This window comes from Stieleria sedimenti (assembly GCF_025060895.1).
GTDB classification, from domain to species: Bacteria; Planctomycetota; Planctomycetia; order Pirellulales; family Pirellulaceae; genus Stieleria; species Stieleria sedimenti.
Genome location: NZ_JANZKV010000144.1, coordinates 1 through 57,671 on the forward strand (window position 1 = coordinate 1; position 57,671 = coordinate 57,671).

The following is a 57,671-nucleotide window of genomic DNA, read 5'->3' on the forward strand; positions in this document are numbered from 1 at the left end:
GACTCCCCGACCACCATCCCCGCCGCTTTGCACTGCGCCGCGACTTGTCGGATCTTGGCGACATGTTCATCGTCCAAGGTGACGATCACCGTTTTCATTTTCGACATCGTTTGCTCCGGATTGGACGATCGCGCGTGCGATCGTGACGGAGATCGTATTCTAGTGCTCCAACCACCTTTCATGTTGGGGTTGCGTTTGTCGGCGGAAAAGGGGTCAGGTACCAAAAATGCGAAGCACCCTTTGGGCCACTTGGTTTTTGGTATCTGCCCCCTTTTCTACATCCAGTTTACACTTTAGCGAAGCGGAGAGAGAGTCGTAGAACCTGAGGGAGAAAAAACAATGCGTGATCATGGCGACTACGAATCCTATCGTGGCATCCCGCCGCTGGCCGGACTTTGCTCGATGGCGCGTGCGGTCGATGGCACATGGGATCTGGACCAAAGCTTGCAACGGCTCAAACGGCTTCACTATGTCCTGAAGCGTTTGCATGAGACGTTGACCGCCAAGATCGCCGCGGAGCCGATCTACGAATTGAAGACGGCGTTCAGCTACCACGCCTACCTGTGCGCCGAACAGGTGTCGTTGATCCGTCGCCGCGTCGGTGAGATGCGGGAACCGCCGCTGGGACTGGACGCGATTCCCGACCCGGCGCTCGAGCGTTTGATGGACGAGGTGATCGCGGCGCCGTCGACGCCTGATTTGCTCGCCGGCATCTATGGCGTCGTCTTGCCGGCGGTTCTCGCGTCTTGCCGGCGATTGCAAACCGACGCGCATCCGCTGGCCGACGCGCCGACCGTTCGCGTCGCCAAACTGATCGCGTTTGAACTCCAAGACGTTGTCACCTTCGGTACCGAAGCACTCCGCTGTTTGGACAACGATACGACACAAGCCGATCGCGAACCCTGGATCGGACACTTGAAACAGTGTCTGCAAGCCGCAGGTCAACTCGACGGCGTCGAAGCCACCGAAGAATCGGTTCCCGCGCCGTGGCACAGCGCCCAACCCTACCAGTACGACAAGGAACCACGCCGCGACGATCGCTTTCGTGACCCCTACAACGCCGGCGTCAACCCGGAAGTCTTCTTGTACGACGAACAGTTCTCGGCGCAAGACAAGACGCTGATGATGTACTACAAACGACTTCGCGAAATCGATGTGCCGGAAATGATGGCCAGCATCCTGGTGGAACTGCGCGACGACGAACCCTGGGAATTTCACATGGAGATGTCACGTCAACTGTGGGATGAAGCCCGTCATGCGATGATGGGCGAAGTCGGCTTTGTGGCGTTGGGCATCGATTGGCGAACCATCCCGATTAATTTTACCTGGTCGCGCAATCTGAATCTGCAACTCGACGCCCGCCAACGCCACGGAGTCTTGTTTTTCATCGAACAGAACCTGATGCCGCGCAACGGAAAACGCTACGAATGGGAGGTCGCCAACGAAAGCGGTGATCCGCTGTCCGCCCTGTTCCAAGATTTCGATTGGGCCGATGAAGTCCTGCACGCCCAAATCGGTCGCCGCTGGTACGTGCCGAGGTACACAACGCTCAAAGAGGCCCTCGACTATGGTGACGATTGTTGGTCGAAGGTGCTCAGCCATTGGAAGTCGTACCGCGACCAAGGCCTGACGCAGCATCACAATTGGTGGCCTGAGGTTTACGCAAAAGCCTGCCAGATCTGGGGCAAAGATCCCGATCCACGGGCGTTGGTGTTCAACGCGACGTACGAAGACACGCGCGCCGATTTGGCAAAGTTGGAGTAAAACCCGTGACGAGGCACCCGCCTCGCGTTCCCAGGCCAGAGCCCTACGCCGTGAACGATTTCTATCCTGCGTTTTACGACGTGTTAGCGGCAGGGCGCGAGCCCTCCGGTGTGTTGGCAAAAACGCGCAAGCCGGAGAGTTCGCGGGCTGTCGATTGAGTGGGATTGGTCGAGCCAACGGTGAGCCGCTGGCCGTAAGGCCTCGGGCGGGCGTCTGGATGCCCGGCCGCATACGCGTCGCGGCTCACTCACTAAACCAACTGCCCGCTTGCGCCCTCCCGTTACAACCTCCCCAGATCCCTCAACCACGCCACCAGATCGGCGAGTTCTTGTTCGCTGAGCGTTGTTTCCAACCCTTGGGGCATGATCGAAACCGTGCTCGGTGATAGTTCCTCGATCGTGTCGCGCCCGATCACGATCGGATCGCCTGATTGCTGCTGCAAGTGAATCGAGTCGGCCGTCTCGCGAGTGATCACACCGGAATAGACCTGACCCGAATCGGTCAAAACCGTGTGCGATTCATATTGCCGCACGATGCTTGCCGACGGAAAAACAATCGACTCCATCAGATCATGCACCGACCGGTTGGCTCCGATCGTGGTCAGATCGGGACCAATCGCCCCGCCAACTGCTCCAACGCGATGGCACGTGGCACATTTCGATTTTTCGGAAGCGAACACTGCTCGACCACGCTCGGGATCGGCGTCTCGCACCAGCGGAATCAATCGATCCAGTTTTTGAATCCGTTGATCATCAAGCGATTTCAGCCGATCGAGCAACGCGTTTGCGCGAGGCAATAATTCAGTGGGAAATCGCTTGATCACGTCGGAGACTTCGGTGGCGGGCAGACGATCGAAACTTCGGGCCGTTTCGAGAGCATCCAAGAAGGCTTCGGCGACGTCGACTTGGAGCGTGCGGCCGTAGGGCCGGATCAGGTCACGCAGTGCGGCTGGGCCGGCAGTCGACAGGAAGGGAGCCAGCGTCTGCAACTGATCCGAACGAAGCCGAGACGTCGAGATCATCTGCGCCGCCTGGCTCGCTTCGGTGGGCGCACCGCCGCTCAGCAATTTCAATAAAATCGCCAGCCGATCGCCGCTCAATGATGCCGCGTTGTTTTCCATCGCCGCCAAGGCGCCGGCGCGTTTGAGCCCCGATTGCGTTTCGTCACGACTGATCGCAACCAACGTCTCATCGAAGGCATTGGTTTGGATGGTTGTCACGGCAGCGATGGCAAGTCGCGCGACATCCGTCTGGTCGGATTGCAACGCGTGGGTCAACGGTTCCTTCCAGCTCGGATGAAGACTCGGATTGTCGCTTTGGCCGATCGCAGTCAACAGCAACTCGCGAGTGTGCAGAAGTTCCGCATCGCCGAGCCCGCGCCCGATCTCCTCGGCCACCGGCTCGGTCGCCGCGAAGGCGGACGCGAGTTCGACGATCAACGACGAGCGGGACGCCACCGCATCCGACTCCGCCAACCAGCGACGCAGGCGTTCTGCGACGAGCGTTGCGGTTCCGGCCAGTCCCGCGTGTGGATGCTCGTCGAGTTTTGCCGCCCGCGCCCGCTGTGACAGGATGGCGGCTGCCGTCCGTTGCAGATCGGTCTGGTCGGTATCGAGCATCTCGGCGACCGTGTCAGACGGGATCACAACGCCATCGGTTTGATTCAGCACCACTAGACAAACGCGCCGCACGCGCGGTGATGCATGACTCAATCCGCTCTGCAAGGCTTGGAGATCATTGATTTCGATCAGTGCGTAGGTGATGGCGTGCTCGAGTGATCGATCCAATTGCCGACCTTCAGCCAACGCGGAGATCAATGCGGCCGTGGCATCGGCATGCCCGATGCGGCCGAGCGCTTTGGCGGCTTCACGGCGAACCGGCTGCACATCGCTGGTCAACCGCTGGATCAATTCAGCGACCGCGTCGGCGTCGGGGTAGGTGGCGATCGATCGGCACGCGATTTGACGGACGCTCGGATCGCGGTCGTTCAGGGCAACGCGGATCGCCGCCCGCGCGGCGCTCAGCGAGCCATCGTCACCGACGATTCGCGTCAATGCCCAGAGTGCGTTTTGGCGGACTCGGATGTCGCTTTTCATCGATCGCGCCAATGCCGGCACGATCCGCTCGCCGCGCCGCGCACCTTCGCTGATCGCCCGCTCACGCACCCGGTGACGGGTGTCATTGAGATGCCTGATCAAATCGCTGTCAGACAAAGATTGCCAATCGATCCGCTTTCCCCAGGGATCGACCTGCGTCGTCATGCCATCGCGACGAACGCGGTAGATACCTCCCAGGACATCGGGCTTTGACATTTGAGATGTCGGGCAACCGCGATAAAACCATCCGCCGGTGTCGACGACCAGCAAGCTGCCATCGGCGTCTTCGATCACATCGGTGGGATGGAAATCGTCACTCGTCCCCGCCAGCAACTCTTGCTGAGTCGCTTCGAATGTCGATCCGCTGCGTTGCAGTTGCACGCGAACCACTTTGCCGGAATTGAAAAAGGTCGCAAGGAACTGATCACGCCATCGATGATCGATGACGCCGCTGCGGTAACGGGTGATCCCCGAGACGGCGACGTGACCGAATCGATGGACCGGACCGAGTAAATCGCCGGTAACTTTCAATTCCTCCAACACACGCTCTCGGTGGGGGTAGGCACCGCCATGGAGCCAATGCACCAGCGCGTCGACGCGTGGACGGTTGTAGAGGATGTTGACGCTCCCGATCACATCGCCTTCCTCGGTAAAGTCGACTTCGACCGGATTGTCCATGCCACCGCCGCAGTGAATGCGAACGTCCGATCCATCGGTGCGACAGGAAAACAAATACGAACCGTCGCGTTTGCTGGTGATGTTGCCGTCTTCGTCTTTGAATTCGTGGCCGTGATAACCGTCGCACCAGTACAAACGCCCGTCGGGTCCGAAGAAGCATCCGTGGATGCTGGCGGCGTTTCCGGTATAGCCAAATTTTGTCACGATCTTTTCACGGCGATCAGCGACACCATCATCGTCGGTGTCTTCCAGTCGCCAAATGTTGGGCGGCGAAGCAACGTACAACGCTCCATCGTGCCAGACGCCGCCCATCGGGTACGTCATCTGGTCGGCGAACACCGTTGACCGATCAAAGTGTCCGTCGCCATCGCGGTCTTCGAGCATGCGGATGGAATTGGGCAACTGTTCCTCCAGCTCTTGCGCACTCAGGTTCACCCCGGCGTTGTTGCAAATAAACAGTCGCCCCCGGTCGTCGAGACATCCCATCGTGGGATGCGTGACCAAGGGAGGCCCGGCGACGAGTTCCGCCGAAAACCCTTCGGGCACTTGGATCTCAGCCGGTTGGAACGCTGTCGGCAGTGGCGGTGGCGGAATCGGTTCGGACTGCGCGAGTTCTTCATCGATCCCGACGAAGAGTCGCGTTTGCGAACCGCCGCCGTTCCACATGTCGTATCGGTCTACGGCGTGACGATCATAGAACGCATCGAGCTGCCTTTTTAACTTGGCGGCTGTTGCACGATACGTCGTGTCGTCGACCAAGTTATTGAACTCGTCGGGATCCGATTCCAGGTCGTAGAGCTCGTGGGGTCCGTTGGGATGACGGTGAATGTATTTCCAACGTTCGGTGCGGATGCAACGTAGGCCTTCGAACTCGTAGAAGACCGGTTTTTCAGGCCCCACCCCATCCGACTGGCCGGTCAGGTCGGCGCTGAAATCGTTTCCGGGTGATGGCGGGTTGGACGGCATTTTGTCCGCCAAATTCAGATACTTCAGCAGCGTGGGCATGAAGTCGTAGTTGGTGACCATCCGATCGGTTTTGACATTGGATCGAATCCCGCCCGGATGACGCCAGATCATCGGAATTTGCATCATGCCGTCGCGGGCGGTGACGGGCCGCGTGTGGTCGCCCATCCCGAAAAAGCCGCCATGGCCACCGACCCAACCTTGGTCGGCGACAAAGACCACGATCGTGTTGTCATCGATTCCACAGCGTTTCAGCGTCTCCATAACCGTGCCGACGCCGTCATCGACACCGCTGACTTCTGTCGCAACACGTCGGATCGAAACCGGGTTGTTGTGGTAGTCACGGTTGCTGAATTGCCAAGGATGCGTCGGTTCGCGCGGGAACGACGACAGGTCCTTGTCGGCATAATATTCCGCGTGACGATTGCGACCTTCGCGAAGCAGCAATCGGCTCAGGGAATAAGGGCCGTTGTAGGAGAGGAACAGAAAGAACGGATCGTCCTGCTGCGACTGAGACTCGATGAAATGAACTGCGTGCTTGGTCCAGAAATCGGTCAGGTATTCGGGCTCCTTGCGGATCTTTCCGTCTTCGATGATTTGCGCATCGTAAAACGTACTCGTGCCGCCATGGGGCATCGTGATCCAGTAATCGTCGAAACCCTCTTGGGGACGAAGGTTGTCACCGAGGTGCCACTTGCCGACCAATCCGCAGGCATACCCCGAATCGCGTAACACTTCCGGCAGCGAGGTCACTTGATCGAGCGTGCAGCGGGCATCGGGACCGACTTGCAGACGCCCGCCGCCGAGGAAGCAATGCACGCCGTGTTGCGAGGGCAACAATCCGGTCAAGAACGTTGCACGGGTCGGCGAGCAAACGGGATTGGACGCGAACGCCCGGGTAAACAATGTGCCTTCGGATGCCAGACGGTCAATGTTCGGCGTGCGAATGTCGCGATTGCCATAACAGCCAAGTGTCCATGCGCCATGATTGTCGGTCATGATCAGCACGACATTCGGGCGATCACCCGCGACCGACCGCAGCGGCGAGAGTGCTGAAACGAGCAGCAGGATGACGGGCAGGTTTCGCAGTCGCAGGCGTGGCATCGTGAATGACCGTTCTCTGGCAATGGTGTGGACCAAGCAACACGCAGAGAGTTTAGCAGCTAGACCGGCGACGCGACGATCACTTCGCGTTTTCCTCCGACCGGCCCCGGTACGCGCTCGACCTGCCATCCGGCTTGCTCCAGAGCGTCACGAACGGGGCGACTGCAACTGTAGGTGGTCAGTTTGCCGGTGTCACTGATCACGCGTCGCATCGATCGAAAACAGTCGCTCGTCCAAAGTTCCGGTGCGCTCTCGCAGCAAAACGGATCGTAGTAAATCGCATCGAAGGGGTGCTCGGCTTCGTGCCTCCACTGGCGAACATCGGCAACTTCGATTGTCACGTTACGACGTCCATCGAACCGCCAACGGTACGTTCCCGGCGGAACCTTCTCTGGAAGAGAGCGGCGAAAGTGCAAATAGGTATCCACCAGCCCGGGCCGCGAGGTCCAACCGCGAGGCTTTAGGTATTGCAGTGTCGCCGCACTGATCCAGTCGGTTTCGATGGCGACATAATCCAGCACCGCGTCTTGGGCGACCGCGGCGTCGAGCGTCATCAACATCGCCATCGACGTTCCCAGGCCGATCTCCAGCACCCGCGTCGGCTTTCGAAGCCCCAGTCGCTCCGACACACCGCTATTGCGTAGGTAAACGTGCCGGGTTTCCGACGCCGCGCCGCACCCGCTGTGAAAGGCGTCGTCGCTGCCGGCACGCACCAGCGTCAAGCTGCCGTCGTCGGTCACCTGGACGATCAAGTCCTCGCGGTCGGTGGGATACGTTTCGCGAACAGGAATCGGCATGCGGGGAGAAGGCTGTGAGTAAAAAGTGGGGTAAGCATCCTGCTTGTCAACTAGAATTGCAAGGCACTTGCACGCTGGAAGCTTACGCCACTTTGGCTGCGAGCGAAAACGGGGTCATGCTGTAGCTTGCGGAACGAAGAGACGATCACTGGGCCCACGGATGGCAGCGCGAACCCACGGATGACAGGGTGCAGAAAATCCGTGGGTTCGCGCTGCCATCCGTGGGTATTCTTTTGGATGATTAGCCCGGCGAAATTGCTGGAGTGCCATTTGGTGTTTCGAACCTGCCCCCTTTTCCGCTCGCGTCGCGTCCTAGGCTAGGCAGGCGACGCCAGCGTCGCAAACGGCTGTGGCGGGGACCGCGGGAACGGGCGTTGCCGGTTCGATCGTCTGCATCGGCATCGGCATGATGACTTCGGCGGCCGGGATCAGCCGCACATCCTCACACCGCGACAAGTAGAACTGACGGGGTTCTTCGCGGCAAAGGCACAGCGCCAAGAAGCGATCGGTCCCGACAAAACGAATCGGGCTGACGATTCGTCGGGTGCGGTTTCCTTTGGAATCGGAATAGACCATTTCGATGACAAAGGTTTCCGAATCGAACATGGCGCGTCGTAGTACGTTTTTCATGGCTTGTCCCCCTGAAGGTTGGTATGCAAACCGGACACGGCATTTTGGGTCGGCCGAATCGTCCGTCGCGGGCAGTTGTCTGCGTGCGAAAGAAGTATCAGGGGGCGCCGGACACATTCGGTCACGCCAACAACGCCGCGATCGGATCGCCGTTGCCACCGATCTTGAAAGGGCGTCCGTTCGGGGCGAATTGCTCTTTCTGCAGCGGTAAACCCGCCGCCGCGGCGATCGTCTTGTTGAAATCGCTGACCGAGACGTGGTCCTTGTCGACCGAAAATCCTTTTTTGTCGCTCGCCCCGTAGACCTGGCCACCCTTGATGCCGGCCCCCATCAACAGCGAACAAAACGCGCCGGGGTGGTGATCACGCCCTCCGTTGACGTTGATCGACGGCTTGCGTCCGAACTCGGTCGTCAGCACGACCAACGTTTCATCCAGCAAACCGGTACGGTGCAAATCTTTCAGCAGGATTCCCAGGGCGGTGTCCAACTGTCCGGCTCGATCGTTCAGCCGCGAGTAGATGTCCTGGTGCATGTCCCAGCCCCCGTAGGAGACTTCGACGAACCGTGCACCGCCTTGGACCAACCGGCGCGCCAGCAGACAGCCTTGCCCCAGCGTGTTGTTGCCATAGGCGTCGCGAACGGCTTGGGGTTCTTGCTTGATATCGAACACTTTCAAGTGATCGCTGCCCATCAGATTACGGGCTTCATGGTACAGCTGGTTGTAGGCTTCGATTTTGGTGTTGCCGCGATGAGACGTTTGGAAATTGGTGTCGAACCGTTCGGCCAACATCAACCGCCTGGCGAACAATTCGTCCGGCAGGTACTTGGGCAGTTTAATGTTTTGAATGCCCGCGCTAGGGCTGGCGACGGGGACCGGTGACAGCGACGGTTCCAAGAATCCCGCACCGGGATGCCGGTTGGCCCCTCCGATCACGTAGTTGCCCGGCAGCTCGCGATTGAGTCGCCCCTGTTCAGCCACCATCCAACCGCCCATCGCCGGGTGTTGGATGCTGTTGATCTTCTTGTAGCTGGTCCGCATCAAGTACTGGCCTTTCTCATGGGCCCCCGTCTCGGTGCTCAGCGATCGAACGACGGCGATCGCGCCGGCCAGGTACGCGAGTTTGGGAAAGCGATCGCCGTAGGCGATGCCGGGAACGCGGGTCTGAATCGGCTTGGTTTCGCCGGCTTCGGGGACGCCCGTTTTTGGATCGAACGTGTCCAGGTGCGTCATCGCACCTTCCATGAACAGATAGATGATGTGCTTCGCTTTTCCCGCCGCGGTATCGGCCGCCTTGGCTTCGCCGAGCGAAGCCATCGCGCCGGATCCGACGGCGCCGCCGAAAGAGACGCCGAGGCACTGGTTGGCCACCTTCCGCATGAAGTCCCGGCGGCACGCGTTGGTCGTTTCTGGGAGAGGCATAGCGATCGCTTTGTTTACAGGCAGGTGACAGTTTATTGAACGAACAAGAATTCGCGTGTGTTGAGTAACGCCCAGATGATGTTGCCATAGCCGACGTTGTCGTTGGGCGTCCGCGACAGTTCCTTGGCGGCCAATAGTCGGTCTTTCGATGAGGGCCGTCGCGCCAAAACGCTCATGAAGATCGCATCGATGCGATCGCGCGTGCTATCGATCGCCAAGACGTCGTCGACGATCGCCGAGCCGCGTTCGAGCATCACGTGGGTGATCGGGCCGTTGAACATGGCCAGAATCTGGGGCACCGTCGCTTCTTTCTCTGCCCCGTCAATCGTTTCTCGATCGCTTTGACCGAACTGACGCAAAAAATGGTCGGCACGCTGCGGCGCCGGCAACTCGCTGGCCCGGCACAGAATGTTGCCCTGGTAGGCGTGTTTGTTCAATTCACGATTGTACGCCGACAGGAAATACGTCTTCGCAAACCGCTCCGATTGGGCTTTGGCTTGTTCAAAGGTCAGGCTCGTAAAATCGACGTCCAGGTACGGTTTCAGTTCTTCGGCACCGGGTCGTTGAAACGGCATCGGATTACGGACCGCCAAGGTCAACATCGAATCCCAAACCTGTTCGGCCGTCATGCGGCGAATCGTCGGACCGGGAAAGTAGTAAGGCTCGCCGCTGGTCAAGTCGTAGTCCGAGGCAACACTTTGGTAGGTGCGGGAGTAAAGGATGATGCGAATCAAATCCTTCAGGTCAAATCCCGATCGCACCAGTTCCTTGCCCAGGAATTCCATCGCCGGTTCGTTGACACAGGGATGTTCGTCGCGGAAATCATCGATCGGTTCGACGAACCCGACGCCCATGAAGCGTTGCCACAGGCGGTTGACGATCATGTTTTGAAATTGTTGGTTGTCCGGGCTGGTCAACCAAGCGGCGAACTGATGGCGTGGCGAAGCATTCTTTGCTTGGGAAGGAATCTCGCCCCACAAAACAGCCGGCTCGATGACCGATTTCGGCTTGGCGTCGGCGTAGGCATAGTCGTGGGGCAATCGCAGCGTCGCCTTGACTTCCGAAACGCTGTAGCTGTTCGCGCGGATCATCCGTTGGAACGCGCCGGGCACGCGCCCCTTGTCATAGTGCTTCCGAGCTTCGCTGATCATCGCGTTGGCGGGGTTCGTTTTCTCGTAACCCGGATCGCCCTTTTTGATGCGAGTCCGCGTTCCGGCCGTCAACGCCGCCAGTTCATAGAATTGGTACTGGGTCCACTGGTCGAACGGATGATCATGACACTGGGCACAACCGATTTGGGTGCCCAAAAAGACCCGGACGGTGTTGTCGATGTACGGCAAGGGCATGCCGTCGTCACGCAGCTGGAAACCGGTCGCGGGATTTTCCCAGACCTTGCCGTCGGCGGTCAGCATCTCATAGACCCACTCGTCGTACGGCTTGTTCGTGCGGATCGCGTCTTTGACATACGCCAGAAACGGCTCGGCAACGATGTTGGGCTGTGGACGCTCTCTCAGCCGAAGCGTGTCGGCCCAAAAATTGTAGGTGTGGCTGACGTAGTCGGGGCTGCTGAGCAAGGTGTCGATCAGCTCGATACGTTTGTCGGGGTCGTTGGAATCCAGAAAGGCTTGGGCTTCGGCGAGCGTCGGAATTCGCCCCGCGACGTCCAAGTAAATCCGCCGCAAGAAAACGTCGTCTTCGACGTAGGGATTGGGAGACTGTCCCAACTCGGTCAGTTTGCCTTCGATGAGCGAGTCCAACTCTGCGGCGGCCAGTTCCAGTTCCGTCCTTCGCTCACGTGACGCAGGCGCGACGTCCATCAGATGCGACGGTCGCGTCCGCACGCTTTCGGGAAGCCGGATCTTCGGGGGGGCGGGTTTCTTCTTCGGTTTCGGTTTCTGGGCCGTTGCCAGCACAGGCCAAAGGCTGGAAACCGCGAACACCAGAACCAGCAACGAAATCGACCGTCGAATCACCGGCCGTCGAATCACTGTGGAGAACATCGAGAATCGCGAATGCATGAAAGCCAGACCTAGCCGTTTCTTGAAGAGAAATCCGTCACCCTTGAACGGGCCAAAGGGACGATTTGTACCCCATTTTAGCTCAAGGCAGGACGAATCCCCAACGGATTGCTTGCGACATGTGTCGACACCAATGGCCCAGCAGGAGGGTCGCAGGGTCGCAAAGAAACGTATCTTTCGAGCGCTCCCCCCGCTGTGCTACAACCGGTGACATGTTGGGAGAAATTAAAGTTGGCCGATGTAGCCGCCAGTGCTACCGCGAAAAGCGACCGCTGAAAGAAGGCGAGTGGTACTACAGCGTCGTGCTGCAGAACGACGACGATGACTACGAGCGCCGCGACTACAGCGCCGAGGGCTGGGAAGGCCCCCCGGACGGCAGCCTCGGGCATTGGAAGTGCCGGATGCCGGTCGCCGGAGAAAAAAAACTGGTGCTTGCCCCGCGCGCCGTGCTGATCGGTTTGCTACGTCAGATGGAAGATCTGCCCGAACAGGCGAAGACGCGGTACCTGTTGGCGCTGATTCTGCTTCGTCGACGATTTGTCCGCGTCACCACCGGCCCACCGCTCACCGCAAACGATCCCGGCACGCCCGATTCGGAAACGCCCGGCCCCAAGATCATGCACCTGGAAGTCGTCGATGACGGTTCGACGATCGACGTGGCGGAGTGCCAGATTGCCAAGAGCGAAGCGGAATCGCTGAGTGAATCGCTAAGCGAGTTGTTGTATTGCGAAGCGAGCGAAATTCAACAGGAATGATCGATGAGATTGATTGACGCAAGGATGCGTGCCCTCACTTGGCTGCTGCTGTTCGGCGTCTGCTTCGTCTCCGGCGGGGCGACGTGCGCCCGACGCGAGGCGACGCTGCAATTGCCACCCCCGCCACCGGTGCTGCCGCAAACGCCGACCCTGGAACTCGTCACCGCGGCGGTCAATCGCACTTCGGCGATCCGAGAACTGTCCACCAACACCGCGTCGGTCGATGTGCTCAGTATGCCCGCACTGCCGAAACTGTCGGCAACGATCAACTTGCGCAAAGAACGCGACTTCCGTCTCAAGGCCAGTCTGCCGATTGTGATGGGGTCCGGGTTGGACATGGGCAGCAACAACTCACTGTTTTGGTTCGAAGTCCCCGAGGGCCTGGGGCGGTTGTTGTACTTCGCCCGACACGATCAATACCGCCAACAACTCGATCGCGCCGTGTTGCCGGTCGATCCGACCTGGGTCACCGACGCGCTCGGTTTGGTGCAAATCGATCCCGCCCAAGTCCTCCAAGGCCCGGTCATGCGGCCTGACGGAAAGCTCCAGATCCGCAGTGCACTGCCGATGCCCGCCGGAACGTTCCAACGTGTTTGCTACGTCGACGCCGCCGCGGGGCATGTCACCGATCAATTCCTGTACGCCCCCGCGGGAGGCCCACCGATCGCGGAAAGTCACGCCTCAAATCATCAGTTCTATGTCGACCACAATTGCTCGCTGCCGCACACCGTTGAGTTTTCACTGACGCCCCGGGTGGGTGAGCCCTTGTCGATGCGGATTGACGTGGGCATCTATGCGGTCAATCAGATTTTGAGCGGCGACCCGAACTTGTTCGTGATGCCACAAGGTGCCGCCAACGCGATCGACCTGACCACCCTTTCGCCGGCCAATGCGGCCATGGTCGCACCGACCCACTATCAAGTCCCCGCCAGCTACCAATCCGACGCCGTCGGCCCGATGCCCTACCGCGGCCTGATCCGATAACGCGTCCGACACCTCCCCAGGGCTTCTTGCCTATTCTACCAAAAAGGTGTCGGACACCTTTTTCAGGAAAATCGTACGAGCGATTACAAGATGGCAGAAACATGAGTCGAAAATTCCTGGCGTTGCTGATGTTGGTGTTCGGTTGTGTGTTGGGGATCGGGCCGCGGTCAGGTGACGCCCAGTCGTTCGATCGAACGCCCGACCTGCGGACGCCGCCGGTCAGCGAAGGTACACCGGCGGCGGGAAAACGTGTCAAACAAGTTCATCCGGAGTATTCGGGTTCGAACGTTTATCACCTGCTCTATCTGCCGACGGATTGGAAGCCGGGCCAGGCTTATCCGGTGATCGTCGAATACGCCGGTAATAAATACCGGACCAGCCCCGGAACGGTCGAAGGCAGCAACCTCGGATACGGAATCACCGGCGGCAAGGGTGTCATCTGGGTCTGCATGCCGTACGTGAACAAGACAGAAATGCGGAATCAGGAAACGTGGTGGGGCGATGTCGACGCGACCGTCGATTACTGCAGGGACATCGTCGCGAGCATCTGTGGTGACTACGGCGGCGACGCGAACAACGTTTTCATCGCCGGTTTTTCACGCGGAGCAATCGCCTGCAACTTCATCGGTCTGCATGACGATCAGATCGCGTCGCTGTGGCGAGGCTTCTTCTGTCACAGCCACTACGATGGCGTCAAACAATGGCCGTACCCCGTCAGCGATCGAGCGTCGGCGACGGAGCGGTTGCGTCGACTTGGTGATCGACCGCAATTCATTAGCCATGAAAACTCTGTCGATGCCACTCGCGGTTATTTGATGGACGTGATGCCCGACGGCAATTTTACGTTTCAACGGCTGAGCGAATGGGGTCACACAGATACTTGGGTGTTGTACGACGTCCCGGAAAGAAAGGCACTGAGGGAGTGGTTTCACGCACAACTGCAGAGCGGTCAATAAATGGGACAGGCTTCCCCATCAAATGGACACTTCTGGCTGAACGCCACCACATTTGATCCAATACGCCCGTTAGACGACGTGCAAAGGGTCAAAAATTTGGTGGTCAAAGAATGAAGAGTTCCGCCGGAGGAAGGCAGATGTACTCGTGTGCTGTTTCTCTTTTCTCATATTTTGACCAACCAATTTTTTGACCAACCTTCCCGCCCATTTCAACGCGACGAACGACGCCGATCGGTTGCAGGGACGTCTCTGAACCTGCCGAGCGAACCTGAGTTCCCGCAATCGGTGTCAGTCGCGATTAGCGAGAAGTGTCATAAAACGCGACATCGATCTCCGGTTGCTTGCTAACGCCACTTGTCGGGGAACTCATCGATCTCAATGCCCCAGACCACCGGCAAGATCCAGTAGACAAAGACCGTTAACAGCAAGATCGAAATCACGTTCATCCAAATGCCGGCACGCACCATGTCGGGAATCCTCAGGTAACCCGATCCGAACACGACCGCATTGGGCGGCGTTGCGACCGGCAGCATGAAGGCACACGACGCGGCCACCGTCGCGCCGACCATCAACAAAAACGGGTGCACGTTCATCGAAACCGCCATCGACGCCAGGATCGGCAACAGCATCGACGTCGTCGCCAGGTTCGATGTGATTTCGGTCAGAAAGTTGACCGACGCGACCAGGATCAGCACGAGCAACAGCATCGACACCGATTCCAACAGCGTCGTTTGTGAACCGATCCAAACCGCTAAGCCGCTCGACGTGAACCCTTCGGCGAGCGCCATCCCACCACCAAACAGCAAGACAATGCCCCAGGGCAACTGTTTGGTGTCTTCCCACACCAGCAATGGTTCTCGTTTTCCCTCGGCGTCCACCTTGCGACTGGGAATCAAGAACAGACACAGCCCGCCGGTCATCGCAATGATCGTGTCATCGAGCAGCGGAAAGAGTCTCAGTTGGTTTTGAATAAACGAGCGGCTGATCCACGCCAACGCGGTGATCGAAAACACGGTGAGCAGAAGTTTTTCTTCGAGTGAAAACGTCTTTAACGCGTCGAGTTGCTTTTGAATTTCCTGACGTCCGCCGGGGAAGGTTTTGTGGCGGAAGTGAAAGGCAAAACGTGTCAGATAGACCCAGCAGAGCGCGAGCAAGATCAGGGAGATCGGCAGCCCAAACTTGAACCACTGCAAAAAGCTGATTTCCACCCCGTAAATTTCTTGCACCACGCCGGCCAGCACCAGATTGGGCGGCGTTCCGATCAGGGTCGCGATGCCGCCGATCGAAGCGCTGTACGCGATTGCCAGCATCAATGCCTTGCCAAAAATCTGGTTTTCGCTGGCGTCGGTTTGCGGGTTGTCACGCAACTGGGCTACGATCGCCATTCCGATCGGCAACATCATCACGGAGGTCGCGGTATTGGAAATCCACATCGACAACCCCGCCGTGGCGACCATGAACCCCAAAATGATGCTGGTAATGTTCGTGCCGATCAACTTGATGATATTGAGTGCGATCCGCCGGTGTAGATCCCACTTTTCGATCGCGATCGCGATGAGGAATCCGCCAATGTAGAGAAAGATGTAACGGTGGCCGTACTGCGACGTGGTGGCCTGCAACTGGACCGCCCCGGTCAGTGAAAACAGCACGATGGGCAGCAGCGCCGTCGCAGCAATCGGGATCGCTTCGGTCACCCACCAGACCGCGATCCAGGTCGTCGCGGCGAGTACCGCGTTGGCTTCCGGGCTCAATCCCTGCGGATGAAAGAACAGCAGAATCAAAAAGAACAGAACGGGCCCGGCGATTCGTCCGACAAGCTTGGCTGAAAAGGTCATGGAGTGGGGTTGTCTCGCCGGTGAACGCTACGGCCGCGGATGGACCGGGGGGTAAGAAGATTTTGGAGGTAGGAAAATTGTTTGGAGCACGCCGATGGTCAATCGGAAATCTGTTCCACGACTCGTTTACCTGCCGTCGACATCTTCCTAGCTGCCCGCTGCCATCGTGTTTGCCCGCCGCGCCTAAGCGGATCTCCAACGGCAACGATCTTTCCAGAGGCGTGCCTTTTGACGGATCGGACACTTTATCAGATCACGGCCGTCAAGACACACTCGTGGCCCCGGACCGGAAACACAATCACGCGACTGACCATCGGCAAGTGATTCCACTGAGCCAATCTTCCTACCCCCAAAATTTTCCTACCTCTCCACCGAGCCCTTACGAGTTGGTGGGAATCTGGGGAGGGATGGCAGCATGACTCGGGGCAGAATGATGGGACGGATAGGCTGTCGCCCGGTGCGGGTAGAAACGAAACGATTTTGCTCAGTCCCGGGCGGCACCGGGCAACGAGGGTGAAATCGAGCCTACCGCTCGCGACATCGGTTATCCTAGTGGCCGCGGAAAGTGAGCCCGCCTTTCCACTCCCTCCCACGATTCAGCCCCCGCCCGATCTCCCGATGAAACGTTCTTGCGAATTGCTCTCGTTCACGATACTGGTTTCCTTTGTCGCCGCGTTGGTGCCGCCACCGCTCGCCGCCGAGACGCCTTCGCCGCGGTTCCAGAAACTCGTCCTCAGCGAGTCCTTTCACAGCGAGGGTGCCGACGCCGCCGACTTCAATCGTGACGGACATCATGACATCGTGTCGGGGCCATACTGGTACGAAGGCCCCGAATTCCGCACGCGTCATGCTTATGCGGTGGTCAAGGATTATTCGATCAAAGGCTACTCCGATCACTTCTTCTCCTTTGCGCGTGATTTCAACGGCGACGGACAGATCGACATTTTTTCGATCCCGATGCCCGGGACGGCGGGAGTGTGGTACGAAAATCCCGGTGACGGGGGCGGTTCGGATGTTTGGACCAGCCATGTCGCATTGCCGAGTGTGGACAACGAGTCGCCGACGTTTGCGGACATCGACGGTGATGGAATCGACGAACTGGTTTGCATTCACCAGGGTCGCTACGGTTACGCCGAACCAGACAACGCCGATCCGACGCTGCCTTGGCACTTCACCGCGGTCAGCGACAATCGGGGCTATGGGCGATTCACGCACGGACTGGGTGTCGGCGATGTGGACGGCGACGGACGCCCCGACCTTTTGGAGAAAGATGGCTGGTGGCAACAAACCGAAACGGCGGGCGCTCCCTTCACGTTTCACCCGGTGAAATTTGCCGCCTCGGGCGGTTCGCAAATGTTCGCCTATGACTTTGATGGCGACGGCGACAACGACGTCCTGTCCGTCCAAAACGCACATGGTTATGGACTGAGTTGGTTCGAACGACGCGGCTCGGGCGACGACTTCCTGTTTGTCGAACACCCAATCCTGGGAAGCCGGCCGTCCGACAATCCGTACGGTCTGGCGATCTCGCAGATGCACGCGGTTGCCTTGACGGACATCGACGGCGACGGCGTCCTGGACATCGTGACGGGCAAACGATTCTGGGCGCATGGCGGGAACGACCCGGGTGCCAGCGAATTGCCGGTGCTGTATTGGCTGCGAACCGCGCGGTCCGATTACGGCGTCGACTTTCATCCCCATTTGATTGACGTACGCGTCGGCGTTGGGACTCAACTAACAACCGCGGACATCGATCGCAACGGTCACGTCGATGTGATTGTCGGTAACAAGCTGGGCACCTACGTGCTACTCAATCGCGGCACCGCCGAATCGCCACCGACGCCGTCGACGACCGCGCCGCATCGGGTGGGCAGTGACGAGTTTAAAAACGCGGTCAGGACGACGGAACCGCTAACACCGGAACAGGAGCAACAAACCTTCGTCCTGCCGGCGGGGTTCAAAGTCCAACTCGTCGCGGCCGAACCTGAGATTGCCAAACCGATGAACATGGCGTTTGACACCAGAGGCCGACTGTGGGTCAGCAGCAGTGTCGAGTACCCGTTTCCCGCTGCCGATGGCGAAGGACGCGACACGATCAAGATCCTGGAAGACACCGATGCCGATGGTCGCGCCGACAAAATCACCACCTTCGCCGACGGACTGAATATCCCGATCGGATTGTATCCCTATCGTGACGGCGTGATTTGCTACAGCATCCCGAACATCTGGTTGTTGCGTGACACCGATGGTGATGACAAATGCGACACGCGCGAAATCTTGTACGGCCCATTCGACTACTCGCGTGACACGCACGGCATGTGCAACGGATTCACCCGTGGACTCGACGGCTGGCTGTATGCCTGTCACGGATTCAACAACCAGTCTTCGGTGGCCGGCAAGGATGGTCACAACGTCACGATGCATTCGGGCAACACCTTTCGCATTCGAACCGACGGCTCGCGAATCGAGCACTTTACCGACGGCCAGGTCAATCCGTTCGGGATGGCGATCGACCCGAACGGCGATTTGTTCACCGCCGATTGCCACACCAAACCCATCACGTTGCTGATGCGGGGCGGCGTGTACGAGGGTTTCGGCAAGCCCCACGACGGACTCGGATTTGTCCCCAACGTGATGGAGCATCTGCACGGCAGCACGGCCATCGGCGGGATTGCGTTGTATCACGACGATGCGTTTCCGCCCGTCTTTCACGGCAACGCCTTTGGCGGCAACGTGATGACCAGTCGGGTCAACCGTAATTCGATTCACCATGCCGGATCAACCGTTTCGGCTCGAGAAGAATCCGATTTCATGATCTCCGGGGATCCCTGGTTTCGCCCAGTTGATTTGCAGACCGGCCCCGATGGTGCTTTGTATGTTGCCGATTTCTACAACCGCATCATCGGCCACTATGAAGTCGGACTCGATCACCCCGGACGTGATCGCCAGCGAGGACGCATCTGGCGAATCGTCTATGACGATGATGCAAGGACACGTCGCGATGTGCCTGCCGTCGCGTCGATGGATCCGCCCAAACGCGATGACTTTTCCCAAATTTCTCGCGCGATCGAGCAACTGGAATCGGCGAATCTGACGCGGCGGTCGATCGCATCGGATCAACTGGCTGATCAGTTCGGTGCAGAGGCGATCGAACCTGTTCGTCAAGCGTTAGCGCATTGTGAGACCCCCGACGCCAAGGTTCACTTGCTGTGGGTGTTGCACCGCTTGGCAGCGATCACCGATGGCGAGATTCAAGCCGCTGCACAGGACGAAAACGCCCGGGTGCGTTCGCATGCGATGCAGATCATCGGTGCCAGCGGCGACGCGGGCGAGTCGTTGCAGGAATGGTTAGCCGCCGGACTCCACGATTCCGATGCAATGGTTCGGCGTCGTGCGGCGCAGGCCGCGGCGATGTTCCCGTCGCTGCAGTTGACGAAGGAACTGATGGAAACGCTGCATCAGACGCCGGCGTCGGATCCACACTTGAGGCATGCGATTCGCATGACGTTGCGCGACCACTTACGTGACGCCGAACGCTTTCGTACCTTCACGGCGTCGCTGCCGGCCCGCGACGTCAACGCTGTGATCGATTTGTGTCTGGGCATCAAGACCGACTTTGCCGGCGAGTTCCTGGCGGCTCATGTGACCGAACTGCAAGGCTTGGCGCCCGACCAACTTTCGACGTATCTGTCATTCGCCGCGCGTTATGCGTCGCCGGAACACCTGGGCACCATCTCGCAAATGGCGCAAACACGCTTCGCAGAGGACCCGGACTTCCAGGAGGATCTGCTGCGTTCGATCCAGACGGGACTTCGCCAGCGCGGCATCGCGTCTCCACCGGTCGTGGTCGCTTGGGCGACCCGTTTGGCTCGATCGTACCTGGGCATTCCAGGCGACGGCGATGCTCTGCCCGAACGTCCCAGGCAAATCGGTTGGACCTATTTCCCCTACCCCGGGACCCCCGACCATGGCAATCCGTGGGTGCCGTCGACCAAACGCAATTCGGCCGACGGCGAGCAAGCATCGAAATTGCACAGCAGCTTTCCGACCGGGGAATCCAAAACAGGGATCTATCGCAGTGACTCGTTTCGGTTGCCAGAGGAATTCTCGTTCTATTTGGCCGGTCACGACGGTTTCCCCGACAAACCGATTCAGCAATTGAACTTGGTGCGATTGCGGGACGCCGCCACTCAAGCGGTCCTGCAAAGCTGGAGTCCTCCGCGGAACGACACCGCACATAAGATCACTTGGAAATCCGCCGACGCGGCCGGACGCGAGGTGTTCGTCGAGTTGGTCGATGGTGATACGGCCGGGGCTTACGCATGGATGGCCGTCGGACGGTTTTCGGTCGATGGTTTGAACCCGAGCAACGAAGCGGCACGTTTCACCCGGGCGGCACGGCTGATCGGAGAGTTCCGCATCGGCGAACTCGCCGGCGTGGCGAAACAGCTTGTTGCGGATCCGGATGCCAGCGGTGCGTTGGCAGCGGAATTCGCCGCCGCGTTGGTCGCCTTCGATCCCACGTCGCAACGATCTGCCATTGCCGAGTCGCTCTCGATCAACGGCATTCACCGCATCCTGCGCGGCGAACTCGCCAACGTTTTGTTGAGTCCCAAGGACGACACGGTGGCCGAGACACTTGGCAAGGTGACCAAACTGGCAACCGCGGCGGAACAATTGCGGATTGCCGGAAAGCTCTCGTCGGACCAAGCCGGCGTGGAAACGCTGTTGATGCTCGTCGAAGCCGGCCAGGCGTCACCGCGTTTGCTTGTCGCGCCTGCGGTCCGCGGCAAACTGGATAGTCTGGCGACGCAGGAACAATCGCAACGGATCTCCGAGTTGACAAACGATTTGCCGACCGAAGATCAAACCTTGATCGCTGCGATGAACACACGCAAAGCCGCGTATTTGGTCGGCGGCGGTGACGCGATCGCCGGAGGCCAGTTGTTCGCCAAACAGTGCGCCGTCTGCCATCAGGTCGCGGGCAAGGGAGTCGCGGTCGGACCGAACCTGGATGGCGTCGGCAACCGCGGTTTGGATCGGTTGATCGAAGACGTGCTGACGCCCAATCGAAACATCGACGCCGCCTTCCGCGCCAGCGTGGTGCTGACCGAAGACGGGCAAGTTTATAGCGGGCTGATCAAACGGACCGATGGAACACAGTTGGTGATCGTCGATCAGACCGGCAAAGAAATCAACGTGGCCGTCGACGAGATCGTCAGGCAAAAAACGGTTGCCACCTCTCCGATGCCCGCCAACTTTCATGAAACGCTGGACGAGGGGCAAACCAGAGATCTGTTGGCGTACCTATTGTCGTTGACGCATTAGATCGCCGACCAGTATGCGGCATCGCCAGCTCACCGCGCGAGGTGAAACCGTCGATTCACCGTTCGACCCTCCCCCCGCTGCGCTCGCCTCTCCCTGCCAGGGAGGGTGACTGGAGAGGTGTAGACACCAATCTCTGACGCCTGAGGAAACTCTGTTGAATCATCCCACAAAAATCTTCGGTACGATCGGGCTAATCGCGGTCTATTTCACGTCGTCTTACTTCGTCGGTGAATTTGCGTACATCGCGGTCTTGGGCGTTCTGGTTGCAGCATGGTTGTTCCGGATCACCTTTCCGCTGCTGTATCGGCTGGAACAGCGAATCGGCCGCTGGGAATCGCGTCAGGATGTCGACCCGGATGAGTGATTCGATCGCCACCGAGCAGACGCATCTGATGTGAGGGATTCAATCGGTTACGATGGTGAGTAGGCGGACTCTTTTTGAGGTTTTAGGCAATTGCGGAGCAAAACGATGAATCGAACAGCAGGCACCCCTCGGCGAAGCTTCTTGGGCGTGTGTGGCGGGGCAACCGCCGCGTTGGCATTGAGCGAGCTTGACATCATCAACCATTTGCCGCGTGTCAGCGCGGCCGAGGCGACACTTGGCCAACAATCCGTTCGTTTCAGCGACGACATTGAACCCTTGGTGCGATTGCTCGAAGAGACGCCGCGCAATCGGGTCGTGGAAGTGTTTGCCGACAAGGTCCGCAGCGGCACCTCGTATCGTGAAGTGTTGACGGCGTTGCTGCTGGCCGGCGTCCGCAACGTCGAACCAAGGCCGAGTGTGGGTTTTAAGTTCCACGCCGTGCTGGTCGTCAACTCGGCCCACCTGGCCAGCCTCGCGTCGCCCGATCAAGATCGTTGGTTGCCGATTTTCTGGGCACTCGATTACTTTAAATCGTCCCAAGCCCGCGATGTCCAGGAAGGAAATTGGACAATGTCAGCGGTGAACGAATCGTCCGTCCCGGCACCGCATCAGGCGCGTCAAGCGTTTGTCGATGCGATGGACAACTGGGATGTCGATGCGGCCGACGCCGCGGTCGCGGGATTCGTCCGATCCGCCGGCGCGAACGAGGTGTTTGAATTGATGGCCCACTACGGATGCCGCGATTTTCGCAGCATCGGCCACAAAGCCATCTTCGTGGCCAACAGCTTTCGCACCTTGCAATGCATCGGCTGGCGGTATGCCGAACCCGTGTTGCGTTCGCTGACCTACGCGTTGTTGAATCACCACGGAGAGCCCAATCCGGCGAGCAGCGACTTGGCCCCCGACGCGGCGTGGCGGGTGACCGATTCATTGGTCGACGGCTTCGATGATCAATGGAACAGCGGCAAACTGGATTCGTCGGCCTCGCTGGCCCATTTGCAAACCTTGCGTGATGCCACGCCCGAACAGGCGGTGCGGGAAACGGCCAAGCTGATTCAGTCCGGCATCCATCCCCAGTCGATCGCCGATGCGTTGTTCCTTTCGGCCGGTGAGATGCTGATGCAGCAACCCGGCATCATTTCGCTGCATTCGTCGACGACCACCAACGCCATGCAATACGCCTATCGGACGGCCCGAGATCCGAAGACCCGGCTCCGGCTGCTGTTGCAGAACGCCGCGTTCATTCCCCACTTCCGATCGTCGATGCAGTCGCGTGGGAAGGTGGCGACTCAAAGCATCGATCAGTTGCAACACGTGGAAGCTCCCGAGCAGGCAACCTCGGTGACCAAGATCTTTGAACTGATCAACGACAATCGCGAGGAAGCATCACGTGGCGCGATGGCGTTTCTGGCAGCCGGCGGTCAGGCCGAACAAATGATTCACACCGCCCGCCAATTGGTGTTCCTCAAAGGCAACGATTCCCACGATTACAAATTCAGTTCAGCCGTGCTGGAAGATTTCTATGCGGTCTCGCCGAATTTCCGCAACAGCTATCTGGCCGCGTCGACCTATCTGTTGCCTGGAAGCCGTGATCGAGATAACGGACTGGTCGATCGCATTCGATCCGCGGTCGGGTAAGGGGATCGTTTGAGATTTCAGAGATGTGTGGCACTTCTGAATCCCTTCAGGCCTTGGCGTTCCAGCCCCCTTGCACCGGTGGCTACCCGGCCGATGCCATCGAATTTGACGTCGGCGGGGTGTTCTTTTGTTAGCGGCACTCAGCTTCCGCCCCAGACCAATTTCAGGTAGCGAATCTTGTTAAAGCTTCTCCTGCTTGGGATCTTTCACATGATCCACTCAGCCCTACAACCGCTGCATGATCCCGCGATAGGCAGCTTCGTCGATTTCACCGGTCAGGAAGCGATAGGTTGCCACGTACTTGCCCACCCGCGAGAGGTCTCGTTGGAAGCGTTCACCGCGGAGCAACACGCGGTCCAGAGACAGGTTGTCGCGCAAATCAGACAATTTGACTTGCCGGGCGAGTTCGTTTTCTCGCAACCGAATCACGTAGTCCTGGTACGACGTTTCGCTGCGGTGGGTCATCAGATCGACGCCTTGGACCACCCGATCGCTGAACCCGTGTGATCGCAGATCGTCCAGGGTGACTGGTGTGTCTTCGACCAAATCATGCATCACGCCAACCATTTTAGCCTCCAGCGAGTCGACGCCCATCATCACGCGGATGCAATGCAAGATGTAAGGCTGGCCCGACTTGTCGGTGATTCCGGCGAAGTGTTTTGCGGCCAATGCGATCGCGTCTTCGAGTGTCGCAGGCATGATGTTGGATTCCTTGCCATTGGAGGAACAGAAAGTTGAGTGAAACGGTTCCAGCCGATGCCAAGACTGGAACAGGATTTGCGAATCACAGCAACGGCGGCGAGTGTCGTGCCAAAAAGACCTCCCGCTGTCACACCATCGTCCTTTCCACCGCATTGCCGAGCCATGCACGCTGCTACTGAGACTTACGGAACCCCCCGCCACGCCGTGGCCTATGAAATGACGCCGACCCATCCGGTGCTGATCGGGTACCTCTACTGGATTCTCGGCATCTTTGGTGCCCACCGATTCTACTTCGGCCGACCGATCACGGGGGTGCTTTGGTTTTTCACCGGCGGCGTGTTTTTGATCGGCTGGATTGTGGACCTGTTCTTGATCCCGTCGATGGCCGAAGACGCGTCACGGCGGTACCGCAGGGGACGGATCGATTACACGCTTTGCTGGGTGCTGCACACCTTTCTGGGTCTGTTCGGCGTGCACCGCTTGTACATGGGCAAGATCTTCACCGGTGTGCTGTACCTGCTGACCGGAGGCTTGCTGGGTGTCGGGTTCGTCTATGACCTGCTGACCCTGAACGAGCAGATCGATGAATTGAATGCGTGGGAGTAGGGGAGCGGGTCGCGGAGGAGATCGCGACGACGCCGGGAGGGTGCTTTGGCATCGTTGTTGGCATCGGTGGGTGCGGGGCCGCGGAAAGCCCTCCCCTCGCTGCGCTCGACCCTCCCGCTCAGAGGTCGTGCAGTTTTTAAGTCGTGGATCACAAGGGGTTTTCGTCACTCTCCCCCTGGGAGAGTCGAGCGTAGCGAGGAGAGGGTTTTTGTTGCTGCTCGGGACGCAACCCTGGCCGGCGAAGTGAACACCGCGATTGACCGTTCGACCTCCCCTCGCTTCGCTCGACCCTCCTGCCAGGAGGGTGACTTTAAAAACTGCACGACCTCCTCACGGGAGGGTTACTTCTTGACTTGATGCGCCAGCCCGACGTGCAAGCGAGGGACGCCGCGTGCACCTTTGCTAACGCGTGCGCCGCTTACGCGCCGAGTTGCTCTCGCATGGAGGTCTTCGCGGCGTCGAGTGCTGCGGGCAGTTTGCTGGGGTCTTTGCCGCCGGCTTGGGCCATGTCGGGGCGACCACCGCCGCCACCGCCGACCATCTTGGCAGCCGCGCCGACCCATTGGCCGGCTTTCAAGCCTTTGTCGACCAGCGTGTGACTGAGGCCTCCCACCAGGACCACTTTGTCGCCCTGGACGGTGCCGAGCAGCACGGCCGATCCGCCGGAGGATTTTTTGCGGATCTGATCGATCCAGCCTCGCATGACGTTCGGGTTCGCACCGGGGACTTCCGCCACAACAATCAAATCGTCGCCGACCTTTTCCCCTTTGCCGATCAAGTCATCCGCGGTGATCTTTCCGCCGGCGGTGGCTTCTTTTAATTGCGCGACCAAGCTGGCGCGGTCGGCGAGCATCGAATCGATCCGCGCGAGCACTTCGTCTTGAGAGACATTCAACCGTCGCGTGATCTCACGGACGCTGGCGCGGACGCTGGGATAATCGCTGACGTCCGCGGCGGGGCAATCCGCGGTGACTGAAAAGGCGTCGGCATGCTCGGACGGTTTGCCGCTGGTGAGCTCCTTCTTCAGCTGTCGGACTTCGCCGGCCAGCTGTACGATCGCACCGCCGGCATGAGCCGGGTCGGTGCCGAGCCGCGCGGCGATGTCAGCAAGCAACATTTGCGTCTGTTGACGATGCTGCTCGGCGCGGGCGCCGGTCAGGGCAACGATTCGACGAGTGCCGGCCGAGACGCTTTCTTCGGCCATCAATTCAAACGTTTGAACGCTGCCCGAGCGGGTGACGTGCGTCCCCGCGCAAAGTTCTTTGCTGTAGTCGCCGATGGAGACCATGCGGACGGGGTCGGGGTACTTTTCACCGAACAACATCATCGCGCCGGCCTGGCGGGCTTCGGCCAGCGGGAGGGTCTGCCAGGAGACCTCGGCGTCTTCGTCGATCCGCGTCATCACGTCGCTTTCGATTTTCACCAAGACGTCGTCGGGAATCGGTTTTTGGTTGGTGAAATCGAAACGCAAGCGGTCCTCTTCGACTTTGCTGCCCTGTTGTTGGGCGTGGTCGCCGATGTTGGTGTGCAGTGCGTGGTGCAGGATGTGGGTGGCGGAGTGGGCGCGGGCGAGGGCGCCGCGTCGATCGGTATCGACGACGGCTTTGCAACTCGCGCCTTCTTTGATTTCGCCCTTGGTCAGCTTGCCGTGATGGACGATCAGGCCGCCGTGTTTCTGGGTATCGTGGACGATGAATTCGAAATCATCCGAGCTGATGACGCCGGTGTCGCCGACCTGGCCACCCGATTCGCCATAGAACGGTGATTCGCTGAGCACCAAGCGGAATTCGGCGTCGCCGGGACGGCTGATGCGGCTCAGCAACTGCCCTTCGTCGTCTTTGTCTTTGCCGTCGCCGGTGATGATGCCCTTGATCGTCGCGGTCGTCTCGGTCGCGTCGTAACCGACGAACGGCGTTTCCCGCAGTGCTTCTTTGAGTGTTTCCAGGGGACCGGTCTGAAACAGTTCGACTTGTCCGGCACCGCTGGCGATCGCGTGTTCGTGCATCGCGTCACGATAGCCCGGCCAATCGAAGGTAAAATTCTTTTCGGCGGCGAGGGTTTGCAACAACTCCGGGGGGACGCCGTAGGTCGTGTTCAATTCCGCGGCTTCTTTACCGGGGACCATCACCGCGTCTTCTTCGTTCATCTCCTCGAACAGTTGTCCGATGCGTTTCATGCCGCCGTCGATCGTTCCGAAGAACGCATTCTCTTCCGACTCGATGACTTCGCTGACGCGTGGGATGGTTTCGCTCAGTTCGGGGTACGCGGTTCGGCTGGCGTCGGCGACCGCGGCAACGAGCTTGTGCAGGAAGGGCTCGCGGAGATCCATTTGGTACCCGTCCAACACCGCGCGTCGGATCAGACGACGGACGACATACTTGGCCTTGTCACGTCCGGGGTAGACGTTCTCGTGGATCGCAAAGGCGCAAGCCCGAGCGTGGTCGGTGATCCGGCGCAGGCGTCGACCGTTATCGCTGTCGGGGTCGTAGTGCACGCCGACGACGTCCGCGGCGGCATCGACGATCGGCCGCAGGGAATCGATGTGGAAGTTGGTGGAAACGCCTTGCAGGACGCTGGCGGTGCGTTCCAGCCCCATGCCGGTGTCAATGTTTTGGCTGGGCAGCGGTTTGAGATTGTCCGGCGGGTCGCCGACGCGATTGAACTGGGTGAAGACCAGGTTCCAGATTTCGACGTCACTGCCGTCGTCGAGGTGATAATAGATTTCGCTGCACGGACCACACACCCCGTCGGGGCCTTCGCTGGGTGCCGAGGCGGGCCAAAAGTTTTCGTCTTCGTCCATCCGCACGATCCGATCGTCCGGCAACCCGATCGACTCTTTCCAGATCTCATAGGCCTGGTCATCGTCTTTGTAGACCGTCACGGACAATTTGGCCGGGTCGATGGCCAGCCATTTTTTCGCCGTCAAGAATTCCCAGGCCCACGCGATGGCTTCCTTTTTGAAATAGTCGCCGAAGGAGAAATTCCCCAGCATTTCGAAAAAGGTGTGGTGATAGGCGGTCCGGCCGACGTTATCGATGTCGCCGGTTCGGAGGCATTTTTGGCAGGTCGTCGCGCGGGTGAAATCGAGTTTCACTTTGCCCAGAAAGTGATCCTTGAACTGGTTCATCCCGGCCGGGGTGAACAGGACCGAGGGGTCCCAGGTGGGGACCAACACATCGCTGGGCTTTCGGACGCAGCCCTTGGATTCAAAGAATTCGAGATATTTTTCGCGGAGTTCGTCGGTTTTCATGGGTCAACGCACGGAGATTGAAAGAAGTGCAGTGCCGCCGATGATATCGGATGGATCCGATTTCTCGTAGACGGAGCGTTACAGCTTTTCCGCCGGCGTCGGGACATTGGCGATGCGAATCAGCAAAACCGTTTGTTGCTCCATTTGGTCGACGTTTTTGCCCCCGAACATCTCCGTGCCGAGCCCCTTTCGATCGGCCGTCTCCGAGATCACAAACAGGTCGCCTTCGCCGCCGATCAGTTCGAATTCCATCGCGTCGAGCGACCAGGATTGACGGCGGACATCGATCCGCAAGGCCGCATCCCCCTGGACCCAGTCTTGCTGCATGTCGCCGTGCTGGATTTCGGGGCGCACCCGGAGTCGGATTTGTGCGGCCGAGCTGCCCGGCTGTGGCGTGACCGCCAACAGAAACTGGGGGTCTCGCAGCGTTTGGCCGATCGGTTGCGGTTCCTCGTGGATGATCACCACGTGGTCGCCTTGCACCGGCAATCGAACCGGCAATTCATAGCGTTTTCCCAGTCGCATCGGGATCGTCTTGGAGCCTTCGGATTGGTGGCTGGAAACCGAGACCGAGCTGAGGAATTCGGCGACGACGTCAGGCGGTTGGGCCGATTGCAGCGAATCGAGTTTGCCGACCAAGCGGTCCAGCTGAGCCGCTTTTCCGATCCGTAACCCGTTGTGATAGAGCACCTTTCGGGTTTCCGGCGGCAGCACGGTTTCGTCCACCCATTGCCACATCGATTGCAGCTGGTCGGGATCGGCCGGGTCGAAGCGGATTTGGACAAAACGCGTTTCCAGCTGGATCGAACGGGGGATTTTTTTCAGCGGTAACGCGGCTGTCCGGGTGTCTTGATGCGGATCGTCATGGCCGGGCCAGTTGGACCACGAGGCACAGCCGGCCAGCAAGACCGGGGCGGCGAGAAAGGGAATGGCAAGCAACAGTGTCATCGCCGGTGGGCAGCGGCGGCGGGTTTTGCCGGGCGGTCGATTCGATCGCGGCGGGAGGTGGCATCGCGGCATGGGCAGCTTTTCGGCAAGGAATCGGATGTGTCGGGGGCCAAAAACGGCATCGGCCCGTCAGCGTCATGGCGAACGTCGGCGACCGCGATCAGGCGTCGTTTCACGCCCCTGGACTACGAATTGTGCGGACGGCGCGTCAAGACAGAGCGGCCGCAGATTCCTCTTTTCGTGAAACACGACTTTCACTAAAGTGCCCCGATCCCGCATCCCAGCTGCCCGTTTCCCGCAACGTCGAAATGAATTTTGGCCGTCGTTCGGGTAGCTGAAAATGTATTGTTGCTGTGGCCAAGGAGGAGCCCGACCATGTTGTTGGACCGGATCGATATCGACACTCACGGCCCCCTGACTCGTGTCGAGCTGGGGCCGTTTTCAGAATGCTTGAACGTGATTTGCACGCCGGAGGGTTCTGGGAAAACGGCGATCGTCCGCTTCATTCGGGACTCGTTGATCCGACGCGACTATCCGCTGGGGATGATGAGTTCCTCGGCCGGACGCGTGGTCTGGGCCGACCGCAACGGAAAAATCCATTGCCGACGTGAACATGACGGAACGCCCAGCGGACGACGGACCATCGAATTCGAATCCCGCGGCGAAGCCTCTCATCGATTCGATTGGCTACACGGCAGCTGGATCAACGGAATCGCCGATTCGACCGACGCGACGCGCGCCTTGGAATCGATTCGCATTCCCGAGTCGATCGTCGACGGCATCGTCACCGACACCGCCGTGATCAGCGTTTCCCGAGTCATCGGGGCCTGCCTCCGCAGCGGATTGGGCGACCCAGCCTTGTTCGCCGGATTGCCGGTCAATCGTTCCACGGTCAGCGGGCTCTCGCCGGCAGCTTCGGCCGACCAGCACACTCCGCGACGGGCGATGCGCGATGAACTGGCCCGCATCGAAGCCGAATTGGCATCGATTCGGCAGGCATCCGCCGGCTCGCATGACTTCTTGCCGGGCGCCGAATCAATCGCGGCGCAGCGGCGGCAGCTGCAGACACGGCTGGCGGCCCTGCAATCGGCCCTGCAATCGGCTCAGCAATCCGCACGACCATCGGCACAGCGACCCGACGACAACGCACCGATCGGTGCAGAACTGGCCGAGCTTCACGATCAGATTTGGCAGCTTCGTGTCCGGCACAGTGAGCTGTCTCGCTGGCTAGCCCATCTGCAATTCGATCGAAATCGCGTTCGATACACCGCACCGATCACGGCGTCGCTCTCTGCCCGTGACGCGAGTGCTGAACTGGCCGGCGGGCGGGCGATCAGCCACGGCGCAGCTCTGGACGTCGATGCCGAATTGCGCCGCAAATTAATTGACGTCGATGCCCAAATCACACGCTGGCGTCGCGTGATGACGGAGTTGTCCGGTCTGCGCGAAATCATCTCCTCTGCCGTTGACCGTCACGCCTTGGATCGGCCGTTGCGTGAGGCGGGGGCGTTGCCGATGTCGGAACACATGCTGCGCCGCCAGCGCATGCATCACTTCCTTTCGTCGCTGGATCACTATGCCGGTGACCCTTCGACGGCTGCGTCGTGGGCTGCGTTCGCCGCCGGCGCCGGCCCGACGCGTTGGCCGGACGAAATCGATTTGCGGATCGAAGCGATCGTGCGCCAAGTCGATTGGCTTGCGGCCCGCTACGATCACCCACACTCGGCGGCTCCGGTCTGGTATCGCGATCTGCCTGCGGATCTGGCTTATCGGGGAAGTCACTCGCTGGTGCATTCGCTCCGCGCGATCCGAGACGAATTGCAAACCGTTCGCCGGCACGGATTCCGGTTTGCGTATTCCGCGGCCGAACCGTCGCGAGAGGCACACGCCGCCGAACACGCCCTGGCCGTGCGTCGAGACCACGAGCTGTATGACTTGCGACGCAGCGAACAGTGGGTCGTCGCGACGATCGAGCGACTGCTGGCCTATCGCGAAGGCTTGGTTCGCAATCGACAGTTGGCAGAACGGCTTCGCTATCCGTCTTGGTTGGACGAAGCCTATCATCGGCAAACCTGGTCGGCCTGGTACATCAATCACCTTGATGGTGAAGCGATCGCGCGGAGCAAAGAACTCGATCAAGTCACCGCACAACTCGATCGCTATGTCGCCCGGGCGGCGCGGCTGCGTCGTCAGATGTTGGCCCAGCCGATCAGCCCCGTCGCCGCAACGCAGACCGCCTACCCTGGCCTGGGTGCTTCCCAATGGACCGGCTTTGACGTGGGATTGGGATACACCGAACGGGCAGATTTAGACCTCGGTGATCTGGGGCTAAGCGGCGTTGCGTGGGATCCCGCGATGCTGCAAATGGAGATCGACGCGGTTGAGTCTGAATTGCGTGCACTCGACTCGCTTGCCGAGCCGAGCTTGGGCGCGACGCCGCGGGTGAAATGGCTGAAACGTCGTCGGGCCGAATTGATCAAAATGCTCGGCGTGCCCCAAGCGGTGTCCCGCTCGGCATCTCCGTTGGCCGATGAAGCGAGCCAATGGTTAGTCCGTCTCTCCGGTGGCCGGTTGTCGCGGCTGGATTGGAACGACGCAGATTTCACCACCGCACCCGGCCAAATCGAGACTGCGACCCGCGTCGGGTTTGCCAAGATCGATGGGCGTGAAGAAGCGAATTGCCCCGCGGCCGATCGGGCGCTGGCGGCACTGGCACTACGCATGGCCGCAGCCGACTTGCTGGCCCGAACCGGACGCGCCGTCCCGCTGGTGATCGAAGTCCCGCGCGAACTGTTGTGCCATCAAGATCTCGGCGAGACGTTGGGTGCGATCCCCGCAGGCTACCCCAGCCCTGCCGGCGGTTCACCCATGACCGGCGCCAACCTTTCAGTGCTCGCGGCATTGGACGACTTTGCCAAAAATGGACGACAAGTTGTGTTGTTGGCCAGCGATTCGATGTTCGCCGACCAAGTCGCTCGCCACGGAGGCCAGGTGTTCACGATCCATGGTCAACGCGTCCGACACGACCATCGACCGCTTTGGAGCCCACATTATTCGGACGAAGGCTACGCCGGTCCCCACGCGGCATCCCACTTGCCGCCGCGTTCCAATGCCCTGGGTTCCAATGACCTGGGGACCAATGACCCGATGCCGCACAGCGATGCCTTCGTGGACCGCTATCACGACGAGTACTTTGATCACCTGCCGATCGGTGCCTCGCTGGCCGACATCAATCGCAACCTGGATGCCGTGTGGCAGGAAGCGTACGGGATTTCACCCTACGCCGAATCGCTATCGCGCGGACAAAGGTCTCCCGTGCCAGCTCATTCGACGTCGCCTTATCCAGGCTCGCCCTACGCGGAGGCGGCCTACGCAGACACGCCGTACTCAGACTCGCCCTTTATGGGGCCTGCCTATGCGGGGTCTGCCTACGCGGGGCCGGTATCATCGGCCGCACCGGTTGCTCCCGCCACGCAGGCGATGGCCTACCGGGCGTCGATGCCGGCGGGATCTCCGGATCCGACATTCGTTGATCCATCGCAACACGATGCAGGGCATTGGCACGACGGATATTATTTCGCCGATTCCTACACGACCGCGCCGGCTGCCCAGTCGACTCGCCGTGCATCTGCGATCCACCATGCATCAGCGGCCGCGTCTCGGTCGGCGGCGGAGCACCTGCCATCCAACGCGTCAGGCGATCCGGCGGCCAGCCGGCGCGGACCGGTGTCCCCGTTTTTTCTGTCCGTCGACAGCCCCATCGATCAAGCGCCTTCGATCGACGCAGTCGCCGCGGCGCGTTTGCGCAGATTGCAGGTCACCCACATCAACCACCTGATGAACCAGGACCCCAACCGGTTGGCCGATTCGCTCGGACTGGCCGGCGTGACCGCGGCGACGATTCGGCGTTGGCAGGCCGAGAGCCGCCTGGTTTGTCATGTTCCCCAGTTGCGTGGATTCGACGCCCGGGTGCTGGTCGGATGCGGAATCGCCGATGCGGGGCACCTTTCATCGATCGACCCGGCCGATCTGCTCGATCGTGTGGAAGCGTTTTTGGCGACCGAGCGCGGACAGCGGATCCTGCTCAGCGGCACCAGTTACGAGCTTTCACGGATCACCAGCTGGATCGCAGCGGCAAACGTGGACACCGACGACAACCCGTTGGGCATGGTGCGAGACCACCAAACCGTTGACGGCCGGGTGCTCCGCCAGCAACGCGAGCGTCAGCCGCTCGATGTCAAGTTAGACGACGATCGTTCTGAATACGAGTTCGTCGATGACAACGGAAACGTTGTCCGCGCTTCGTCCAATCGAACCCGGTCAAGTCGGCGTTCGTCCGGCTCGCGGCAACGCAGTGGCGGACTGCCCGGTCGGTCGAGCGGTCGAACCAATGGGCAATCCAATGGATCACGAAACGGCAGTCGATCTGTCAACGGCACCGCCCGCAGCCACGAGATCGGTTCCGACGGACGCAGTCGTCGCGTCAGAGAGTCGGAGTCACGGCGCGAAGCGGATTCGACGGAAACCGTGAATCAGGGCTACCGGACCAGCGAGTCTGAAAGCGACCGGAGCGACCGCACGCGAAGCCGGCGCGATAGCGACGGGCGATCGCGTCGTTCGAGCAGCCGCTCGTCACGACGCGGATCCGAGCATTCATCATCGGGACGTTCTTCGTCGGAACGTTCGCGACGACGGGAGCGGGTGCGCGATGAGACCCGATCGTTCGACTCCGAAAGCGGTGACAAGGAGCTTCGTTTTTATCTTCAACGCGACAGTCCCATCGTGGACGCGCCGTCGATCGGAGCACGGATGGCTGAAAAACTTGAAGCGGTCGACATCGTCACCGTGGACGACTTGCTCCGTGCCGATGCGGCCGACTTGGCCGATCGCTTGAACCACCGGCGGATCGACGCGGACGTGATCACGGCGTGGCAAAACCAGGCGATCTTGGTTTGCCGAGTCCCGATGCTGCGTGGGCACGATGCGCAACTGTTGGTGGCTGCGGATGTCACGACGGCAGAGGAAGTCGCGGAGTTTGACCCGAGCGAATTGTTCGCGTTGATCGACCCGATCGCCCGAAGCAACGAAGGCAAGCGGATCCTCCGCGGAGGCCAGTTGCCGGATCTGGAAGAGATCACCGAGTGGATTCAGTATGCGGCGTTGAGTCGCGAATTGGTGGCCGCGTAGGGCGCGGGGCACCACCTCGTTCCCAGGCTCCGCATTGGGAACGAGCCGACACACAAAACGTACGAGTCAAGCGTACGAGTCAGCAGGTTCTTGATTGCCCCTCAGTACGTTTGCTTGCAAATCGTATCACCCACAAGCCAAGAGTGATTCCCGCAAATCGTTGGATTTTTGATCCAGGCTCTTTGCCAACGGCGTGATCATCGCTTACCCTCTCGACAAATCTTGCCACCCTTCAATTGCCCGACCAAAAGGAGTTTGGAATGAGCACGCGAATTCCACTGAGCCGCGCCGACGAGGAAGCTCGTCTGCGCAACGAGCGTTTGGATTTGAGTATCGCCGAGATGGGGTTGTCGGTTCGCACGACGAACTGTCTTGAAGAAACCGGCATCCTGACGGTGCGTGATCTATTGGGCGCGACGCCCAAGCGTTTGCTGTCGATCAGCAACTTCGGCGAGAAGACTCTCGGTGAAGTTTACGCAGCGTTGGAAGAGCTTGGGTTCTATCGCCCTAGCCGACGACCTCAGCAACCCCGTTGATATGGCGCGCTTTCTTCGACCCTGGAGCAAGAAACGGGGAAAGCGGTTCATCGGCACGGAGCTCCGCAGCCTGCTTTGGGAAACCGCTTTTTACAGCGGCGTTTTCTTGGTCGGCGTGTTTGTCGTGTCGTTGGTGGTGATCAGCCAGCTGTCTTCCTGGGACCAGCTGGCGACACTCAAAGAGCTAACGCAAATCCAGCCCGAAGCCGTGACGCCCGAAGAGCTAGAGGGTGGCGGCTTGGCGAGCTGGATTTTCTTCATTTTGGGGGTCGCGGCGATCGGATCCGGCGCGGGCGGATTGATTTATCGCCTGGTTCGGGTGGGGGCGAGCAATGAACGCCGATCGGCCATGGCCAAGCGGGCTTCGTCGATCGAGATCATCGTTCCGTCGGCGAGTGAGATCGAAAAGATGCCGTCGGTGCCACGCGGCAACGCGCTAACGGACAGCCCAGGGGAGCGTTTGACGTACCGTTTGGCCGCCGAGGGGACGTCGGGCAACGAGCTGGCCGGCCCGGCGCTGCTGGCGCTGCTCTGGAACGCGGTTTGGTTCGTGTTGCTGGCCGTGGTCGTGCTCGGATTCTGGCATTCGAGTCCGCGTTATATACTGACAGGACTGCTCCTACCGTTTGGCGGGGTCGGTTATTGGTCGTTTCGGTATTTTCTGGCCCAGTTGCGTCGATCGGCGGGGATCGGGCCGACGATTGTCGAAATCAGCGACCATCCGCTCTACCCAGGCTGCAAATACCGCCTGTTCGTTTCACAATCCGGACGGTTGCGGCTGCGACGGCTGCGTGTACGTGTCGCGTGCGAGGAAGAAACGGTTTATCGTCAAGGGACAGATGTCCGGGTGGAGCGATATGAAGTTTTCACGCAAGAATTGTGTGCCGAACGCGATGTACGAGTTGACCCGCAGGCACCTTGGGAGCAACAATTCACGATCGACCTTCCATCCAATGTGATGCATTCCTTTGTGGCATCGCATAACGCGGTGCGATGGAAAGTGATCGTCTCTGGAGAAGCCCGTCCGTGGCCATCGTTCTGCCGAAGCTATCCCGTCGTCGTTCATCCTCCGGGCTTGCCTCCGAAACGCAGCCCGCGGTGAGTGTGTCGTTATGCCGCGAGGACGGCATCTACGAGGGCGGGAAAGAGCTCGCGGCGACCTGGCGCGTTTCCCGCGTCACCCTGGATTCGCTCAGTGCGATCGAAATCTCCGTGCTCTGGTACTCCGAAGGCAAGGGCGATACGGACCTGCACGTCCACCATTTTGAGCGTTATGAGGAAGAGCGGATTCGCCGCTTCGGGCTGGCCGACAAGCACTCGCTCTCCTGCATGCTGCCGGCGACGCCGTTGAGCTATCACGGCCGGCTGATCCGTCTGCGGTGGTGCGTGCGGATGCGATTGTTCCTCAGTGACGGCCGAGAAATCGTTGCCGACCAGCCGTTTTATCTTGTCGCCCCGCAGTCGATTCACAAGGGCACCGCCATCGTCGTCGGCGACGAACGCAGAAGTCGTCCCCAGTAGTGACCGGCCGGCGTCGGGGCTTTCGACTCGTGACGGGGCTCTGCCTCGTCACGCATGGTTCGCGAGGCTCCGGCCTCGCATCTGCCGGAGGCGGGAGCCTCCGTGGTCTTGCCTTCCCAGGCAGCAGCCTGGGAACGAGGCGTCGAGGCGTCTGACTAGCCTTTCATCGCGTCGACGACGGCTTGGCCCATGTCGGCCGGGGTCGGGGCGACGGTGATGCCGGCGGCTTCCAGTGCGGCAACCTTTTCCGTCGCCGTGCCTTTTCCGCCGCTGATGATCGCACCGGCGTGGCCCATGCGTTTTCCGGGAGGTGCGGTCCGACCGGCGATGAACGCCGCAACCGGCTTGGTGACGTGTTCCTTGACGAACGCGGCGGCTTCTTCTTCGGCCGATCCGCCGATCTCGCCGATCATCAAGATCGCTTCGGTTTGATCATCTTCCTGATAGCGTTTCAGCAGATCGATAAAGCTGGTTCCCACGATCGGGTCGCCGCCCAGGCCGACGCAGGTGCTTTGCCCGAGTCCGAGTGCGGAGGTTTGCCAAACGGCTTCGTAGGTCAGTGTCCCGCTGCGGCTCATCACGCCGACTTTGCCGGGGTTGTGAATGTAGCCGGGCATGATTCCGATCTTGCACTGGCCGGGGGTGATCAAGCCGGGGCAATTGGGGCCGATCAACACCGCGTCGCTGGCGCGGACCTTTTCGTAGACCCGCACCATGTCGATGACCGGCACGCCTTCGGTGATCGCGGCAATCACCTTGATGCCGGCATCGAGTGCTTCCAGGATGGCATCGGCGGTGAACGGCGGGGGGACAAAGATCATCGTGGCGTCGGCGCCGGTTTCAGCGACGGCTTCTTCGACGGTGTCAAAAACGGGAATCCCTTCGACGTTTTGGCCGCCTTTGCCCGGCGTCACGCCGCCGACCAATTGGGTGCCGTATTCGCGGCAGCCCAGGGTGTGGAATTTGCCCGCACTGCCAGTGATGCCCTGGCAGATGACTTTCGTACTCGCGTCAATCAAAATACTCATCGGAAGGTTCGTCTCAGTCGAGTCAGGTGTGCGATTGGTTGAAGGGTGAAACGAAGTGCAGCACTTCGGATTTCAGCTCTCAGGCTTCCCGGATGAAACGTGAGAGCTCAGGTTTCAAAATTGGGATCAAACCCCGGTCGCGGCGACGATCTTCTTTGCCGCGTCGGTGATGTCGGTCGCGTTGATGACATTGACGTCGCTTTCGGCCAACATCTTACGTCCCTCTTCGACTTCGGTGCCTTCCAAACGAACCACCAGTGGGACGTTAAAGCCGACGGTCTTGCTCGCCTCGATCAATGCACCGGCGATGGTGGTGCAGCGGGCGATGCCGCCGAAGATGTTGACCAGCACGCCCTTGACGTTGGGGTCGGACAACAGGATCCGAAACGCTTCGGTGACTTGTTCGGTGTTGGCGCTGCCGCCGACGTCCAAGAAGTTTGCCGGCTGGCCGCCGTGGTACTTGATGATGTCCATGGTGGACATCGCCAACCCGGCCCCATTGACCAGGCAGCCGATGTTGCCTTCCAGTTTCACGTAGCTCAACCCGGCATTGCCGGCGCGGAGTTCGCTCTCTTCCTCTTCGGCCAAGTCACGCAGGTCGGTGTAGTCGGGATGGCGGAACAGGGCGTTGTTGTCGAAGGTGATCTTGGCGTCCAGCGCGATCATTTGGTTATCGCCGGTGATGACCAGCGGGTTGACTTCGGCCAATTCGCAATCGGAATCGACGTAGAATCGGCACATCGCCGGCATGAACTTCGCCGCCGCTTTGGCCGCCGCGCCGCTGATGCCCAACTTCTTGCACAGCTTCCGCACTTGATAGGCTTCGAGCCCGACGGCCGGGTCGAAGTGTTCTTTGTGGATCAGTTCGGGGGTCTTTTCGGCAACCGTTTCGATCTCCATGCCGCCTTCGGTGCTGACCATCAGCACGGGTTTGGCGACGGCGCGATCGAGCACGATTCCCAAGTACAGCTCGCGGGCGATGTCACAGCCGGCTTCGACGAACACCTTGTTGACGGTCTGGCCAGCCGGTCCGGTCTGGATCGTGACCAGTTTTTTACCGAGCAGTCCGGCCGCGGCCGCTCGAGCTTCGTCGGCGCTCTTGGCCAGCACCACACCGTGCTGTTTCGGGTTGTCGATGATCGTGCCCTTGCCCCGTCCGCCGGCGTGGATCTGTGCCTTGACCACGGCGATCGGGCCGCCCAATTTTTCGTACGCCGCGGCAGCTTCGTCGGGCGTGGTGGCGACGACGCCGTCCAAGACCGGCACACCGGCCTGTCGGAAAAGTTCTTTGCCTTGGTATTCGTGGATTTTCATCGAGGTTTCGATCCGCGTGCGTGGAAGACGATGTATCGGTGGGACGGCTTCGTCAGCCCGAACCCCAGTTCCCGACAGCTCCAGCTGCCGAGAAGCCCCGAAGCGTGTGAGCCCCAAAGCGTGCTTGCAAGGACAGGTCGTCAGTGACAGACGCCCTTCGCAAAGGAAGACGGTCCCTGCGGCAAACGTCCCAGCAAATGCTGTACCCTGGTGCTCCGGCTAAGGGTCCGCGAATATACGTTCGCGGCGCTGGCGCCGGAACCATAGGCAGCGTGATAACGTGATGAGCAACGTCAAAGAAATGCCCGATTACCTTCGATTACACGCCGACGACAACGTGGTCATTGCGACCCGGCCACTCGTTGCCGGTCAGCTGCTGCGGGTCGACGGGAACCCGATCACGCTGGCCCGCCCGATTCCGACCGGGCACAAGATTGCCATCTGCCCCATCCCGGCCCAGACGGCGGTGCGCAAGTACGGCCAACCGATCGGAATCGCTCGAGAATCCATCCAGCCAGGGTGCCACGTCCACACCCATAATTTGCAAGACCGGCACCGCGTCGTCGAGACGATCACGTCGACCAACCCGCCTGCAAAACCTTCGCCCCTGCGACGTTCTTTCCAGGGTTACGTTCGACCCGATGGGCGAATCGGCACACGCAACTACGTGGCGGTCCTGTCAACGGTCAACTGTAGCGCGACGGTGTGTCACAAAATCGTGGCGCGATTCGACGACCAGCGTCTGCGACGCTGGCCCAATGTCGACGGCGTGTTCGCGGCCTCGCACACCACCGGCTGCGCGATCGAGTTCGACGGACGCAAGCATCAGATGATCGCTCGAACGATGGCCGGTTACGCCGACCACCCCAACGTCGGCGGACGGCTGATCATCGGCCTGGGTTGCGAACAAAACACGCCCGCCTATCTCGCCGGGCACCACGGGATCGTTCCGCTGCATGCTCCCGACGGCCGGCCCCTGACCCGCGACGACGGCGTTCCGATGTTGACCATGCAAACCGAAGGCGGATCGCAGGCCACGATCACCCGGGGCGAACGGATGCTCGAGCAGGTGTTGGATTTGGCCAACCAATCCACCCGCACCACCGCTGATGCGTCGGCACTGTCGATCGCCGTCGAATGTGGTGGCAGTGACGGCTATTCCGGAATCACCGCCAATCCGGCCATCGGAATCGTTTCCGATCGAGTGGTCGCTTGCGGCGGCACGTCGATCATCTCGGAAACGACCGAACTGTATGGCGCCGAGCACTTGCTGTGTGATCGCAGCCGGTCGCCGGACGTCGCACAGAAATTGGTCGACCTGTTGCACTGGTGGCAGCGGTATGTGGCCCACTACGGCGGCGAGCTGAACAATAACCCTTCGGTCGGGAACAAAGCCGGCGGACTGTCGACGATCACCGAAAAATCGCTCGGTGCGGTTTCCAAAAGCGGCTCGACGGCATTGGAAGCGGTGTATGACTATGCCGAACGTGTGACCACCAAGGGGCTGACGGTGATGGACACGCCGGGTTTTGACCCCGCCAGCGTGACCGGCAAAGTCGCCGGGGGAGCGAATTTGGTGATGTTTTCCACCGGCCGCGGCAGTTGCTTCGGCTGCAAACCGGCTCCGGTGATCAAAGTGGCCTCCAACAGCGAATTGTTTCACCGCATGCGCGACGACATGGATCTGAACGCCGGCGAAGCGATCGCCGGCAAATCGATCGAGCAACTCGGCGATGAGTTCTTTGAATTTGCCTTGCGGGTCGCAAGTGGCGAACGGACGGCCAGCGAGCGGAACGGTTTTGGCGACCATGAATTCGTCCCCTGGACCGTCGGGCCCACCCTGTGACGGGGAGTCTTGGGCGTGCGTCAGTCGTAGAGAATGATGGGAAAGGATTTTTGTCACTCTCCCACTGGGAGAGTCGAGCGTAGCGAGGAGAGGGTTTTCTCTACTGCTAGGGACGCGACTTTGACCGGCGAAGTGAACGCCGCAATTCACCGTTCGACCTCCCCTCGCTTCGCTCGACCCTCCTGCCAGGAGGGTGACATCGCGAAAACCGCTCTGCCCCGTTTCTTTGGGGGGGCTGTCGGTTTGGCGACCGCATCTCTCACATCGCAATCTCCGCGCCTGCCCGAGTCCAGAGATTCGACCGCAGCCTAACCGTGGCGTAAACTAAAAGCCCCCGCGCCGTGTTGCCTCGCACGCGCACGCAGCGAATCGTTCCGGGACCGCGGACCCGGATCGGATCGGTGAACCGATATTCTCCCCAGCCGAACTCTCAAAAGGCACACCAGCATGATGGCGCGATTCTTCTCTTCGACCCGCTCGGGTAACGCTGTGAAGCATTTTTCCCATGTGTTTCTTGAGGTTTTAGCGGCAGGGCGCGAGCCCTCCGGTTCGTCATCTTTGCCAAAACACCGGAGGGCTCGCGCCCTACCGCTCAAGAATGCTTCACAGCATAGCCGCTGGGGCCGCCTGTTGTTGGCAATGTTGCTGTTGGTCACGCCCCTCTCTGTCTCGGGGACGGCGCTCGGGCAAGGCGCGGGTCTGGGGCCGAGCTTGGGCCGCGAACCGATGGGCAGCGGTTATCCGTCGCCGGAGTATTACTTCGCCCTGGACGTTTACCGCAGCGGTGATTTGGAACGGGCGATGGATGCCTTCGACGTTGCGATCTCGCGTACCCGCAAAGACATCAACGGGCATTGGATCGATGCGATTCCGGTGTTCGCAATGATGGGCGAATGCCAGTACCGACTGGGCGACCTGGAAGGCGCGATGCAGAGTCTGGATATGTCGCTGAAAATCGCGATTCGCTATCGCGGTTGGCTGGGGCGACCGGTGTGGTCGGAAGTCCTGATGTCGCAGTTCAAAAATGCACCGAAGCAGTACTTGTGGCCTGAGGCCAACGCCGTCAATCGATTGCCTGTCACTCGCACCATTAAATTTTACTCCGGAGAACAACTGACCGAGGCCCGATTGGCTCAGGGCGGCGTCATCGAAGAGCTGAACATCAAGCCCATCGACGCGATCGAGATTTTGCGAGGCCTGGCGATCGCGTCTTACCGTCGACGCATCATTTTGGGGCCGCTTGCAGAAGGAGACGCGTTGGCGACGCAATTGCTCGATAGCACCAAGTACCCCGCGGGGTTGCAATTGCCGATCGCGCGAAGTTTGATCGGTGCGATGCGGGCGGCCGAGCGTTTCGGCGCGATGCAAGATGAAGAGGCCGTGACCGATGCCGCGACCAAGGCGACGTACAACGGTGGCGTGCATCCGATCACGCCGATCACCGGGCTGTGCGCCGCCTCGGCGCTGGCCGGATCGGACAAACCCGCCGCGGCGATCCCGCTGTGCTTGGCGATCACGAACCAGGCCGCGTCGATGGATTATTTCGAATGGGTCGGCGAAGCGTTGCAGTTGGCCGCCGGGTGCGCGACGTCGAAAGACGCCGCGGTGGTCCAACAGGCCGGACAAGTCGCCGCGACCAACCTGTTACGGAAATCGCGACTGGCCGCCCTGCACTGCCTGATCGCTTCGGCAGATGCCGCCGTCACGGCGGGCGATTTTGCTTCGGCCCAGGCGCGATTGGGCGAAGCGAAATCGATCGCGATGCGGCGCGACGTGTTTCAACCCCGGCTGGATGCCTACGGCGCCTACGTCGCGGCCCGCTTGGCCACCCGCGCGGCCAACACATCGGCTGATTCCGGTGCGGCCCGCCCTTGGGACGAAAGCTTGTCACAGATCTTTCAGTTTGCGACCAACAGTCGGTTGCGAAAGCGGTCGCTGATCTCGATGCCGCGACTGTATCAATTGCAGCGTGTGCGGTTGGCGTTGGGCCGAAATCTCGATGGCCAGTCCGCCGATGTGTTGCTGTCTCGCTATGCCGATGATCCCCCGATCGAAGTTTGGCGGCGTGACCCCGTCGATGCCATCGCCGGTGTGATCGCCGATCGCGAGATGCTGCGGCTGGCCAGATTGCGTACGGCGGCCTCACGCGACAGCGGACAAGACGTGCTCGCTCGCATCGAAGACCTGCAAGCGGGTCGGATCCGCAGCCAGTTGCCGTTGGGGGGACGCGTGATGCAAGTGCGTGCGCTCTCGCGAATGCCGGACGAATTGCTGGAAAAGAAAGTCGTCGAATTTCGCAACGCCGCCGATCAATCCATTCGTGACCTCCGCAATGCCGCCAAAGCCGCTTTGGATGCCAAGCCCGCCGCCGGCGCCGATCCGGCGCTCGTGCAAAACCGCATCGATCAACTCGATGCCAAGGCGTGGGCGATTGCCATCGACCGCAACGAGCTGCCCGTCGTGATGCCTCATCCGCTCGACGACAAACAACCCACAGCGGTGCTGGCCGACGGTGTCGGCATTCTGGCGTTTTGCGAGGACGGAAATGTGCTGCACGTCGTGCTGTGCACCAAACAGAAATCCACCTATTGGCCGATCAAGGGTTCCAGCCGCATCGCCGGCGAAATCGCCAAGCTGACTCGCGGGATCGGAGCGGCACCGACGCGTGGCGCCCGGCTGCCCGAAGACGACCGCTGGCGGGATGACGCGATCCAATTGCGGGACCGTCTGATCGCGACCGGGACCGGGCCGCTGTTGACCGGGCGATTGGCGGGAATCAAACATCTGGTCGTGATCCCCGATTCGCTGCTTTGGTACCTGCCCTTTGAGGTGCTGCCGACCGATGAACGCGATTCGCCGCTCTTGGGTGATTCGATCCAGGTGTCTTACGCCGCCACGCCTTCGCTGGCGATCTATCCGACGGCTTCGAATACCACCAACCCGGTCATCGCCATGACGGCCGGGAAATTCTTTGCCCCACGCGACGCGGAAATCAATGCATCCTTGGTCAAATCGATCCTCGATTCCATTCACGCCGGCGCCGCCGTCCGCCTGCCCGCCGATGCGACAATCCCGACCAGCCGCAGCGGCGAGGTTGCCGGGCATCTATTGGTCGGCGAACCGGTGACGCCCAACCCCACTTCCGTGCTCGATTCGCCGCTTGCCGCGTACGAAGCGTCGCTGCGACAGGGGCGACTGCGATCCTGGTTGGGGTATCCGCCGGGAACGCCCGCCACTGTTTTCCTGCCCGGTTTTCGTTCCAACCTGGATACCAGCCAAGGCGTCTCGGGCCACGAGATCATGCATACGATTGCCGCGTTTCAGTACAGCGGTGTCCGCGATGTGATCCTCAGCCGCTGGGCGGTCGGCGGAGAATCGACGGCGATCTTGTTACGCGAATATGTCCAAGAGTTGCCGTTTTTGGGTGCCGCCGATGCCTTGGCGCGAGCCAAAAGTGTTCTCCGCCGCAGTGAAATTTCGCCGCTGGGCGAACCTACCCTGTCCGGATCCGATCAAGAACGGGAGACACTGACCGGAGACGAACCGTTTTTCTGGTCGACTTACCTGCACGCCACACCGCTGAATTAACGCGTGTACACGACACACGAGATGATGACCGTCACGGGGGACGCCCTGGCGACCCTTCCGGTCGGCGACGACCTTTCGCCGATCACCGTGATTGGTACCGAGCCCATCCGTCAGTCGTTCGGCGGCGAGACGCTGGCCCAGGCGATCAACAGCCGCCGCGCACCGGGTGTGTCACGCGTCGTGCTCAACCCCGACGCCCATGTCGGCTACGGCGCGCCGGTCGGTTGTGTGATGGTTTCGCCCACCCACATCTATCCCGGTCCGGTGGGCGTCGACATCAAGTGCAGCATGAGTCTGTTGCAGATGGATCTGCCCGCCGACGCGATCGATTCGGTGCCGGTTCGAAAAAAATTGATTCGCGCGATTTGCAAACGCGTCCCCACCGGCGCCGGGCGCGGGCAACGTCACGCCCCCAAGTCACGCAGCGTCGACGGCAAACTCGGCTTCAAAATCGCGACCGAAGGCGCTTCGAAACAGGTGCTGAAGAAACTCGGGATCTCAAAATCCTGGGCCGACGCCTGCGAAGATGCCTTTCACACGGCACCCGATGGCAACTCCGACACGTTGGCGGCGCGGCTGGAATGGATGGGACGGACCCGCGATAAACTCGATCGCATCGAATCCAAGTATCGCCAACTGGGCAGCTACGGTGGCGGCAATCATTTCGGCGAAGCCGAGGTGGTCCAGCTGGTCGACTCGCAACGCGACATCGCCGAAGCCTTCGGACTCAAAGACGGCTGCGTCGCCTTTCTATCGCATTGCGGCTCACGTGGATTCGGGCATGACTTGGCCGTTGCGCAATTCCGTGCGTTAAAGACCGTGTTTCAAAAACAGGGATTGGCGTTCCCCGCCGGTGATCCCCAACTGGTCTATGCGCCGGTGGATTCACCCGAAGGCCGCGACTATCTGTGTGACATGGCGATGGGAGCCAACTTCGCCACCGTCAATCATCTGCTGATCAACGACTTGGTGCTGGAAGCGTTTCGCGAGGTCTTTCCCGGGGTGCGCGGTGAATTGATTTATTTCATTTCGCACAACATCGCCCGTCAAGAACCGATCGATGGACAGGTCCAATGGGTCCATCGCAAGGGCGCCACCCGCGCGTTGCCGGCCGGTCATGCACAATTGGTCGGTACGCGGTTTGAATCGACCGGACACCCGATCCTGTTGCCGGGAAATCCACGCGATGGGTCCAGCGTGATGGTGGCAAACGCGGGAGCGGCGGCCGCAGCCTTTAGCGTCAATCACGGCGCGGGACGTCGGCTCAGTCGCACCAAGGCCAAGAAACAGTTACTGCAACACGAAATCGATCAAGGGCTTGCCGAGCATGATGTGATCAGCAATTGCAGTGCCTATCCCCGCGACGAAGCACCCGACGCGTACAAGGATTTTCAGGAGGTGCTTCGGAGCGTGCGTCAGGCCGGATTGGCCGAAGAGGTCGCTCGACTGCAAGCGAAATTTGTGATCAAAGACGGCGCGGCCGCCGACGACTAGAATGGGCGGCGATCTTGCCCGCCCATCACATCGCTTTCAGGATTCAAGCACCGTGAGACTCACCCTTCGGTTCCCCTCCTTCGGACTTGTCTTTACATCCGTCTTCATCTTTCAACTCGCCGCAGCCGGATCTGCGGTACACGGGCAAACGTCCCCTTCCCGATCCTGGTCCGTTTTCGCGGGAACGGGAAAAACGGATGCTCCGATCGCCGTCCGACCCTCGGATCCCAAGGCCGTTGCACTGCAAAATGTTTATGGCATCGAGGTCACCGCGGACGGGATCTTTTTCAGCACCGTCGACGACCATTCGATTTGGAAATCGGATCATGACGGCACGACGATTCGGCGGATCGCCGGCACCGGAGAAAAGGGACTCAGCGGTGACGGAGGCCCGGCAATCGAAGCGACGTTCAATGCGCCGCACGAAATCCGCGCCGATCGCGACGGCAACTTGTTTGTCGCCGATACACGCAATCATTGCATCCGTCGCATCGATGCGGCCAGCGGAGTGATCGAGACGCTCGCCGGGGACGGAGTCGAAGGGTTTCGTGGCGACGGGCAGACCGCAGACAAGGCCCGCTTCAGCCAGCCCCACAGCATCGTGCTCGATGGCGACGGAGGCTTGTTGGTTGCCGACACCACCAATCATCGACTGCGGCGGATCGATTTGGAAACCCGGATCGTGACCACCGTCTCCGGCGACGGTCAACGCAAGCTTCCCGAAGAAGGCAAGATGGCATCCGACGTTTCTGTCTTCGGTCCGAGATCGCTGGCCATCGACGATCAAGCGATTTGGTTGGTGCTGCGCGAAGGCAACAGCGTGTGGAGAATTGATCGTCAATCAGGCCGGATCCGTCGTGTCGCGGGAACGGGAAAACAAGGACACAGCGGCGACGGCGGCGATCCGTTGTCGGCAACGTTCCGGGGCCCCAAGGGCATCGCGGTGGATTCGGCGGGCAACCTGTTGGTGGTGGACACCGAAAACCAGGCAATGCGCTACGTCGACTTGGGAAGCAACGTCATCGAAACGATGAAGATTCCCTTCAAAATGAAGCGTCCCCATGGCACCGCTGTGCTGTCGCGGGAAGGCAATGAGGACGTGTATTTCATTTCCGATTCAGAAAACCACCGCGTGCTGGCCGGGCGGTAAAGTTTCGCTATAAATGCCGATCCAGGGAATACGCTTCGAAAACCGCCCCAGACGCACAAGGAATAGGTCGCGACGCCATGGACGAACCAACACTGAAACGAATTGCCGACGAACTCGATCTGCCGCTCAACAAGGTCCGTGCGGCGATCGAATTGCTCGATGCCGGCAACACCATCCCCTTTATCGCACGCTATCGAAAAGAAGCGACCGGCACGCTCGACGAAACCCAGTTGCGGGCGATTGAAGACGCGCTCGAGCGAGCCAATGCGCTGGCGGCCCGCAAGGAGACGGTGCTGAAAACCATCGATCAACAGGGGCAACTGACCGAGGTGTTGCGAAAGCAGATCGAACAATGCGTCGACCTTCGCACACTCGAAGCCCTTTATCTGCCGTTTAAACCGAAACGACGCACGCGGGCCACGATCGCTCGGGAACGCGGACTCCAACCACTGGCCGATCTGATCCTCAGCCAGAAAAAACTAAATCGTTCCAAGCAGGAAGTCCTGCAAGACTTCGTCGCCCCCGACAACGAAGTCCCCGATGGCCAGTCCGCACTCGCCGGCGCGATGGACATCATCGCCGAGCAGTGGTCGGAAGACCCTCAAACGCGGACCTGGCTGGCTGACCAGGCCAGCAAGTTCGGCAAGGTCACCTCGGTCGTCAAACGAGGAAAAAAATCCGCCGAAGGGGCAGAGAAGTTTGACCAGTATTTTGAACGACAAGAATCCGTCAATCGCATCCCCGGTCACCGACTGTTGGCCATGCTGAGGGGCTCCGCCGAAGGGATTCTGCGTCTGGGCGTGGAACTGGAAGGCGATCGCGAGCTGACGGATTTGAAGCGAAAACTGGTGCCCAACCGGAACTCGGAATTCTCGGCCGAACTCAACCAATGCGTCGAAGACTGCTATGAGCGATTGTTGATGCCGGCCACCGAATCGTCGGTCTTGGGACAGTTGAAAGAACGAGCCGATGCCGAAGCGATCGAAGTGTTCGGGAAAAATTTGCGGGAACTGCTGATGGCTCCGCCGGCGGGTCCGCGTGTGACGATCGGGATCGATCCGGGGTTCCGAACCGGCTGTAAAGTCGCCGTGGTCGACGGGACGGGGAAATTCCTTGAGAACGCAACGATTTACCCCACGCCACCGAAGAGCGATACCAAAGCCGCCGGCGACAAACTGTTGGCGTTGATCAAGAAGCATCGCGTGGAGCTGATCGCGATCGGCAATGGGACGGCATCGCGCGAAACCGATGCGTTTGTCACCGCTTTGATTCGAGACCATCAACTGGACATCACCAAGGCGACCGTCAGTGAATCGGGGGCGTCGATCTATTCGGCCAGCGAGATCGCGGTGAAGGAGTTTCCCGACTTGGACATCACCGTCCGTGGCGCGATCAGTATCGCCCGGCGTCTGCAAGATCCGTTGGCCGAACTGGTCAAAACCGATCCGAAATCCATCGGTGTCGGCCAGTACCAGCACGACGTCAACCAAACCCAGCTGCGAAAGTGCCTGGACCGCACGGTCGAATCCTGCGTCAATCAAGTCGGTGTCGATCTGAACATGGCCAGTGTTTCGCTGCTGTCGCACGTCGCCGGCATCGGACCGAAGCTGGCCGAACGGATCGTGGACTATCGCGATTCCCATGGTCGGTTTTCCAGTCGATCGGAGCTGACGTCGGTTCCCAAACTGGGAAAGAAGGCGTTCCAGCAAGCGGCCGGTTTTTTGCGGATCCGCGGTGGTGATCAACCGTTGGACCAGTCCGCCGTTCACCCCGAATGCTACCCATTGGTCCAGCGAATCGCCAAGCAACTGAAATCCGACGTGTCGGCGATCATCGGAAATCCACAGGTTTGTCAGAAAATCCGGGCCGAAGAGTTTGCCGATCAAACATTCGGTATTCCGACGGTCAAAGACATCTTGGCGGAATTGGGCAAACCCGGACGCGATCCTCGGAGCGAGTTTCGGGCGGTCAAATTTGATGATTCGGTCAGCGAAATCGGCGACGTCAAACCCAACATGGTCCTGGAAGGCGTCGTCACCAACGTGACGCACTTCGGCGCGTTCGTTGATCTGGGTGTCCACCAAGATGGTCTGATCCACATTTCCCAACTGGCCGATCAATTTGTTTCCGACCCCAACGCCGTCGTTTCGGTCGGTGACGTGGTCAGGGTCAAAGTGCTGGAAGTGGACATCCCCCGGAAACGGATTTCGTTGACCAGAAAGTTTTGACCCCGCTGCGATCCGTTGATTTATAATCTGGCCCTCTCCTTTTGCACCTACCTTTTTTTGAGACACCTGATGCTTCGCCGATCCTTGACGTCCCTGCTGACCGTTTTTGTCTTCTCTCTGTTGTCCACCACCGTGTCCCATGCCGATGACGGCTGGACGGAATTGTTCGATGGAAAAACCTTGGACGGCTGGTCCGTCAAAAGCGGCTTCGCGACGTACAAGGTCGAAGACGGCGGGGTGATCGTTGGTAAAACCGCCGCGGGAAGCCCCAACTCGTTCTTGACCAGCGACAAGCACTACGGCGATTTTGAACTGATGTTTGAAGTCAAAGTTGATGACGGCCTCAACTCCGGCGTCCAGATCCGTTCGCTGCTGAAAAATGTCGACGCCAAGGACTCCTACGGCGGTCGGCTGTACGGACCGCAAGTCGAAATCGAATCCGGACCGGGACAAGCCGGCTTTATCTATGGCGAAGCCACCGGACGCGGTTGGTTGTCGCCCGAGCCCGAGTCGAAAGACACGTCGATCAACCAGCACGACCACTTCAAAAATGGCCAATGGAATCAGTACCTGGTCATCGCAAAAGGGCCGAACATCAAAGTCTGGATCAACGGCGAAATGATCGCTGATTTGACCGACGCTGAAATCTACAAGACCCATCCCAAGGGCATGATCGGGTTGCAGGTCCACGGGATCGGCAAAAAGAAAGAGACCTACGAAGTCCGCTGGCGCAACTTGAAGATCAAGCCGCTATAGCGCGACCGTGTTGGCACCGGGTAGGGCATGCTGTGCATGCCAAGCCGGGTAGGGCATGCTGTGCATGCCAAGGACCTGGATCGCGGACTCAAACCGGCCGGTTGCCGTGCGACGCTGGAAACGCCAGCCTGAGGATAGCGACCAGTGCCCGATATGAATGAACCCACCGATGGCAGCGCGAACCCACGGATAAAAGCAGCCAGGGATCCGTGGGTCCGCGCTGCCATCGGTGGGTGTGATCGGTTGCTGGGACCGGACGGCTCGCGTCGTTCCGCCAACCTCTTCAATTGATTGTTAGCGGCAGGGCGCGAGCCCTCCGGTCTTACGTTCGTGTCAATGCGTCATCCCTTCGACAACCCCAGCATCTCCGAGCGATACCATCCATCGTTTCGCGCATCGACGTGTACGTCGGCGCGGAACAACGACGAGATCCGTGGACCGGTCAGCCCTTCCGCCTTGGGGCCGTCGAACGTCACGCGTCCTCGATCCAGCAAAAGGACGTGATTCATCGCCGGTGGGATCTCGTCGATGTGGTGGGTGACCAAGACCATGGTCATCGCGTCTTGCTTGGTGATCGAATCGAGGATCTCCAAAAACAGGGCGCGGGCGGTCATGTCCAATCCGTTGGTCGGCTCGTCGAGCACAAAGATATCGGGATCGTGCACGATGGCTCGGGCGATCATCACGCGTCGTCGTTCACCGGTGGACAGCGTGCTCAGCGTGCGCCGGCTCAGGTCCGACATCTTGACCGTTTCAATGGCGCCGGCGATGGCATCGGCCATGGCCTGATCCACGCTGGGGCCAAATTCTTTCAAACGTGTCGCCGTGAATCCGCTGGCGACCGCCTCGCTGACCGTCATCCGACCGGTCCGGCCGGAGCTGAACTCGTAGTCCAACGCCGGCGTTACGATTCCCATCCGACGACGCAGCCGACCGACCTCCCAATCGGATTCCCCCAAAATTCGGACCGTGCCCTGGTGCCCCTGCGCTTCGACGGACGGATAAAAATCCCGCGTCAGGAGTTTCAGCAACGAGCTTTTTCCTGACCCGTTGGGCCCCAGCACGGCGGTGTGGCGTTTGCGCGGGATGCGGACCGATACCCCACGCAGAATGTGTGTCTGTTCCCGAAAGACCGACACGTTTTCGATTTCAATCAGTGGTGTGTCCAAGATGGATGTCTGCTCCAGAAAAAACGAAGAACGCACGGCGGAATCAAATCCACAGGTGTCTGCGTTCAGCTTGTACAATATGAGCCACCGGGGCCGTTTCGTCGTCCCCTGTCCCCCACTTCCCACCTCGTATCCGCCCGATCCACCGTGAATCTTTTTCGATCGTCCTTTTTAAGACTCATGCAGGTCGCCTGCATTGTTTTCGTCAGCGATAGCGTGGCGTCCTCGGCAGACCCAGACGCCGGCAAAACGCCATCCGTTCGGCCCAACGTGTTGATGATCGCCATCGACGACTTGAACGATTGGGTCGAACCGCTCGGCGGCCATCCGCAGGTCAAAACACCCGCCATGGCTCGACTGGCATCCCGCGGCGTCACGTTCACCAACGCCCATTGCCAGGCTCCGCTGTGCAATCCCAGTCGAACTGCCATCATGACCGCGCGTCGTCCCACCACGACCGGCGTCTACGGGTTAAGGCCCTGGATTCGCGACGTTGACGAATTGTCCGGGTTGGTCACCATGCCGCAACACTTCAGCGCCCATGGCTACAAAAGCTTGATCGGTGGCAAGATTCACCACGGTGGAAACGGACGTCGCAACAAGCCGGCACAAGAGGCCGATGTGTGGGGGCCGCCGTCGTCGGTCGGTGCCCGGCCCCAACAGAAACTGATCGGACCCACCCCCGGCGGCAACAACCCGCTGATGGATTGGGGAACGTTCCCGCACAAGGACGAAGACAAGGGCGATTGGGCGATCGCCAGTTGGGCCGTCGACCAGCTTGACGAGTTGTCCAAAACACCCGACCAACCGTTCTTTCTGGCCGCCGGATTCTTCTTGCCGCACGTCCCCTGTTACGTGACGCAAAAGTGGTACGACATGTACCCGGAGGAATCGTTGATCTTGCCGCCGATCCTTGAAGGTGATCGCGACGACACGTCGGAATCGTCATGGTACATCCACTGGTACCTGCCCGAGCCCCGGACGAGTTGGTTGCGGGAAAACAACCAACTGAAGAACCTGACGCGTTCGTATCTGGCGTCGGTCAGTTTCGTCGACAGTCAAGTGGGACGCATCTTGGATCAGTTGGATGCCTCCGGCTTGGCCGACAACACGATCGTTGTTTTGTGGAGTGATCACGGTTATCACATGGGCGAAAAGGCGATCTCGGGAAAGAACAGTCTGTGGCGGCACAGCACTCGCGTCCCGTTGATCATCTCGGTGCCCGAGGGATTGACCGCGTTTGACGTCCCCGAAGCGGCCCAGTGCAATCAGCCGGCCGAGTTGCTCGACCTGTACGCGACGCTTTCTCAGTTGACCGGATTGCCGATTCCTGAGGGGCAGCAAGGGCTCAGCTTGGTGCCACAGCTCGTCGATCCCGACCAGCCGCGCGAACGCCCCGCCATTTGCACCCACAACGCCGGCAACCACTCGGTCTGCGACACCCGCTGGCGCTTCGTGGTCTACGCCGACGGTGCCGAAGAACTGTACGACACCGTCGCCGATCCGTTTGAGTACACCAACCTGCTGGCCCAAAGCGACATCAGCGAACAACAGTCGGAGCGTTACCGCAAAGTGATCGACCGTTTAGCTGCGTATCTGCCCGAGCAGGAAGCGCCCTTGGCCCCTGGCAGCGCGGCACGCATCCTTGAAAAACGGGCCGACGGTTTTTACTGGGAAAACAAAAAGATCGTGCCCGAAGACAAGCTGTAGGGATTCGGGGCGAAGGGTATTAGCGGAACGGCGCGAGCGGGCTGTCGATTGAGTCGGGATCTGCTGAGTCAATGGTGAGCCGTTGGCCGTAAGGCCTCGGGCAGCGTCGCAGTGCCCGGCCGCTTACGCGTCGCGGCTCACAAAAACGACAGCCCGCGAGCCGTCCGGTTACGCTTCAAAAACACCTCCAAACACCGGAGGGCTCGCGCCCTGCCGCTAAAAAATGCTTCACAGCGTTGCCGTTCGGGGGCATGGACACCAAACAAGCACCGCCCCGTTCGTTGCGGCGTTACAGCGCCGCGGTGTACGCAAATGCGAGTGCACCGATCACGGGGGATTCGTCACCACAGCTCGAAAATTCCAGGCAATCCAAGTCCCTGAATCCATCGAGCGCGTATTCTCGATAGGCTTCTTCGGCGATCCGTTTGTAACGCGTTTTGACGTCGGCGGAGAGGTCGCAGACGCCTCCGCCGATGATCAGCAAATCAAAATCACCGACGTAATTGAGGTCCAGCAGTGTGATCCCGAGGGCACGGGCCTGGTCATCAAACAACTCCATCGCCAAGGGATCGCCTTGGGATGCCAAACCCCGCAAGGATTTGGCTTTGTCGCGGGTTGATCCGGCAACCGATTGCAGCGGATGGTCTGCCCATTGAGGCAGCGTTAGCCGGTATTCCAACTGGTGGGTCAATCCGGTCAGCGAAATCGCCGACTCGGCGGTGCACATCGCATTGCCGACGCGCAGTTGTTGATCATGTTCGTATCGAAAGGCATAGGGGGGAAGCAGCAGGTGTCCCGCGTGCCCGGCTCGTCCTTCTTTTCCACGCACGACGCGGCCGTCTTGGACTTGTCCGCCGCCCAGTCCCGTGCCGACGATCAACATGAACAGCGACGACAACGCCTTGGGGCCGGCGGCCATCGGTCCGACGCGATCCCAGGTCACCGCACCGCTGCGAATCGAGTACTCGCCGTACGCCGCTGCCTGGCCGTCGCCGATGTAGTGAACCGATGCCCGGGGTGACCACTGGCGAATCTTTTCTTCCAGCGTGGCGCGAAAGGGAAATCCGTTCCACAACGCAGGGTCCAAGTTGGGCGTATTGCGGAGCACGCCATCGAGTGTCGCCGGTCCCGGGGTCGCCAATCCTACATCGATGATGTCTTCGGTTGTTCCCCCGAGTGCGGTCAGCCCCGTTTCGATCTGGTCCAAAATGGCCTGGGAGGTGGACTGGGGGCCTTCCGCTGTTCGCGACTCGAACTGCTCCGATACCACGACGACTTCGCGTGTGTCATTTCCGATCGCGATCGTCGTGGTCGTGCCACCAACATCAATGCCGATACGATACTTCACTACTTCGGTGTCCGTTTGCAAGGCCAGCGTCGTGGCTTGGACGGGAAACATCCCGTCCTCACCCGGCGTGTCATTCCGAGGAGACTTCTGCCGGTCGGTTTTCAAGCATCCCGGCGGAAGGATGATCGGCAAGCATATACGTTTATGCGAAAGTTTCCAAACCCATTGGCTTAAACGCCCGATCGAGGTTTGGGGCCATCGCCGATGGGTGTGCGTTTCACTTCGTTTCGTTGAAGAAGATCACCAGATTCTTCGTCTGACGCGCCGCGGCGACCAGATCAACCTTGCCGTCGCCGTTCAAGTCGCCCGCCTTCAGATCTTCTACGGCGATCCGTTCACCGGAGATCCGAGTTTGACGCCATTCGGTTCCCTCATCGTTGGTCGGCGTAAACATCATGATTCCCGGCACGCCCGGCTCATTCATCGCCCGCCAGCCGACGACGATCTGATCGGACCCGACGCCCAGGTAATCGGCGACCGCCAGTGCATGCCCGTCTTTGAGTTCATCGCTCAGCACCGGAAGCGGCGTCCAAAGAGCACCTTTTTGATCGGGTTGGCGGTAGGCGGCACAGCGTTGACCGTGCTTGGGCTCGACGGTGGCGATAAAACGTTGGCCGCCTGGCAGTCGTGCGTCACGAATCTCGCCGGCAAATTGGTCGGTCAGCTGAGTCGAATTCCAACCGTCCCGCTGCCGGTCAAAATGCCAAACACCTTCTTTGGCCGCGATGATCAGTTCCTCTTCGACATCGTCGTCCCAATTGACCGAATGAAAGTTGTGCGAAAGGTGCAGGAAATCGCAGACAACGTCGTAGTGCCAGGGAGCGTCGGGATCTTCGGGCTTGGAATAGGCCAGCACCTTCAACCCCGGCCCGTCTCCCTCCACGCTGCCTTTGCCACGCAAGGGTTTGACCACCAATTGGTACTCGTTGTTCGTCCCGCGGACCCAGTGCATGCGGTGGGTACTCGGCTCGTTGTGCAACTGGACCGCCCGCCACATTTCCGTCCGGTCCTGCGGCGGAACCAGGTAGAACACCGCGCCGTCTTTGACACTTTCGCGATAATTCCATTGACCGCCGACTGCGATTTCACACTTGCCATCGCCGTCGATGTCGCGTGCGGTCACGCACACGTTGTCGCGTTGGGTCAGGTCCCGGGCGATCACATGTTTCGTCCAGTTGGGGTTTTCGTACCACTGGATCGTGTTCTTGTCGGCCAGCACGATGTCGGTTTTTGAGTCGCCGTTGACGTCAGCCAGTTGGATGCCGTAGCCGATTTGGATCTGGTCAATCTCCACCGCCTTCCACGAAAACTCTGGTATCGGCTCGGCAAACGCTGTCGGCGCGATCAGGCAGAAGACGGCGAGCGAAAATTTCCACATGACGGTTGTTCCTGGTCGAAAGGGGGCACAAACAAGTGGGATAGGCTTTCAGCCTGTCGATGCAGCCATGACAGGCCGGAAGCCAATTCCATGGTTCCGATCCGCTCTCTCGCCTGCACGCGATCCTCGGTTGCCGTGTTCCCGCATCATAGCACGGATTCTGCAATAATTGGCTGGCGACGCTCCAGACCCTCTCCACCGATACCGCACGCAGCGAACTCACCATGAACCACTTTCGATTCCGACCGGCGTTGGCCATCGCGGCAGCCTGCCTGGCTTGCGGCCTCGCATACGGCCTTTCTTTCTCAGCCACGTGCCCAGCCGCCGAACGGCCGAACGTTTTGTTTCTGATTTGCGACGACTTGAACTGCGACATCGGTTGTTATGGCCACGACCAAGTAAAAACTCCGCACATCGATGCGCTGGCGGAGCGCGGGGTCCGCTTCGCCAACGCGCATTGCCAATATCCGCTCTGTGGCCCCAGCCGAGCCTCCTTCATGACCGGCTGGTATCCGGACCAAACACTGATCCACCGCAACGCGATCCATCTTCGCGAGCGCGCCCCCAACGTGAACACCTTGTCCCAGCACTTTCGTGACGCCGATTACTTCGCCACACGGATCGGCAAGATCTATCACTACAACGTCCCGCTGCACATCGGCACCGGCGGCCACGACGATCCCTATTCGTGGAACGAAACCATCAATCCACGCGGACGCGACGTGATCGATCAAGACCAAGTGATCACGTTGCGACCGGGGCAATACGGCGGGACGCTCAGCTGGCTTGCCGCCGAAGGCACCGATGCCGAACAAACCGACGGTATCGCGGCGGCTGAAACGATCAAACGATTGAAACGGTACGCCCAAACCGGCGAAAATTTCTTCTTGGCCGTCGGATTGTATCGTCCCCACACGCCCTACGTCGCGCCCAAGCAATACTTCGACCTGTACCCGATCGATCAGATTGATGTGCCGACCGTACCGAAGGGTTATTTGGAAACGATCCCCAAACCTGCGGCAAAGTCGCTGAGTCGGAAAAAGGAGCAGCTCAACCTGGACCCCAGCGTTGCCCGGCAAGCCATTCAAGCCTACTACGCATCGATCTCATTTGCCGACGCACAATTGGGATCGATTCTCGACGCGCTCCGGCAAACCGGACTCGACGACAACACCATCGTCCTGTTCACGTCCGATCACGGTTATCACATGGGCGAACATGGCCACTACCAAAAGACGACGTTGTTTGAAAATGCCACGCACGTCCCCTTGGTGATCGCCGGACCCGGCGTCCATGCCGGTGGCGTTGCCGAGACGATGGCGGAAATGGTCGACTTCTACCCCACGCTGTCCGAGCTGGCCGGACTGCCGGTTCCCCCATCGGTCTCCGGGGTCAGCTTGGTGCCGGCGCTTCAAGATCCCAACGCGATCGTGCGTGAATCAGCCTTCACCCAGTACGACATCGGCTACAGCATTCGAACGCCAACGTTTCGCTACACCAGTTGGGGAAACGATGGCAGCGGTGGCGTCGAGCTGTACGACGTGTCCAAGGACCCTGCCGAAATGAACAACGTGGCCGACGATCCGTCGTACGAAACGCAACGCCGTCGCCTGGCAGCACACTTGCGCGACCGAATCGAACAGGCGGCCGCCGTTCCCGCGGGCAGCCGACGCGTCCAGGTGCAGTTCGATCGCCAGCTTCGATCAAAGAACTGAGTCGCTGCTCGGCGGTTCGAATCCGGGTTCCCGGTTCACCAGCCATTGATGAAGGTGGCCGGCGAGGCTTTCACCGACTTGCTGTTCGTCGCCCGTGACCACATGGGCGCCGGCGGACACAAAGTCGTCGGTGTGAACTTCATAGCGTGACCGAACAATCACGTGAACGAACGGTGCGTTGCGGCGGACATGCTTCAGAATGGTCATCGCGGATTGGTGATGGGGAACGGTGATGACAATGGCTTTACATTCATTCAACCGTGCGTGTTCGAGCACATCACTCTGTGTGGCATCGCCGATCTCCGCGTGAAAACCCAGCTGCTGGGCCTTGCGGACGCCGACTTGGTTCAATTCGACGATCGTGACCCGCAATCCTTTGTCCACCAGTGGTCGTGCCGCGATTTGGCCGGCCGGGCCGAAGCCGATGATCGCAACATCGGGCGGCGGTGTGCGTTCGCTGGTCTCGTCCGGACTTTGCCGCTGTGCACCGGTCAGGTTGGCCACCCAATTTCCTAAACGTGGCGCCGCCGGCACCAGGAACGCGCTCAGGAAAAACGAAACGATCGACGCGGAGACGACCAGCGCATAGGTGTCTTCGCTGACCACCCCGCTGGTGCGACCGATACTTCCCAGCACGAAGGCGAACTCACCGACTTGGGCCAAACACAGCCCCGTTGCGACGGACACACGCGTCGTTTGCCCCAACAGGGCGAAGATCACCCAGATCACCAGCAGCTTTCCGACGATCAAGGCGACGACGACCAGCGCGACGATATGACCGTTCTTCACGATCCAGATCGGGTCGGCCACCATCCCGGCGGCGCCGAAGAACAACGTCAACAAAACGACTTGCAAGGGAGAGATATCG

General features: G+C 60.0%; 35 protein-coding genes (1 of these 35 running past the window's edge). 20 read left to right on the forward strand and 15 right to left on the reverse strand.

Annotated elements, in window-relative coordinates; all coding sequences use genetic code 11:
- Window positions 1-339 precede the first annotated feature (339 nt).
- Complete coding sequence (locus NZK35_RS17955) at window positions 340-1,764, forward strand: hypothetical protein (RefSeq protein WP_259633915.1); 1,425 nt, start codon at window positions 340-342, stop codon at window positions 1,762-1,764.
- 280 nt (window positions 1,765-2,044) lie between these two features.
- Here NZK35_RS17955 and NZK35_RS17960 read toward each other — a convergent pair whose 3' ends face one another.
- The 5 genes from NZK35_RS17960 to NZK35_RS17980 form a co-directional block, all read right to left on the reverse strand.
- Window positions 2,045-6,604 carry a PVC-type heme-binding CxxCH protein gene (locus tag NZK35_RS17960; RefSeq protein ID WP_259633916.1) on the reverse strand — a complete coding sequence of 1,520 codons (4,560 nt, stop codon included), beginning with the start codon at window positions 6,602-6,604 and terminating at the stop codon, window positions 2,045-2,047.
- Window positions 6,605-6,663: 59 nt separating this feature from the next.
- Window positions 6,664-7,401: a tRNA (5-methylaminomethyl-2-thiouridine)(34)-methyltransferase MnmD gene (gene mnmD / locus NZK35_RS17965; RefSeq protein WP_259633917.1), complete on the reverse strand. Its 738-nt coding sequence runs from the start codon at window positions 7,399-7,401 to the stop codon at window positions 6,664-6,666.
- 312 nt (window positions 7,402-7,713) lie between these two features.
- Complete coding sequence (locus tag NZK35_RS17970; RefSeq protein WP_259633918.1) at window positions 7,714-8,031, reverse strand: WYL domain-containing protein; 318 nt, start codon at window positions 8,029-8,031, stop codon at window positions 7,714-7,716.
- 121 nt (window positions 8,032-8,152) lie between these two features.
- A complete protein-coding gene (locus NZK35_RS17975) occupies window positions 8,153-9,451 on the reverse strand; it encodes a DUF1501 domain-containing protein (RefSeq protein ID WP_259633919.1) in 1,299 nt (432 codons plus the stop codon).
- 32 nt (window positions 9,452-9,483) lie between these two features.
- The gene (locus NZK35_RS17980) at window positions 9,484-11,469 is read right to left on the reverse strand and encodes a DUF1549 and DUF1553 domain-containing protein (protein WP_259633920.1); all 1,986 of its coding nucleotides are present in this window, start codon (window positions 11,467-11,469) and stop codon (window positions 9,484-9,486) included.
- A 212-nt stretch (window positions 11,470-11,681) separates the two neighbouring features.
- On the opposite strand from NZK35_RS17980, the gene NZK35_RS17985 reads away from it, so the two are divergent.
- The 3 genes from NZK35_RS17985 (at window position 11,682) to NZK35_RS17995 (ending at window position 14,164) form a co-directional block, all read left to right on the forward strand.
- Entirely contained in the window at window positions 11,682-12,224 is a 543-nt protein-coding gene (locus NZK35_RS17985) for a hypothetical protein (protein WP_259633921.1), read from the forward strand.
- 3 nt (window positions 12,225-12,227) lie between these two features.
- Window positions 12,228-13,208 carry a hypothetical protein gene (locus NZK35_RS17990; RefSeq protein WP_259633922.1) on the forward strand — a complete coding sequence of 327 codons (981 nt, stop codon included), beginning with the start codon at window positions 12,228-12,230 and terminating at the stop codon, window positions 13,206-13,208.
- Between the two features lie 101 nt (window positions 13,209-13,309).
- Window positions 13,310-14,164 carry an alpha/beta hydrolase gene (locus NZK35_RS17995; RefSeq protein WP_259633923.1) on the forward strand — a complete coding sequence of 285 codons (855 nt, stop codon included), beginning with the start codon at window positions 13,310-13,312 and terminating at the stop codon, window positions 14,162-14,164.
- A 344-nt stretch (window positions 14,165-14,508) separates the two neighbouring features.
- Here the strand turns inward: NZK35_RS17995 and NZK35_RS18000 are convergent, their stop codons facing one another.
- The gene (locus tag NZK35_RS18000; protein ID WP_259633924.1) at window positions 14,509-15,999 is read right to left on the reverse strand and encodes an SLC13 family permease; all 1,491 of its coding nucleotides are present in this window, start codon (window positions 15,997-15,999) and stop codon (window positions 14,509-14,511) included.
- Between the two features lie 618 nt (window positions 16,000-16,617).
- On the opposite strand from NZK35_RS18000, the gene NZK35_RS18005 reads away from it, so the two are divergent.
- The 3 genes from NZK35_RS18005 to NZK35_RS18015 all read left to right on the forward strand — a co-directional run bounded on the left by NZK35_RS18005 (window position 16,618) and on the right by NZK35_RS18015 (window position 23,329).
- Window positions 16,618-21,327: a PVC-type heme-binding CxxCH protein gene (locus NZK35_RS18005; RefSeq protein WP_259633925.1), complete on the forward strand. Its 4,710-nt coding sequence runs from the start codon at window positions 16,618-16,620 to the stop codon at window positions 21,325-21,327.
- Window positions 21,328-21,481: 154 nt separating this feature from the next.
- Window positions 21,482-21,691: a hypothetical protein gene (locus NZK35_RS18010; RefSeq protein ID WP_259633926.1), complete on the forward strand. Its 210-nt coding sequence runs from the start codon at window positions 21,482-21,484 to the stop codon at window positions 21,689-21,691.
- Between the two features lie 105 nt (window positions 21,692-21,796).
- Window positions 21,797-23,329 carry a hypothetical protein gene (locus NZK35_RS18015; RefSeq protein WP_259633927.1) on the forward strand — a complete coding sequence of 511 codons (1,533 nt, stop codon included), beginning with the start codon at window positions 21,797-21,799 and terminating at the stop codon, window positions 23,327-23,329.
- Window positions 23,330-23,554: 225 nt separating this feature from the next.
- On the opposite strand, the gene NZK35_RS18020 is transcribed toward NZK35_RS18015, so the two are convergent.
- Window positions 23,555-24,028, reverse strand: coding sequence for a hypothetical protein (locus NZK35_RS18020; protein WP_259633928.1), 474 nt, complete (start codon window positions 24,026-24,028; stop codon window positions 23,555-23,557).
- A 219-nt stretch (window positions 24,029-24,247) separates the two neighbouring features.
- Between NZK35_RS18020 and NZK35_RS18025 the strand changes: the two genes are divergently transcribed.
- On the forward strand, window positions 24,248-24,637 hold the full coding sequence (locus NZK35_RS18025; protein WP_407699803.1) for a TM2 domain-containing protein: 390 nt from the start codon (window positions 24,248-24,250) through the stop codon (window positions 24,635-24,637).
- A gap of 418 nt (window positions 24,638-25,055) precedes the next feature.
- On the opposite strand, the gene alaS is transcribed toward NZK35_RS18025, so the two are convergent.
- A complete protein-coding gene (alaS, locus tag NZK35_RS18030; protein WP_259633930.1) occupies window positions 25,056-27,887 on the reverse strand; it encodes an alanine--tRNA ligase in 2,832 nt (943 codons plus the stop codon).
- 78 nt (window positions 27,888-27,965) lie between these two features.
- A complete protein-coding gene (locus tag NZK35_RS18035) occupies window positions 27,966-28,835 on the reverse strand; it encodes a hypothetical protein (RefSeq protein WP_259633931.1) in 870 nt (289 codons plus the stop codon).
- A gap of 375 nt (window positions 28,836-29,210) precedes the next feature.
- Here NZK35_RS18035 and NZK35_RS18040 point away from each other — a divergent pair, with 375 nt between their 5' ends.
- The 4 genes from NZK35_RS18040 to NZK35_RS18055 all read left to right on the forward strand — a co-directional run bounded on the left by NZK35_RS18040 (window position 29,211) and on the right by NZK35_RS18055 (window position 36,079).
- A complete protein-coding gene (locus NZK35_RS18040; RefSeq protein WP_259633932.1) occupies window positions 29,211-34,022 on the forward strand; it encodes a DUF4332 domain-containing protein in 4,812 nt (1,603 codons plus the stop codon).
- Window positions 34,023-34,282: 260 nt separating this feature from the next.
- A complete protein-coding gene (locus NZK35_RS18045; protein WP_145217789.1) occupies window positions 34,283-34,558 on the forward strand; it encodes a DNA-directed RNA polymerase subunit alpha C-terminal domain-containing protein in 276 nt (91 codons plus the stop codon).
- A gap of 1 nt (window position 34,559) precedes the next feature.
- Window positions 34,560-35,660 carry a hypothetical protein gene (locus tag NZK35_RS18050; protein WP_259633933.1) on the forward strand — a complete coding sequence of 367 codons (1,101 nt, stop codon included), beginning with the start codon at window positions 34,560-34,562 and terminating at the stop codon, window positions 35,658-35,660.
- Entirely contained in the window at window positions 35,657-36,079 is a 423-nt protein-coding gene (locus NZK35_RS18055; protein WP_259633934.1) for a hypothetical protein, read from the forward strand. The genes NZK35_RS18050 and NZK35_RS18055 overlap by 4 nt, the downstream gene beginning before the upstream one ends.
- 155 nt (window positions 36,080-36,234) lie before the next feature.
- Here the strand turns inward: NZK35_RS18055 and sucD are convergent, their stop codons facing one another.
- Both sucD and sucC read right to left on the reverse strand, forming a co-directional pair.
- Window positions 36,235-37,107 carry a succinate--CoA ligase subunit alpha gene (gene sucD / locus NZK35_RS18060; protein ID WP_259633935.1) on the reverse strand — a complete coding sequence of 291 codons (873 nt, stop codon included), beginning with the start codon at window positions 37,105-37,107 and terminating at the stop codon, window positions 36,235-36,237.
- 126 nt (window positions 37,108-37,233) lie between these two features.
- Complete coding sequence (gene sucC / locus NZK35_RS18065; RefSeq protein WP_259633936.1) at window positions 37,234-38,421, reverse strand: ADP-forming succinate--CoA ligase subunit beta; 1,188 nt, start codon at window positions 38,419-38,421, stop codon at window positions 37,234-37,236.
- 283 nt (window positions 38,422-38,704) lie between these two features.
- Between sucC and NZK35_RS18070 the strand changes: the two genes are divergently transcribed.
- The 6 genes from NZK35_RS18070 to NZK35_RS18095 all read left to right on the forward strand — a co-directional run bounded on the left by NZK35_RS18070 (window position 38,705) and on the right by NZK35_RS18095 (window position 49,483).
- A complete protein-coding gene (locus tag NZK35_RS18070) occupies window positions 38,705-40,267 on the forward strand; it encodes a UxaA family hydrolase (protein ID WP_259633937.1) in 1,563 nt (520 codons plus the stop codon).
- Between the two features lie 639 nt (window positions 40,268-40,906).
- The gene (locus tag NZK35_RS18075) at window positions 40,907-43,855 is read left to right on the forward strand and encodes a CHAT domain-containing protein (RefSeq protein ID WP_259633938.1); all 2,949 of its coding nucleotides are present in this window, start codon (window positions 40,907-40,909) and stop codon (window positions 43,853-43,855) included.
- Between the two features lie 21 nt (window positions 43,856-43,876).
- Window positions 43,877-45,349, forward strand: a complete 1,473-nt coding sequence (locus NZK35_RS18080) for an RtcB family protein (RefSeq protein ID WP_323379644.1) — start codon at window positions 43,877-43,879, stop codon at window positions 45,347-45,349.
- A gap of 52 nt (window positions 45,350-45,401) precedes the next feature.
- Window positions 45,402-46,499 carry an NHL repeat-containing protein gene (locus NZK35_RS18085; protein WP_259633939.1) on the forward strand — a complete coding sequence of 366 codons (1,098 nt, stop codon included), beginning with the start codon at window positions 45,402-45,404 and terminating at the stop codon, window positions 46,497-46,499.
- 77 nt (window positions 46,500-46,576) lie between these two features.
- Window positions 46,577-48,727 (forward strand): Tex family protein, encoded by a 2,151-nt coding sequence (locus tag NZK35_RS18090; protein ID WP_259633940.1) that lies wholly within the window; start codon window positions 46,577-46,579, stop codon window positions 48,725-48,727.
- A gap of 69 nt (window positions 48,728-48,796) precedes the next feature.
- Window positions 48,797-49,483: a 3-keto-disaccharide hydrolase gene (locus NZK35_RS18095; protein ID WP_259633941.1), complete on the forward strand. Its 687-nt coding sequence runs from the start codon at window positions 48,797-48,799 to the stop codon at window positions 49,481-49,483.
- A gap of 341 nt (window positions 49,484-49,824) precedes the next feature.
- On the opposite strand, the gene NZK35_RS18100 is transcribed toward NZK35_RS18095, so the two are convergent.
- Entirely contained in the window at window positions 49,825-50,688 is an 864-nt protein-coding gene (locus NZK35_RS18100) for an ABC transporter ATP-binding protein (protein ID WP_259633942.1), read from the reverse strand.
- 111 nt (window positions 50,689-50,799) lie between these two features.
- Here NZK35_RS18100 and NZK35_RS18105 point away from each other — a divergent pair, with 111 nt between their 5' ends.
- A complete protein-coding gene (locus NZK35_RS18105; RefSeq protein WP_259633943.1) occupies window positions 50,800-52,362 on the forward strand; it encodes a sulfatase in 1,563 nt (520 codons plus the stop codon).
- Between the two features lie 289 nt (window positions 52,363-52,651).
- On the opposite strand, the gene NZK35_RS18110 is transcribed toward NZK35_RS18105, so the two are convergent.
- A complete protein-coding gene (locus NZK35_RS18110; protein WP_259633944.1) occupies window positions 52,652-53,842 on the reverse strand; it encodes an ROK family protein in 1,191 nt (396 codons plus the stop codon).
- Between the two features lie 85 nt (window positions 53,843-53,927).
- Window positions 53,928-55,088 carry an FG-GAP repeat domain-containing protein gene (locus NZK35_RS18115; RefSeq protein ID WP_259633945.1) on the reverse strand — a complete coding sequence of 387 codons (1,161 nt, stop codon included), beginning with the start codon at window positions 55,086-55,088 and terminating at the stop codon, window positions 53,928-53,930.
- Window positions 55,089-55,312: 224 nt separating this feature from the next.
- Between NZK35_RS18115 and NZK35_RS18120 the strand changes: the two genes are divergently transcribed.
- The gene (locus NZK35_RS18120; protein WP_259633946.1) at window positions 55,313-56,803 is read left to right on the forward strand and encodes a sulfatase; all 1,491 of its coding nucleotides are present in this window, start codon (window positions 55,313-55,315) and stop codon (window positions 56,801-56,803) included.
- Here the strand turns inward: NZK35_RS18120 and NZK35_RS18125 are convergent.
- Window positions 56,792-57,671 carry the 3' portion of a cation:proton antiporter gene (locus NZK35_RS18125; protein WP_259633947.1) on the reverse strand. The gene runs 794 nt beyond the window's last position, so the window shows 880 of its 1,674 coding nt (coding positions 795-1,674); its start codon lies off the right edge, out of view — the gene reads right to left on this strand; the stop codon is at window positions 56,792-56,794. The two genes, NZK35_RS18120 and NZK35_RS18125, sit on opposite strands and share 12 nt — an antisense overlap.

What these genes read in the sequence shown, in the direction of transcription:
- NZK35_RS18015 (WP_259633927.1), top strand. Translation starts at nt 21,797, where the DNA reads ATGAATCGAACAGCAGGCACCCCTCGGCGAAGCTTCTTGGGCGTGTGT.
- NZK35_RS18025 (WP_407699803.1), top strand. Translation starts at nt 24,248, where the DNA reads ATGACGCCGACCCATCCGGTGCTGATCGGGTACCTCTACTGGATTCTC.
- NZK35_RS18120 (WP_259633946.1), top strand. Translation starts at nt 55,313, where the DNA reads ATGAACCACTTTCGATTCCGACCGGCGTTGGCCATCGCGGCAGCCTGC.
- NZK35_RS17980 (WP_259633920.1), bottom strand. Translation starts at nt 11,469, where the DNA reads ATGCATTCGCGATTCTCGATGTTCTCCACAGTGATTCGACGGCCGGTG.
- NZK35_RS17955 (WP_259633915.1), top strand. Translation starts at nt 340, where the DNA reads ATGCGTGATCATGGCGACTACGAATCCTATCGTGGCATCCCGCCGCTG.
- NZK35_RS18020 (WP_259633928.1), bottom strand. Translation starts at nt 24,028, where the DNA reads ATGCCTGCGACACTCGAAGACGCGATCGCATTGGCCGCAAAACACTTC.
- NZK35_RS18035 (WP_259633931.1), bottom strand. Translation starts at nt 28,835, where the DNA reads ATGACACTGTTGCTTGCCATTCCCTTTCTCGCCGCCCCGGTCTTGCTG.
- NZK35_RS18075 (WP_259633938.1), top strand. Translation starts at nt 40,907, where the DNA reads ATGTTGCTGTTGGTCACGCCCCTCTCTGTCTCGGGGACGGCGCTCGGG.
- sucC (WP_259633936.1), bottom strand. Translation starts at nt 38,421, where the DNA reads ATGAAAATCCACGAATACCAAGGCAAAGAACTTTTCCGACAGGCCGGT.
- NZK35_RS18000 (WP_259633924.1), bottom strand. Translation starts at nt 15,999, where the DNA reads ATGACCTTTTCAGCCAAGCTTGTCGGACGAATCGCCGGGCCCGTTCTG.
- NZK35_RS18115 (WP_259633945.1), bottom strand. Translation starts at nt 55,088, where the DNA reads ATGTGGAAATTTTCGCTCGCCGTCTTCTGCCTGATCGCGCCGACAGCG.
- alaS (WP_259633930.1), bottom strand. Translation starts at nt 27,887, where the DNA reads ATGAAAACCGACGAACTCCGCGAAAAATATCTCGAATTCTTTGAATCC.
- mnmD (WP_259633917.1), bottom strand. Translation starts at nt 7,401, where the DNA reads ATGCCGATTCCTGTTCGCGAAACGTATCCCACCGACCGCGAGGACTTG.
- NZK35_RS18095 (WP_259633941.1), top strand. Translation starts at nt 48,797, where the DNA reads ATGCTTCGCCGATCCTTGACGTCCCTGCTGACCGTTTTTGTCTTCTCT.
- NZK35_RS18080 (WP_323379644.1), top strand. Translation starts at nt 43,877, where the DNA reads ATGATGACCGTCACGGGGGACGCCCTGGCGACCCTTCCGGTCGGCGAC.
- NZK35_RS18045 (WP_145217789.1), top strand. Translation starts at nt 34,283, where the DNA reads ATGAGCACGCGAATTCCACTGAGCCGCGCCGACGAGGAAGCTCGTCTG.
- NZK35_RS18050 (WP_259633933.1), top strand. Translation starts at nt 34,560, where the DNA reads ATGGCGCGCTTTCTTCGACCCTGGAGCAAGAAACGGGGAAAGCGGTTC.
- sucD (WP_259633935.1), bottom strand. Translation starts at nt 37,107, where the DNA reads ATGAGTATTTTGATTGACGCGAGTACGAAAGTCATCTGCCAGGGCATC.
- NZK35_RS17970 (WP_259633918.1), bottom strand. Translation starts at nt 8,031, where the DNA reads ATGAAAAACGTACTACGACGCGCCATGTTCGATTCGGAAACCTTTGTC.
- NZK35_RS17960 (WP_259633916.1), bottom strand. Translation starts at nt 6,604, where the DNA reads ATGCCACGCCTGCGACTGCGAAACCTGCCCGTCATCCTGCTGCTCGTT.
- NZK35_RS18090 (WP_259633940.1), top strand. Translation starts at nt 46,577, where the DNA reads ATGGACGAACCAACACTGAAACGAATTGCCGACGAACTCGATCTGCCG.
- NZK35_RS17990 (WP_259633922.1), top strand. Translation starts at nt 12,228, where the DNA reads ATGAGATTGATTGACGCAAGGATGCGTGCCCTCACTTGGCTGCTGCTG.
- NZK35_RS17985 (WP_259633921.1), top strand. Translation starts at nt 11,682, where the DNA reads ATGTTGGGAGAAATTAAAGTTGGCCGATGTAGCCGCCAGTGCTACCGC.
- NZK35_RS17975 (WP_259633919.1), bottom strand. Translation starts at nt 9,451, where the DNA reads ATGCCTCTCCCAGAAACGACCAACGCGTGCCGCCGGGACTTCATGCGG.
- NZK35_RS18005 (WP_259633925.1), top strand. Translation starts at nt 16,618, where the DNA reads ATGAAACGTTCTTGCGAATTGCTCTCGTTCACGATACTGGTTTCCTTT.
- NZK35_RS17995 (WP_259633923.1), top strand. Translation starts at nt 13,310, where the DNA reads ATGAGTCGAAAATTCCTGGCGTTGCTGATGTTGGTGTTCGGTTGTGTG.
- NZK35_RS18040 (WP_259633932.1), top strand. Translation starts at nt 29,211, where the DNA reads ATGTTGTTGGACCGGATCGATATCGACACTCACGGCCCCCTGACTCGT.
- NZK35_RS18070 (WP_259633937.1), top strand. Translation starts at nt 38,705, where the DNA reads ATGAGCAACGTCAAAGAAATGCCCGATTACCTTCGATTACACGCCGAC.